Origin of the sequence: Extibacter muris (assembly GCF_004345005.1) — a bacterium.
Taxonomy (GTDB): Bacteria; Bacillota; Clostridia; order Lachnospirales; family Lachnospiraceae; genus Extibacter; species Extibacter muris.
In genome coordinates, this window is the sequence record NZ_SMMX01000007.1 from 115,344 (window position 1) to 173,014 (window position 57,671).

Annotated in this window: 54 protein-coding genes, 1 tRNA gene and 11 pseudogenes (2 of these 66 cut by a window edge); 13 read left to right on the forward strand and 53 right to left on the reverse strand. The window is 46.3% G+C overall.

Annotated elements, in window-relative coordinates:
- The 4 genes from E1963_RS10225 to E1963_RS10240 form a co-directional block, all read right to left on the reverse strand.
- A protein-coding gene (locus E1963_RS10225; protein ID WP_132277697.1) for an RNA-binding domain-containing protein crosses the window boundary here: on the reverse strand, positions 1 to 675 show its 5' portion. The gene continues 648 nt to the left of window position 1, outside the view; only the first 675 of its 1,323 coding nucleotides appear in the window; the start codon lies at positions 673 to 675; its stop codon lies off the left edge, out of view.
- Positions 676 to 830: 155 nt separating this feature from the next.
- The gene (locus E1963_RS10230) at positions 831 to 2,579 is read right to left on the reverse strand and encodes a S8 family peptidase (protein WP_132277699.1); all 1,749 of its coding nucleotides are present in this window, start codon (positions 2,577 to 2,579) and stop codon (positions 831 to 833) included.
- 24 nt (positions 2,580 to 2,603) lie between these two features.
- A complete protein-coding gene (rbr, locus tag E1963_RS10235) occupies positions 2,604 to 3,215 on the reverse strand; it encodes a rubrerythrin (protein ID WP_132277701.1) in 612 nt (203 codons plus the stop codon).
- A 62-nt stretch (positions 3,216 to 3,277) separates the two neighbouring features.
- Positions 3,278 to 4,294, reverse strand: coding sequence for a glycosyltransferase family 2 protein (locus tag E1963_RS10240; RefSeq protein WP_132277703.1), 1,017 nt, complete (start codon positions 4,292 to 4,294; stop codon positions 3,278 to 3,280).
- A 148-nt stretch (positions 4,295 to 4,442) separates the two neighbouring features.
- Here E1963_RS10240 and E1963_RS10245 point away from each other — a divergent pair, with 148 nt between their 5' ends.
- Positions 4,443 to 5,666 carry a 6-phosphofructokinase gene (locus tag E1963_RS10245; protein ID WP_132277705.1) on the forward strand — a complete coding sequence of 408 codons (1,224 nt, stop codon included), beginning with the start codon at positions 4,443 to 4,445 and terminating at the stop codon, positions 5,664 to 5,666.
- Between the two features lie 97 nt (positions 5,667 to 5,763).
- Here the strand turns inward: E1963_RS10245 and E1963_RS10250 are convergent, their stop codons facing one another.
- The 15 genes and pseudogenes from E1963_RS10250 to E1963_RS10325 form a co-directional block, all read right to left on the reverse strand.
- The gene (locus E1963_RS10250) at positions 5,764 to 6,987 is read right to left on the reverse strand and encodes an NAD(P)/FAD-dependent oxidoreductase (RefSeq protein WP_132277707.1); all 1,224 of its coding nucleotides are present in this window, start codon (positions 6,985 to 6,987) and stop codon (positions 5,764 to 5,766) included.
- Positions 6,984 to 7,436 (reverse strand): annotated as a pseudogene (locus E1963_RS10255) (4Fe-4S dicluster domain-containing protein). The gene E1963_RS10250 and the pseudogene E1963_RS10255 overlap by 4 nt, the downstream one beginning before the upstream one ends.
- Positions 7,437 to 7,451: 15 nt before the next feature.
- Entirely contained in the window at positions 7,452 to 9,215 is a 1,764-nt protein-coding gene (locus tag E1963_RS10260) for a carbon monoxide dehydrogenase (protein ID WP_132277709.1), read from the reverse strand.
- 89 nt (positions 9,216 to 9,304) lie between these two features.
- Positions 9,305 to 9,694 carry an RrF2 family transcriptional regulator gene (locus E1963_RS10265; protein ID WP_132277711.1) on the reverse strand — a complete coding sequence of 130 codons (390 nt, stop codon included), beginning with the start codon at positions 9,692 to 9,694 and terminating at the stop codon, positions 9,305 to 9,307.
- 143 nt (positions 9,695 to 9,837) lie between these two features.
- The gene (locus tag E1963_RS10270; protein WP_132277713.1) at positions 9,838 to 11,010 is read right to left on the reverse strand and encodes an NAD(P)-dependent malic enzyme; all 1,173 of its coding nucleotides are present in this window, start codon (positions 11,008 to 11,010) and stop codon (positions 9,838 to 9,840) included.
- 449 nt (positions 11,011 to 11,459) lie between these two features.
- On the reverse strand, positions 11,460 to 13,280 hold the full coding sequence (locus tag E1963_RS10275) for an Ig-like domain repeat protein (protein ID WP_167482174.1): 1,821 nt from the start codon (positions 13,278 to 13,280) through the stop codon (positions 11,460 to 11,462).
- Positions 13,265 to 14,755: a serine/threonine-protein kinase gene (locus E1963_RS10285; protein ID WP_132277719.1), complete on the reverse strand. Its 1,491-nt coding sequence runs from the start codon at positions 14,753 to 14,755 to the stop codon at positions 13,265 to 13,267. Before E1963_RS10285 ends, E1963_RS10275 begins: the two co-directional genes overlap by 16 nt.
- A gap of 575 nt (positions 14,756 to 15,330) precedes the next feature.
- Entirely contained in the window at positions 15,331 to 15,534 is a 204-nt protein-coding gene (locus E1963_RS10290) for a hypothetical protein (protein WP_132277721.1), read from the reverse strand.
- 44 nt (positions 15,535 to 15,578) lie between these two features.
- Positions 15,579 to 16,826 (reverse strand): 6-phosphofructokinase, encoded by a 1,248-nt coding sequence (locus E1963_RS10295; protein WP_132277723.1) that lies wholly within the window; start codon positions 16,824 to 16,826, stop codon positions 15,579 to 15,581.
- 69 nt (positions 16,827 to 16,895) lie between these two features.
- Positions 16,896 to 17,273: a DUF1667 domain-containing protein gene (locus tag E1963_RS10300; protein WP_132277725.1), complete on the reverse strand. Its 378-nt coding sequence runs from the start codon at positions 17,271 to 17,273 to the stop codon at positions 16,896 to 16,898.
- Positions 17,257 to 18,264, reverse strand: a pseudogene (locus E1963_RS10305) (NAD(P)/FAD-dependent oxidoreductase); the annotation flags it as partial. The gene E1963_RS10300 and the pseudogene E1963_RS10305, both read right to left, overlap by 17 nt.
- 12 nt (positions 18,265 to 18,276) lie before the next feature.
- Positions 18,277 to 19,707, reverse strand: a complete 1,431-nt coding sequence (locus E1963_RS10310; RefSeq protein WP_132277805.1) for an NAD(P)/FAD-dependent oxidoreductase — start codon at positions 19,705 to 19,707, stop codon at positions 18,277 to 18,279.
- Positions 19,707 to 21,218 (reverse strand): glycerol kinase GlpK, encoded by a 1,512-nt coding sequence (gene glpK, locus E1963_RS10315; protein WP_132277729.1) that lies wholly within the window; start codon positions 21,216 to 21,218, stop codon positions 19,707 to 19,709. Before glpK ends, E1963_RS10310 begins: the two co-directional genes overlap by 1 nt.
- Positions 21,219 to 21,353: 135 nt before the next feature.
- Positions 21,354 to 23,168, reverse strand: coding sequence for a hypothetical protein (locus E1963_RS10320; RefSeq protein ID WP_132277731.1), 1,815 nt, complete (start codon positions 23,166 to 23,168; stop codon positions 21,354 to 21,356).
- 173 nt (positions 23,169 to 23,341) lie between these two features.
- Positions 23,342 to 23,809 (reverse strand): HAD family hydrolase, encoded by a 468-nt coding sequence (locus tag E1963_RS10325; RefSeq protein ID WP_132277733.1) that lies wholly within the window; start codon positions 23,807 to 23,809, stop codon positions 23,342 to 23,344.
- Positions 23,810 to 24,022: 213 nt separating this feature from the next.
- Between E1963_RS10325 and E1963_RS10330 the strand changes: the two genes are divergently transcribed.
- Positions 24,023 to 24,259, forward strand: coding sequence for a hypothetical protein (locus E1963_RS10330; RefSeq protein WP_066579771.1), 237 nt, complete (start codon positions 24,023 to 24,025; stop codon positions 24,257 to 24,259).
- On the opposite strand, the gene E1963_RS21920 is transcribed toward E1963_RS10330, so the two are convergent.
- From E1963_RS21920 to E1963_RS20625, 11 genes and pseudogenes are all read right to left on the reverse strand, one after another.
- Positions 24,256 to 24,552 (reverse strand): hypothetical protein, encoded by a 297-nt coding sequence (locus tag E1963_RS21920; protein ID WP_330570776.1) that lies wholly within the window; start codon positions 24,550 to 24,552, stop codon positions 24,256 to 24,258. The genes E1963_RS10330 and E1963_RS21920 overlap by 4 nt on opposite strands.
- Before the next feature lie 36 nt (positions 24,553 to 24,588).
- The gene (locus tag E1963_RS10340) at positions 24,589 to 25,287 is read right to left on the reverse strand and encodes a DNA alkylation repair protein (RefSeq protein WP_132277735.1); all 699 of its coding nucleotides are present in this window, start codon (positions 25,285 to 25,287) and stop codon (positions 24,589 to 24,591) included.
- A 23-nt stretch (positions 25,288 to 25,310) separates the two neighbouring features.
- Positions 25,311 to 25,610, reverse strand: coding sequence for a GNAT family N-acetyltransferase (locus E1963_RS10345; protein WP_132277737.1), 300 nt, complete (start codon positions 25,608 to 25,610; stop codon positions 25,311 to 25,313).
- Between the two features lie 51 nt (positions 25,611 to 25,661).
- A complete protein-coding gene (locus E1963_RS10350) occupies positions 25,662 to 26,213 on the reverse strand; it encodes a class I SAM-dependent methyltransferase (RefSeq protein WP_330570781.1) in 552 nt (183 codons plus the stop codon).
- Positions 26,214 to 26,216: 3 nt separating this feature from the next.
- Complete coding sequence (locus E1963_RS21925; protein WP_315974334.1) at positions 26,217 to 26,450, reverse strand: class I SAM-dependent methyltransferase; 234 nt, start codon at positions 26,448 to 26,450, stop codon at positions 26,217 to 26,219.
- 169 nt (positions 26,451 to 26,619) lie between these two features.
- Positions 26,620 to 26,985: an SdpI family protein gene (locus E1963_RS10355; protein WP_243117667.1), complete on the reverse strand. Its 366-nt coding sequence runs from the start codon at positions 26,983 to 26,985 to the stop codon at positions 26,620 to 26,622.
- Positions 26,986 to 27,068: 83 nt separating this feature from the next.
- The gene (locus E1963_RS10360) at positions 27,069 to 27,281 is read right to left on the reverse strand and encodes a hypothetical protein (RefSeq protein WP_243117668.1); all 213 of its coding nucleotides are present in this window, start codon (positions 27,279 to 27,281) and stop codon (positions 27,069 to 27,071) included.
- Between the two features lie 14 nt (positions 27,282 to 27,295).
- On the reverse strand, positions 27,296 to 27,712 hold the full coding sequence (locus E1963_RS10365) for an ATP-binding protein (RefSeq protein WP_132277739.1): 417 nt from the start codon (positions 27,710 to 27,712) through the stop codon (positions 27,296 to 27,298).
- Positions 27,690 to 28,037: a hypothetical protein gene (locus E1963_RS20615; protein WP_243117678.1), complete on the reverse strand. Its 348-nt coding sequence runs from the start codon at positions 28,035 to 28,037 to the stop codon at positions 27,690 to 27,692. The genes E1963_RS10365 and E1963_RS20615 overlap by 23 nt, the downstream gene beginning before the upstream one ends.
- A gap of 58 nt (positions 28,038 to 28,095) precedes the next feature.
- A pseudogene (locus E1963_RS22675) lies at positions 28,096 to 28,143 on the reverse strand (hypothetical protein); the annotation flags it as partial.
- Positions 28,140 to 28,706 carry a LytR/AlgR family response regulator transcription factor gene (locus E1963_RS20625; RefSeq protein ID WP_243117669.1) on the reverse strand — a complete coding sequence of 189 codons (567 nt, stop codon included), beginning with the start codon at positions 28,704 to 28,706 and terminating at the stop codon, positions 28,140 to 28,142. The pseudogene E1963_RS22675 and the gene E1963_RS20625, both read right to left, overlap by 4 nt.
- Positions 28,707 to 28,908: 202 nt before the next feature.
- On the opposite strand from E1963_RS20625, the gene E1963_RS10375 reads away from it, so the two are divergent.
- Positions 28,909 to 29,667, forward strand: a complete 759-nt coding sequence (locus tag E1963_RS10375) for a GNAT family N-acetyltransferase (RefSeq protein WP_132277741.1) — start codon at positions 28,909 to 28,911, stop codon at positions 29,665 to 29,667.
- Positions 29,668 to 29,698: 31 nt separating this feature from the next.
- On the opposite strand, the gene recQ is transcribed toward E1963_RS10375, so the two are convergent.
- The 4 genes and pseudogenes from recQ to E1963_RS10395 all read right to left on the reverse strand — a co-directional run bounded on the left by recQ (position 29,699) and on the right by E1963_RS10395 (position 33,016).
- Complete coding sequence (gene recQ, locus E1963_RS10380) at positions 29,699 to 31,534, reverse strand: DNA helicase RecQ (RefSeq protein ID WP_132277743.1); 1,836 nt, start codon at positions 31,532 to 31,534, stop codon at positions 29,699 to 29,701.
- Positions 31,534 to 31,953, reverse strand: a complete 420-nt coding sequence (locus E1963_RS10385) for a pyridoxamine 5'-phosphate oxidase family protein (protein ID WP_132277809.1) — start codon at positions 31,951 to 31,953, stop codon at positions 31,534 to 31,536. The genes recQ and E1963_RS10385 overlap by 1 nt, the downstream gene beginning before the upstream one ends.
- Positions 31,954 to 31,976: 23 nt before the next feature.
- Positions 31,977 to 32,590 (reverse strand): annotated as a pseudogene (locus E1963_RS22680) (sugar O-acetyltransferase).
- Positions 32,591 to 32,625: 35 nt separating this feature from the next.
- A pseudogene (locus tag E1963_RS10395) lies at positions 32,626 to 33,016 on the reverse strand (AIM24 family protein).
- Positions 33,017 to 33,132: 116 nt separating this feature from the next.
- Here E1963_RS10395 and E1963_RS10400 point away from each other — a divergent pair.
- Complete coding sequence (locus tag E1963_RS10400; RefSeq protein WP_132277745.1) at positions 33,133 to 34,020, forward strand: AraC family transcriptional regulator; 888 nt, start codon at positions 33,133 to 33,135, stop codon at positions 34,018 to 34,020.
- Between the two features lie 5 nt (positions 34,021 to 34,025).
- A complete protein-coding gene (locus E1963_RS10405; protein ID WP_132277747.1) occupies positions 34,026 to 34,904 on the forward strand; it encodes a DMT family transporter in 879 nt (292 codons plus the stop codon).
- A 148-nt stretch (positions 34,905 to 35,052) separates the two neighbouring features.
- Here E1963_RS10405 and E1963_RS10410 read toward each other — a convergent pair whose 3' ends face one another.
- The 5 genes from E1963_RS10410 to E1963_RS10420 form a co-directional block, all read right to left on the reverse strand.
- The gene (locus E1963_RS10410; RefSeq protein WP_243117670.1) at positions 35,053 to 36,825 is read right to left on the reverse strand and encodes an ABC transporter permease; all 1,773 of its coding nucleotides are present in this window, start codon (positions 36,823 to 36,825) and stop codon (positions 35,053 to 35,055) included.
- Positions 36,809 to 37,345 (reverse strand): hypothetical protein, encoded by a 537-nt coding sequence (locus E1963_RS20630; protein WP_243117671.1) that lies wholly within the window; start codon positions 37,343 to 37,345, stop codon positions 36,809 to 36,811. The genes E1963_RS10410 and E1963_RS20630 overlap by 17 nt, the downstream gene beginning before the upstream one ends.
- Positions 37,345 to 37,632, reverse strand: a complete 288-nt coding sequence (locus tag E1963_RS21285) for an ATP-binding cassette domain-containing protein (RefSeq protein WP_349764538.1) — start codon at positions 37,630 to 37,632, stop codon at positions 37,345 to 37,347. Before E1963_RS21285 ends, E1963_RS20630 begins: the two co-directional genes overlap by 1 nt.
- On the reverse strand, positions 37,559 to 38,044 hold the full coding sequence (locus E1963_RS10415; protein ID WP_279230713.1) for an ABC transporter ATP-binding protein: 486 nt from the start codon (positions 38,042 to 38,044) through the stop codon (positions 37,559 to 37,561). Before E1963_RS10415 ends, E1963_RS21285 begins: the two co-directional genes overlap by 74 nt.
- 217 nt (positions 38,045 to 38,261) lie before the next feature.
- Positions 38,262 to 38,765 carry a TetR/AcrR family transcriptional regulator gene (locus E1963_RS10420; protein ID WP_243117672.1) on the reverse strand — a complete coding sequence of 168 codons (504 nt, stop codon included), beginning with the start codon at positions 38,763 to 38,765 and terminating at the stop codon, positions 38,262 to 38,264.
- 238 nt (positions 38,766 to 39,003) lie between these two features.
- On the opposite strand from E1963_RS10420, the gene E1963_RS10425 reads away from it, so the two are divergent.
- Positions 39,004 to 39,076: transfer RNA gene (locus E1963_RS10425), tRNA-Ala, on the forward strand.
- A gap of 844 nt (positions 39,077 to 39,920) precedes the next feature.
- Here E1963_RS10425 and E1963_RS21940 read toward each other — a convergent pair.
- A pseudogene (locus E1963_RS21940) lies at positions 39,921 to 41,042 on the reverse strand (transposase); the annotation flags it as partial.
- Positions 41,043 to 41,264: 222 nt separating this feature from the next.
- Here E1963_RS21940 and E1963_RS10440 point away from each other — a divergent pair.
- Positions 41,265 to 41,588: pseudogene (locus E1963_RS10440) on the forward strand (helix-turn-helix domain-containing protein); the annotation flags it as partial.
- A gap of 2 nt (positions 41,589 to 41,590) precedes the next feature.
- Here E1963_RS10440 and E1963_RS20635 read toward each other — a convergent pair.
- The 11 genes and pseudogenes from E1963_RS20635 to E1963_RS10510 form a co-directional block, all read right to left on the reverse strand.
- Positions 41,591 to 42,133: pseudogene (locus E1963_RS20635) on the reverse strand (DNA topoisomerase); the annotation flags it as partial.
- A 326-nt stretch (positions 42,134 to 42,459) separates the two neighbouring features.
- A pseudogene (locus E1963_RS10460) lies at positions 42,460 to 42,669 on the reverse strand (tyrosine-type recombinase/integrase); the annotation flags it as partial.
- A gap of 55 nt (positions 42,670 to 42,724) precedes the next feature.
- Complete coding sequence (locus tag E1963_RS10465; RefSeq protein WP_132277755.1) at positions 42,725 to 44,365, reverse strand: recombinase family protein; 1,641 nt, start codon at positions 44,363 to 44,365, stop codon at positions 42,725 to 42,727.
- Between the two features lie 20 nt (positions 44,366 to 44,385).
- On the reverse strand, positions 44,386 to 44,859 hold the full coding sequence (locus E1963_RS10470; RefSeq protein ID WP_132277757.1) for an RNA polymerase sigma factor: 474 nt from the start codon (positions 44,857 to 44,859) through the stop codon (positions 44,386 to 44,388).
- A 98-nt stretch (positions 44,860 to 44,957) separates the two neighbouring features.
- Positions 44,958 to 45,352: pseudogene (locus tag E1963_RS10475) on the reverse strand (RNA polymerase sigma factor).
- A 647-nt stretch (positions 45,353 to 45,999) separates the two neighbouring features.
- Positions 46,000 to 46,416 (reverse strand): response regulator, encoded by a 417-nt coding sequence (locus E1963_RS10485; protein ID WP_132277759.1) that lies wholly within the window; start codon positions 46,414 to 46,416, stop codon positions 46,000 to 46,002.
- Between the two features lie 156 nt (positions 46,417 to 46,572).
- Entirely contained in the window at positions 46,573 to 47,073 is a 501-nt protein-coding gene (locus E1963_RS10490; protein WP_132277761.1) for a hypothetical protein, read from the reverse strand.
- Between the two features lie 15 nt (positions 47,074 to 47,088).
- On the reverse strand, positions 47,089 to 47,373 hold the full coding sequence (locus E1963_RS10495; protein ID WP_132277763.1) for a hypothetical protein: 285 nt from the start codon (positions 47,371 to 47,373) through the stop codon (positions 47,089 to 47,091).
- Positions 47,374 to 47,375: 2 nt separating this feature from the next.
- Positions 47,376 to 48,146, reverse strand: coding sequence for an ABC transporter permease (locus tag E1963_RS10500; protein ID WP_132277765.1), 771 nt, complete (start codon positions 48,144 to 48,146; stop codon positions 47,376 to 47,378).
- Complete coding sequence (locus E1963_RS10505) at positions 48,143 to 48,865, reverse strand: ABC transporter permease (protein ID WP_132277767.1); 723 nt, start codon at positions 48,863 to 48,865, stop codon at positions 48,143 to 48,145. The genes E1963_RS10500 and E1963_RS10505 overlap by 4 nt, the downstream gene beginning before the upstream one ends.
- Complete coding sequence (locus E1963_RS10510) at positions 48,862 to 49,617, reverse strand: ABC transporter ATP-binding protein (RefSeq protein ID WP_132277769.1); 756 nt, start codon at positions 49,615 to 49,617, stop codon at positions 48,862 to 48,864. Before E1963_RS10510 ends, E1963_RS10505 begins: the two co-directional genes overlap by 4 nt.
- A 149-nt stretch (positions 49,618 to 49,766) precedes the next feature.
- Between E1963_RS10510 and E1963_RS10515 the strand changes: the two genes are divergently transcribed.
- The 6 genes from E1963_RS10515 (at position 49,767) to E1963_RS10540 (ending at position 56,449) form a co-directional block, all read left to right on the forward strand.
- Positions 49,767 to 50,471: a response regulator transcription factor gene (locus E1963_RS10515; protein WP_132277771.1), complete on the forward strand. Its 705-nt coding sequence runs from the start codon at positions 49,767 to 49,769 to the stop codon at positions 50,469 to 50,471.
- A gap of 1 nt (position 50,472) precedes the next feature.
- A complete protein-coding gene (locus E1963_RS10520) occupies positions 50,473 to 51,873 on the forward strand; it encodes a sensor histidine kinase (protein WP_132277773.1) in 1,401 nt (466 codons plus the stop codon).
- 356 nt (positions 51,874 to 52,229) lie between these two features.
- Positions 52,230 to 52,838, forward strand: coding sequence for a type IV toxin-antitoxin system AbiEi family antitoxin domain-containing protein (locus E1963_RS10525; RefSeq protein ID WP_132277775.1), 609 nt, complete (start codon positions 52,230 to 52,232; stop codon positions 52,836 to 52,838).
- Positions 52,838 to 53,737, forward strand: coding sequence for a nucleotidyl transferase AbiEii/AbiGii toxin family protein (locus tag E1963_RS10530; protein ID WP_132277777.1), 900 nt, complete (start codon positions 52,838 to 52,840; stop codon positions 53,735 to 53,737). The genes E1963_RS10525 and E1963_RS10530 overlap by 1 nt, the downstream gene beginning before the upstream one ends.
- Before the next feature lie 4 nt (positions 53,738 to 53,741).
- Positions 53,742 to 55,793 carry a serine/threonine-protein kinase gene (locus tag E1963_RS10535; protein WP_207669405.1) on the forward strand — a complete coding sequence of 684 codons (2,052 nt, stop codon included), beginning with the start codon at positions 53,742 to 53,744 and terminating at the stop codon, positions 55,791 to 55,793.
- Between the two features lie 2 nt (positions 55,794 to 55,795).
- On the forward strand, positions 55,796 to 56,449 hold the full coding sequence (locus tag E1963_RS10540; RefSeq protein WP_132277781.1) for a hypothetical protein: 654 nt from the start codon (positions 55,796 to 55,798) through the stop codon (positions 56,447 to 56,449).
- A gap of 375 nt (positions 56,450 to 56,824) precedes the next feature.
- Here E1963_RS10540 and E1963_RS10545 read toward each other — a convergent pair whose 3' ends face one another.
- Positions 56,825 to 57,196, reverse strand: coding sequence for a TnpV protein (locus E1963_RS10545; RefSeq protein ID WP_132277783.1), 372 nt, complete (start codon positions 57,194 to 57,196; stop codon positions 56,825 to 56,827).
- Positions 57,197 to 57,307: 111 nt separating this feature from the next.
- Positions 57,308 to 57,671, reverse strand: a pseudogene (locus tag E1963_RS10550) (integrase DNA-binding domain-containing protein) (its annotated part continues 638 nt past the right edge of the window); the annotation flags it as partial.

Here is a 57,671-nt window from a genome sequence, read left to right on the forward strand (position 1 = left end):
ATAATCCAGCACCTGTTTCACAGCTACCAGCATGCACTTATAACCATATTCATTTCTTTTAATCAAATCTATTTTATCCGTTCCACGAAATACCGCAACTTTAATGGAGTAACTATTTGCGTCCGCCAGAATATTCGCCATTAAATTATATGTTCCACTGCGGGTTAAAAGATTTAAATTCTGCGCGAATGTATTCTCCCGAAGTGTCAAATTGTTCCCGGCATATAATGTTTTTAACTGGTCAAAAGTAAGGTTTTGATTATTGGCCTCAATATTTACGATTGAATCTGATACACTAAGCATCAAATTGCGCAATTGCTTGGGCGATATTTCCCTGTCTTCATCCGCTGACCTCATATAATATTTCCCATATGCCGAGTACGGCTTTTCATCTCCCGTGACCGTAACTTTTATTACATTTTTATCATCGCACAATTCCATAATAATCGTCGGAATAATCTGTGGTTTAATTGCATTGGCAATTCCCTGTGATATTTCATGCATTGTGCGGTCTCCAATTTGCTGCCCGACCACTTCACCATCATTCCTTACTCCAAAATATAATATCCCTTTTCCATTTTTATTCAGCATAGAAGCCAAAGAAATCATACCTTCTTTTAATTCACCTGTTGTTTTTTTGAATTCAACCATTTCTGTTTCCGTACCGATGTTCATACTTGTGTACCTCCTGTATATATTATATTCCCCTTTATTATTTTAATCAACACATAAAACACACTTTATTTAACAAAAAGTGTTAAAATAAAGTGTGTTTTATCATATAATCCAGTTATTAAATTCCCTCTGCCCTGACTTTTGCAAAATAGACTCTATACAGGCAGACTATCCCGTACGCACAGCGCCCCGTATCCCACCTGTGGGTTGGGGTATACGTCAAATCCGGGCAGCGGCCTTGCTCCCCTTCTCAGATATGCCTTCACCTTCTCCCCATAGAGGTATGGGTCATTTCCTCTTACAACGCCCCATTCCATCAATAGCGCGGCACTTCCCGCCACAAATGGCGTAGCAAAAGATGTGCCCGTAAATGATGCATACCCGCCTCCGACTGTTACGGTGGTCACATTTACACCCGGAGCCACCAGGTCAGGCTTAATGAATCTGCGTTCGCCTCTATAGCCCCGCCCTGAAAATCCCGCATATGTAAAATTCAGGGAGTTGTATGCGCCAACCGCTATCGCTCTGCTCGCAGTAGATGGTATGGTCATCGTCGTGTTGTCTGTAGGAAAAGAAAATCCGGTTCCCCGGTTCAGCACGTTTTCGCTTGGCAGCCACATCTCATATAATCCCGATACCACTTTTGACGGGGACAATACGATCCTCCATATGCCGCTGGATATATAGCTCTCTGTCGGAAGCATGTCAATGAATATCTCCTGGGAAATGCTGTATGGGCTCGGCTCACCATAGTATAGAAGAATCTCTGTCTGCCCGGCTGTAAACCTCTGGGGGCCAAGGATCTCCTGAAACGGACCTACCCGGATGCCAGAAGGTGATATGAGCGATATATCTGCCACATCCGTGTATGCCTTCCATATCTGTACGTTCAGGGCTGGCTGGTTCTCCTGTACCGCCAGCTCGACCACAGTGTCCTGCCCTTCAACCAGTATGCCGGAAGTATGCCCTGCACTCGCCGCCTCATTGCCGGTACCGATACTGATGCTGCTTTTCCACAGATTTGATATGTCATCGATAAAACGCTCCAGCAGCGATGTACCGTCGTGGGCGCCGTATGTATTTCCAAAGCTGATGTTGACAGCCACCGGCATCTGGAACTCCAATGCTTTTTTGATGACATAATCTATACCCTGCATGAGCTCCGTCGTTCGGGGGAAGCCGTCCTTTCTCGGACTGGCCAGCTTGACAACGAGCAGTTCGCTCTGCGTCGCCACCCCTCTGTACTGCCTCCCTCTGCTGCCCCGCCCGTTACCTGCTGCTATACCGGCTACGGCCGTCCCGTGTCCGGAAGTGTCCCGGCTCGGCACGGCAGCTCTCATCCCTGCTTCGGAGCCGGCGTTCAGCGCTTCATTTATCTGTTCTGCGCTGTATTCCACGCCGATGGCATATCCTTCCGGCGACAGCCCATTTTCACCTGGTACCACCGACTGGTCCCACAAAGCCCTGATTCTCGTCGTTCCGTCTTCATTTCTGAAGTCTGCATTGGCATAATCGATACCAGAATCGATGACTGCCACGAGTGTGCCTTGTCCGTACAGGGAAAAACGGGCCTCCTGCACTTCATCAATACAGGATACCCGTCTTCCATTGGCAACTTGAAAGAATAACCGTTTAGGCTTTTCTATATACTCTACTTGTACAAGACTGGTGAGAGCTTCGATAAGGGACTCCCGTATCGTTATCACCGCGTACTCATTCTGCAGCTCTACCACCTGGTCTGCAAGTTCTCTTACTGCCCCAAGGTCACCGGAGTATTTGATGATCAGGTCCCACTGCCTGTCTACGGGGTTATACCCTACGTCCAGTTCCAGCGACCTCTCTCTCTCCTCTTCTGTAGCATCTAACGCAAGATTTAACAGATTATCTGCTTTCTGACTTGTCATACGCTACCTCTGCCTTCCATATTGTTATTTCATAAATTCACACTCCAGATAAGGAGCCAGCTCAACCGGGATGAAATATCCCTTTTCATATCTGCACGTAGGGCATACTTCCGGCACACGTTTTCCGCGGTAGATATGTCCACAGTTCAGGCACATCCATGCCCCCTCGCCTTCACGCTCATAGTAAGTGTTGTTCTCCAGCATCTCGGCGAGCTTGCCGAAGCGTTTCCCATGAATCGCCTCTATATCTGCAATCTGGTAGAATGCGGAAGCCGCCTCGTGGAAACCTTCCTCTTTTGCAGCATCTCCGAATACCTGATACACATCCTCATACTCCTGCATCTCATTGTGCTGCGCTGACCGCAGAAGATCCGCCAGGCTGTCTGAGTGGTCTATCGGGAAGCCTCCGCAGATATCAATGGTCTCCCCTGACAGGCTCTTAAGTAAGCTGTAATATCTCTCTGCATGTGCGCGTTCCTGGTCTGCCGTAAATAAAAATATCTCGCTGATAGAATACATCCCCTGTTCACGGGCTGTCTTCGCTGCAATCGTATAACGGTTGCGTGCCTGGCTCTCACCTGCAAATGCCTTCATCAGATTCTCTTTCGTCTTGCTTGTTCCAAATTCAATAGCCATGTCACATACTCCTTTTCACTTTTATTACTAGTATGTACCATGGCTGGTAAATTATTCTTTTTTTAATTAAATCCTATTATTCTTCTGGCCACGCTGTAGACGAGGGAGGATATCTTCCGGCCGGACTTGCCCGGGAGGTTGATCGTCTGCCCGAGTATGCCATACCTTATCTTCATATAAGTCTTTACATCCTTCTTCTTAAGGTACTTCCACAGTTCCTTTTTCTTCTCCAGATTTTCTTCTTTCTTAGAACGGATAAGAAGTATGGAAGAGACGGTCATCATTATCGCCAGATAGTTGATCATATACTGGCGGAGCTTCTTGCTCGTAACATTTTTCAACTGGTACATTTCTATCATGGTTTTCGTCACAAATATCTGCTGGTCTACCCGGGCGATCATATTCTTTTCATTGACCGACTGGTCTTCCCGTCCGATAAAATAGCGGTAGAAATCCACATCCAGATAATATATCCTCCGCACGTGAGGGAGCGGATAGTATACATAGATATTGTCCACATAAAACGTATGCTTCGGAAGCCTCATCTGTGACAGCTGAAGCATCGCGGTACGATATATGACAGAGTGCATCAGTATATACTGGTCGAGGCGGAAGTGCCCGATATCATCCCAGCGGAATATCTCATCTTTGGGCAGGACATTTCTGTAATGGACACATCTCTTATGGGCCACGCCGACCTTCTCGTAGACGTAATTTGAGACGAGCATGTCCACTTCCTGGTCGTCCTCTTCCAGATCCCTGAGCAGCTTCAGTATCTTGTGAAGCGCCTCCTCGTCTACCCAGTCATCGCTGTCTACCACTTTAAAATATTTACCCTGTGCGTTGCCAAGGCCCGAATTCACCGCGTCTCCATGTCCGCCGTTTTCTTTATCCACAACTTTTATAATCGTCGGATATTTCTCCGCATATGCATGTGCGATCTCAGATGTGCGGTCTTTGGAGCCGTCGTTCACGATTATGATCTCTACATCCTCTCCGCCAGGGAGAATGCTCTCAACCGCATGTTCCATATACGCTTCAGAATTATAGCATGGTATGGCAAATGAAATATATTTCATCTTGTCTGCTTCCTTTCTTCATCAACTGTTTATTAGTATAATGCATTCTTCCGCTTTTTCCAACCTGATATTCGCAAAAAATTATACTACAGATTGTAAAATCTCTCGTTTTCCGATATAGTAATTACAAAGAATTGGAGGAAATAATATGAAGAAAAACATCATTATAGGACAATCAGGCGGACCTACCGCCGTAATCAACGGAAGCCTGTACGGTGTCGTGGCCGAAGGAGTGAAGCAGACGGAAAGCGTGGGACAGGTCCTCGGCATGATAAATGGAATCGAAGGATTCCTCCAGGGCCGGTATATGGATATCGGGGCGCTGGACGCGACGAATGAGCTGGAGCTGGTAAGGACGACACCGGGGGCATATCTTGGCTCATGCCGCTACAAGCTGCCTGAAGATCTGGCAGACCCTGTGTATCCCGAGCTGTTCAGGAAATTTGAGGAAAAGGGCATCGGATACTTCTTCTATATTGGAGGTAATGACTCCATGGATACGGTAAGCAAGCTCTCCCGCTATGCCGCAGGAATCGGCAGCGATATCCGTTTCATCGGCGTGCCGAAGACCATCGATAACGACCTTGTCGAGACGGACCATACTCCGGGATATGGAAGTGCCGCCAAGTATGTCGCGACTACGGTCCGTGAGATTGCAACAGATGCCACGGTATATGACAACAAGCAGTCTGTCACCATCGTGGAGATTATGGGCCGCCACGCAGGGTGGCTTACAGCCGCCAGCATGCTGGCACGGAAGTTTGAGGGGGACAACCCGGTTCTCATCTATCTTCCGGAAGTTGCATTTGACCAGGATGCATTCGTAGAGAAAGTAAAAGAGGCGCTTAAGACCACCCCGAACCTCGTCGTGTGCATCTCTGAAGGCATCAATGACGGCAAAGGCACCTTCATCTGCGAATACGCAAGCGATGTCGGTACAGACACGTTCGGACACAAGATGCTGACCGGATCAGGAAAGTATCTGGAGAATCTTGTAAAAGATAGAATCGGGGTCAAAGTGCGTTCCGTAGAGCTTAACGTATGCCAGCGCTGTTCCTGCGCCCACCTCTCAAGGGTAGACCTGGACGAGGCCGTGAATGCCGGCATCTACGCCGTACAGGTAGCACTCGGTGGCGAGACCGGCAAGATGATAACGTTCATCCGCAACAAAAGCGTGCCGTATGAACTCTCCTATGGAACGGCAGACGTCAATATCATCTGCAACAAAGAAAAACCCGTTCCGGATGAATGGATCATCAGCGAAGGCTCTGATATCAGCGGAAAGTTTATCGATTACGCAAGACCTCTTACGCAAGGGTACGTAGAACTGCCGACAAAGAACGGAATACCATTGTTCGCTTACCGGAAATAAAGCAAATGGGGGTTTAGTGAAGTGGGCGCCGATGGGGAGGTAGGGGGCAGATGCCACCCGGCTCCCCACCCGCAGCCACTTTATTTAGCCAATTTATTTAAACCACCCACTCGTATCTGCCTGTCTCATCTACTTGATAGAAGTCTGCATAACTGATGCCGAAGATGTCTTTTTGTATGCCGCTTATGTCTATTCTGTTCTTTATGAGGTACTGCCATGTGCCTGCGTTAGAGATATCTCCCTGGAGCAGTATGCCTTCTATCTTTCCTTGGCGAAGGATGGCTCTTTTATACTGCCTGCGGTCTTCTTTTATCTGAACCTGGTCGCCTTCTTCCTCTCTTATTCTTCCGACGCACAGTGTCACGAGTCCAAAGAAGTTGATGGTATTTTTGGCAGCAAATGTATCTGTGTACATTTCCGGGATACCGCACATATTTTTGCCTGCCACCCGGCCCTGTTCTGTGGCGTTGGGCCATATTCCCGAGAGGCCGGTGATGTCTCCTGCAGCGTATACGCCGGGCTTGTTCGTCTGCATATGCGTGTCTACCGTCACACCCCGTTCACAGGCGATGCCGCTGCCTTCCAGGTAAGCTGACGAGGGCCTGACCCCTGCCGCCACGATAACCAGGTCGCACGGAATCTCTTCACCGTTATCCAATGTGACTTTGTGAATCTTACCGTCGTGCCCACATACTGCTTCGCTGGCCTTTCGTCCTAAGATAAAGCGTACTCCGGCTCTTTCAAAAAGCTTCTGGTAGGCTTCTGCCGCATGGTCATCAAGCTGCACGGGCAGTATCTGGGGTGCCATCTCGACTATCGTTATCTTCTTTCCCTTTTCAAGCAGGCCGTAAGCCGCGTCCAGACCGACAAGACCTGACCCGATGACCAGAACCTGCTCTGCGTGTCCGGCCTCCTTTACAATGGCCTGGGCATCGCTTAGATTCCTGAGGCCGAATACATTGGACGCTTTTCTCAATTCACCGACCGGCGGACTAAAGCTGTCGGCCTCATTTGCCAGAAGAAGCCTGTCATAGCCCACCTTTTCGCCCGTCTCCAGTACGATCACCTTCTCTTCCGGACAGGCTGCACATACCTTTACACCTTTCATCCAGTTGATATCGAACTTATCCCAGAAATTATCTTCCGTAAAGTCAAGCTGCACTTCGTCACGCTCTCCTGCTATATATTTGTGAAGCATACATCTGGAATGTATGTACGTGTCTGCAGAGATTACAGATATCCTGGCAGAACCGTCTTCCTTCCTGATTGTTCTGGCGGCTTCCAGCCCTGCTGTCCCCGCACCGATAATCACGTATCTCATTCTTGCACCTCCTCTACGAATATGGCTTTCTTCGGGCAGGAGGACACGCAGGACGGATCTCCCCCGGCATTCACGCAGAAGTCACATTTGATTACCTTGCTCTTGGTCACTCTGTCGGGCTTAAGCACTCCAAACGGGCAGTTCATGACACACATAAAACAGGAACCGCACCTGTTCTCATCGTAAAACACATGCCCGCTCTCAGGGTCTTTTTTAAGCGCTCCGCTCATGCATGACTTTACGCACTCCGGCTCGGTACAATGGCGGCAGAACAGTGGTCTGTAATTGCCCTGTTGATCCTTCAGAATAAAATTTCTCTACTCGTTCTCAGGGTCTGCCAGGTCAAGGTCATATATCGTACCTTCCGTTTTTCTGTGAGCCTGCATACAGGCCGCGGAGCAGTTCTTACAGCCATCACATTTTTCACAATCAATCATGATACGTTTCATAATCACCGCCCCCTTCTATATGTGCAAACCGAGTCGTTTTTCCATTACGATCTTCTCTAAGATATCCGCGGATTCTTTCGCGTCTCCATTGATTAGCACCTGTCCCCCAGTCAGCTGCTTCATATCTTCTGTCAGCACCTGTACTGCTGTCTTGCTGCCCGTCACGAACGGTGGAAGGCCAAGATGGAGGGGAAGGCCGAGAGCCAGGCCGTAGCATCCGTCTGCCAGTGCCTGTTCCTCCAGCCACTGGGCTGCGGAAAGTACAAGCGGAAGTTCAGGCAGGTCTACCCCAAGCTCTTCTGCGAGCTTAGTTGCCACGATCTCCAGACGACCGATGGCAAGGCACGGACCGAAATTCAGGACCGGAGGTATCCCAAGCTTTTCACAGACAGCCCTAAGCTTCGGACCGGCAAGCTGTGCCGCTTCCGGCGTCATCAGGCCGCAATTCTCAATCCCTCCTGAAGAACATCCTGCCGTCAGGACAATGATATCTTTTGCAATCAGCTCTTTCACGAGATCTACAGTCAATACATCATGTCCCCCTGCCGTAAGGTTGGAACATCCCACAACGCCGGCGACGCCTTTGATGTCTCCAGAGACAATCAGGCCAATGAGGGGCTTCCAGCTGCCCCCGAGGAAATTCTTAAGCGACACTTCGCTGACTCCGGTCTCAAATTCCTTGAGTTCCGCATTTGCCTTCTTCGCAACATTGTCGATACATATCTGCTTAATCTTCAGTTCGTCGCAGATTGGCTCAATGCCCGGCAATGTACAGTTGAACTCAGATATGACGGCATCGATACCGCCTGTAGCCAGAATTGCCTCGCTCGTATAATTATTCCCTGCGTGGCCGTCAAAAATCTCCGTGTAATGCGCTCCCCGAAGCTGCAGATATTGCCCCACGCATGTACAGCCTACCAGCTTAAATCCTTTTGCCCCGGCCCTTCTTGCCTTTTCCACGACATCCGCGTCGGTCAGCCGGTCCTGAAGAAACGTAAACATAGAGTGCTGGTGCCCTGTTATCATGATATTGATATAATCCGGATCAATTACCCTCAAGCCTACAGGTGCAAATCGGATTTCCGGCTCTCCAAGCACGATGTCATTGAGCAGGTTCGTAAGCACCAGTCCGTAGATTCCGGTTGAAATACCAAGTTTCAGGCAGTCAAGCAGCATGTTGACCGGATCCGAGTTCAAGTTCGTCGAGCACTTGACCACCCCATGGAACACCTCGGATTTCGCGCCGCCCGGCAGTATGCCCAGCTCCTTCCACCTGGCATAGCGGGGTCCATAGGCCATCTTCTCTTTAAGCCTCATCTTCTCATATTCCGGCAGATACAGATCTTCCAGCACCGTTTCCGCTACCGCTTCTGCTCTTTTGTATACATCAGCCTCTTCTATGCCAAAGATGGATGCCAGCCGGTCCAGTGTAGCGATTCCCTTGATGTCCCCTTTCGTCTTGGCAACATTCTTTACATTGAGAGCTGTATTCTCTACGATATGTATGTAACAGCCGGAACCTGAAGCAACCGCCCTCAGAAGATTTCTCGTCACGATCGTATCTGCATCCGCACCACAGATTCCTCTCGGAGCTTCCGGCGAGATACGGCACGGGCCATTGGCACACAGCCTGCAGCAGACGCCCTGCAGCCCAAATGCGCACTTCGTACTCTGATTTTCCACGCGGTGGTGTGAAGTCTCGACAGGAAGTCCTGCGATATACCCTTCCAGCGGCTTATCCGCACTTTTACACGTGTTACAGCCAAAACATTGATTCATAGTCTTACCTTCTCGATACTTGATTAATTTAGTCCACTTTAATTTTATAAAAATTCTCCCCCGCCTCGGAGGGATTATTTTTTCTATATTTAAAACAGATCCGAAAGCGTACGGGCCTTTAATTCTCTCACAAGGACCCTTTGTATCTCGGCCAGTTCCACATGCACCTTGCACGTATTTCCACCCGTGTTCCTCCTGCAGGACTTTCTGAGGCACGGCATAATTACCGGTTCTTCGTCCACAGCAGTTACCACGTCATATAACGTGAGCTCCGAGAGGCCTCTTCCCACTCTGCACCCGCCGGACGCGCCCCGCTCGACATCCACGATTCCCGCTTTCTGGAGCTTGCGCACTATCTTATATGCAAATGCTTCCGGAATCTCTTCTTCCTGGCATATATCCTTCATCGTGTGCTTCTCTCCGTCCTTCATCGCACGGAGCATACGAATGGCATAATCATTTTCTCTTGTCAAAAGCATATGTCCACCTCTTTGTTAAAATATTAGCATACTGGATATTTTTTGTCAACTTTTATCTTCCATATACTGGCACACATTACAAGTCACAAAATAATCGGGAAGGGGTTTTTGATTGCTCCCATCCCCGATATATCAACAAGATGCTATATCCTGGCCGTTCCACTTTTAATTGCAGCGTCTGCCACCGCTTTTGCAACCGCATCTTTTACCCTTGCGTCAAAAGCTGCCGGTATGATATAGTCTGCATCCAGTTCTTCGTCGCTTACAAGTCCGGCCAGCGCATATGCCGCCGCCACCTTCATCTCGTCATTGATATCCGATGCCCTGACATCCAACGCACCCCTGAATATGCCCGGAAATGCCAGCACATTGTTGACCTGGTTCGGAAAATCGCTGCGGCCTGTGGAGACCACCGCCGCACCGCCGGCCTTAGCATCCTCCGGGAATATCTCCGGAACCGGATTCGCACAGGCGAATACGATGGCATCCTCCGCCATGGTACCGACCATTTCTTTTGTCAGCGTCCCGGGTGCAGAAACGCCGATGAATACATCCGCACCTCTGATAACCTCTTCCAGCGTCCCCTTTACGCAATTGCCGTTCGTAATCTCAGCCATCTCCTGCTTGATCGGGTTCAGTCCCTCTCTGCCTTTGTAAATTGCGCCCATACGGTCCGTCATGATCACGTTCTTCACACCAATGCTGATAAGCAGCCGGATGATGGCAATACCTGCCGCACCTGCACCACTTGTCACAATCTTGACATCTTCCATCTTCTTACCAACAAGCTTCAGCGCATTAATCAGCCCTGCAAGCGTAATGACCGCGGTACCGTGCTGGTCATCATGGAAGATTGGGATGTCGCAGCGTTCCTTAAGCTTCTTCTCGATCTCAAAACAGCGGGGAGCGCTGATATCTTCCAGGTTGACACCGCCAAAACTGCCTGCAAGCAGAGCGATGGTATTGACAATGTCATCCACGTCCTTGCTCCTGACACACAGCGGAATGGCATCCACATCCCCGAATGCCTTAAAAAGCACACATTTGCCTTCCATCACCGGCATGCCCGCCTCCGGTCCGATATCCCCAAGCCCAAGCACTGCCGTCCCATCTGTCACGACCGCCACCGTGTTCCACCGGCGGGTAAGGTCATAGCTCTTGTCGATATCTTCCTTGATTTCAAGGCACGGCTGTGCCACCCCTGGTGTATAAGCCAGGGAAAGAGCCTCTTTATTATCCACTGCTGCTCTTGCCGTCACCTCTATCTTGCCTTTCCACTCATAATGCAGCTTTAACGATTCTTTTGCATAGTCCATGACATTTCCTCCATCATCTGATACTGTTATGTATATTTATTTTTCATATGTATATTATAGGGTAGCGTTTTAAAAATAGCAACCGAATGATTACACCAGATGTTTCAGCTTTCTGCGGACAATAGCATTCTCTTTCCTTTGCCATCCGTACAATCGTTCATAGTTTATTCATTTATCATTCAAGAAACTTTCACTTCTTTAACATTGTTTCTTCATACGTGTACCTTATACTAAGATTATCAAATGAAGAACAAAGACGTTTGATACCGAACAAACCAACTGTCTAGTAGTAAAATACTATTTTGAATAAACTTTTTCATAATACATGCCAGGGGCCGGCTGCCGGTTCCTGGCATCCTCCCTTTTATGCAGGCTTAACCTGTCAGACACGCTTATGATCTGCAAGAACCGCCGTACCTGTTTACAGCGGTTCTTCTTAATGTATTGTATTATTTTTTCCACTTCCGGTAACATGCAATGCCTGCCGCAGTACCAGCGGCAGCAGTAAACAGAATCAGTACGGGCCCTCGCTGCACAGCTCTGCCATCTGGCCTTCCTTCTATCTCTTTGACAGATTTCCCCTCCGGCACAAATCTTTTCTTGACAGGCTTGATAATCTTCTCAAAAATGGTCTCCTTCTTCACAATCTCAAATCCCAGGTCAGCTTCCGACCGGTTTCCTGCCTTATCACATGCCTTGACTTTCACAATATGTTCCCCGTATTCCTGCACCGTATACTGGTAGACTTTGCTGCGCGCATTTACCGCCTGCTCTTCTCCGTTAATCCATATCTCTTCAATCCTATCGTTTTTATTTTCCAACAGCACTTTAAACGTGCACGCTTCTTCATATTCTCTGCCTTCCTCTACATCGGCGAATACAATCTCCGGCGGTGTCCGGTCTATTATAAACCGCGCGCGTGCCTCGGCCCTGTTGCCTGCCGCATCCACAGCCTTGACCTGAAACGTGTGGACGCCTTCTGTCTTTACTTTCTTCCCCGGTGGATACATCTTACCATCCAGCCTGATTTCATACGCGTACGTGGTAAAGTCTTTTATGGTTTCCTCCAGCGTATGGTTCCACCGGAACTCTCTCACAAACCGGCCATCCAGTTCATCTACGAACCGTATCACAGGATTCTTTTTATCAACGATGACCTGTGCCGATTGGCTTCTGACAAAGCCCGCACGGTCTGAGGCCGTCAGTTCCATCTTATATATGCCGTCCTCGCTCAGCCGCTGACGCATGACGCTGGCCTCCTCCTCGCTCAGCCATTCATTTTCAGGAAGCTCCTCCACATCTCCTTCCGGACTCTCTCTCATATTTCTTACCGTGACCGAATCTAATATGTTGTCATCCTCTGCACGGAAACATACCTCTGCCGGACGGCTCGTTATCATATAGTTGTCAATACCTTGTATCGCTATAACCGGGGGTGCACTGTCAATATACATCCTCCGGGACACTTCCTTTTTATTTCCAGCTTTATCGACAGCACACACTGTTACGGGAACCCCGTTCCCCTGTATGGATTTCTGGCTGATAAGAAAGGCGGCCTGTGCATTTGTCGTCGTGCCGAGCAGCTGCTTTCCTGCATATGCTGATATCTGTTCTATCTGGCTGCCCTTTTCCCCATCCCTGCACCTTACGCTGAGCAAAGCCTCCCTCTGGTACCATGCATCCAGTCCGGACGGTGCCCAGAGCTGAATATCGGGGGCGGCTGTGTCAACAAGCACTTGTTTGCTGCATTCAGAATCTTCCACCTTACCTCCATCTTCGTCTTCCATCCAGACATATATGCTGTTCCCGCCTTCCTTGAACTTTTCCGGACCGATGCATGCCCTGTCTCCGCTTTTCGCCAGCTCTCCCTGCACAGTCCCTCCCTCTCCGTCCATAAAACGGAATTTGGTGACTCCGTATTCACTGACATGAATGATCTCTATCTTTGGCAATGTCACATAATAGCCACTCTTTCCATCAGGGCCGGGACAATTGAACTCGTACTTCTCTATAGGCTTTTCCGGCTCCTCCGGTTCCTCTGGTTCCTCCGGCCCTTCTGGCCCTTCCGGCCCCTCTGGCTGTTCCGGCTCCACTCCCCCCTCCGCATCTCCGTTTTTCTCCGTGCCTGCTTTGTCTCCTGTCACCGAGATGCCTCCGGCCTTTTCAGCCATGTCTTTTGCCAGGCTTTTTGACTCCTGCGCCGAACCTGTGGCTGATACTGCAAAAATTATTATAATTATTATGGTTATCTCTTTTATCTTCCTACCCATACTTCTTCCCCTTCCACCTGGATGCCATATTCTCTCTGTAACTTCTTAAACTCTTCCGTCTCTGCCAGTTCCGGCATATGTGTGATAGATGCCTTTATTGTCTCCGCGCATACATTGCGGTCTACCGATGTATCCTTGCACTGCAAACGGATATACAATAGCCGGAGCCTAGAGGAATCCGGCAGCTCCTCCATACCTTTTCTGCAGCATTCCCATGCCTTTTCCATCTCACCGCCTGCTTCCCGCAGAAGCGTCATCTTAACAAACAGTTCCTCCCTGTTTCCGGCCTCTTCCTCATGCTCAAGCATTCTCTCATACATGGATACTGCCTCCGGCTCTTTCTGCATTTCCTCAAAGGATACCGCCATAAGCTCCATAATCTCCTTGTCCGTCTCTTCCCGCCCTCCCTCGCCGCCAGAGAGGCTTAAGTACACGTCCCCCAAGCGGACGATATCCGAGTCTGCCTCTTTTGTACCGAGTAATGAATATCCCTTTATGAGCCCATGGACACACTCCCGCTCCCTTCCTTCAGGGATATCATCTTCTGCGCGCTTTAGCGCTGCTGCCAGTGCCGGCACAGCGGCATTCACCGCATCTTTCTCCATACATCTGGCAATCATCGCATAGCAGTCTGCTCCGTACCGGCCTACCTCTTCCAGATAGCCTGCCGCCTTTGCATATTCATCCAGCTCCAGAAGGCAGACCATACCCATGTCGAATTTCAGGAGGTCACTGGTGCCGTCGTCTTTTCTCTTTATTTCCGACTTGTCGGACGGGCTCTGGCGGACAGTATCCTCGTTCTGCTCTCTGCTGCTCCCTGAACTACGGAAAGGTACGCCCCGTATAGCGATGCCTGCCGCCGCAATTATAACGATGGCCGCGGTAATCAGCACCTGCTTCTTGAAATGTAATGGTTTTGTTCTGCATATTGGAAAATGTCTCTGGATATCTTCGATATTTCGATACGTGTGTTTGGACTGCCTGGACAGGCATCTTGATATGATTTTTCTTAATTTTCGCGTTTCCCTTTTCGTAAGCTCAGGAGCAGGATCCGTGACCGACAGCATATACTGCCATGTCCGTCCCAATCCGTATATATCCAGCCCAATGGTAGCTTTACGATATATATTTTCTTCCGGCGGAAGGAAATTATCCCGTACCGCCTTCCTCTGCATCTTTCTGATAAGCATCTCGCTGGACTGCGCGCCTGCATCGAGCAGATACAGCTTTTCCCCGCCGCTTATGATAATACTGTACGGATTGACATACTGATAGCATGGCCGGCCTCTCAGCCTGTGAAACAGCTGCAGCTGTCTCATAATCTCATACATCCACGAAAATAGCTGTTCCTTGGGGATATTGGGATGGTACTTCAGCCACTGGATCAAACTGCTGCCCTGCACAAATTCTGAGCTGACATAGCAGGAACGGTTATGTTCTATCAGGCGAAGCACATCAAAGCCCACTGATGACATAGAACCACCTCTTTTATTCTACTTTTGCTACTGTTGGAAATCTTCCGGCAACACCCGGAGGGAATAAAAAGAACTTTAAAAATACTGAGATATTATAGAGTAATACATATGATAACCGATTCTGTACAAAAACACAAGCCCCTTTTCCATTTTTCTCCACAGCTTCGCGAGAACAGAAATATTATTGTTCGTAAGCCAGGCCGCCGATGGGAAGGCTTTGGCTGTGTCAGCATAGTGATAAGGGGCCAAGCAAGCTAAAGCCCTTTGACGAAAAGAAATCCTAATATAAGAAGAGCCGGAATCAGGTACGGGGATGTCATATTTGATAACATCCCCTGCCAGGTTCCGGCTCTTCTTGCAGCAACGGCGTGCACGCCTCGCTTTAAGCGCATAACAAAGGCATTTAAAAAGCTCCATAGTAAAACGGATTGGAAGCTCGCTCAAACCGTTCCATCGGCGGCCACAGATTTCTTCTATGCACTGCACATATTTAACTTGTTATATTTTGTCATTCATCTCACGCAGCCAGCGGTCATCCGCTGGCTAGTAACGCCACACGGCCGCCCTCGCCCTTGTTAAGTGAAGTAGATAGCGGGCGGGGAGCCGGGTGGGAGATGCGCAGGTGTAAGCGGGAGAGGCGGAGAATCCTTTCCGTATCCCTTATCCTGCGGGATGTAAGCCGCTATCGGCGCGCATTCCGGAGGGTTAGGGATACGTGAAATAGTCGGAACCTCGGACGCATCGGAGCAGATGCCACTCGGCTCCCTGACCGCAGCCACTTTACTTAAACCCCCAGTTACTCCTCAAAGCGTAATCCCTCCTCTTATCTTCTTACCAGCTCTATCGGACGATATAGGTGCCTCGGGATACCATCTACCATAACCGGTGACACATCGCCCTGGATGAGTGGCCTTACGTAAGAGATGAACTCATTTGTAACATACGTTCCTTCCTTGTTCACCCATTCCCTTGGAACAAGCTTCTCGTCATTTGCAATCTTATGCACATCTTTTACTTCTGTTCCGCACTGGTAGGGATCGTCTGACAGCCTCTGGAGTACGACCATCTTCCCGGAGTCCCCTTCATCCGCTGCTTTGACGGCCGCGCCGCCTACCTGGTAGGCTTCGAGTATATCAACACGGGACGCGGCGTGCGATGCAGAACGCTGCAGCGTGCTGAGTTCTATAGCCCGCGTCTTGCAGCCAAGCTCGCCGGCAATATAGTTCGCAAGATATGCTGCTGTTCCAGACAGCTGTTTGTGTCCGAATGCATCTACAAAATCTACGCTGTTGCCAAGCTCACATACATATTTGCCTTCTTCTGTACGGATACCTTCTGAAATTGCAACTACGACGGACGGCTTCTTGCCGAGCAGCTTCTGCACCTTCTCCCCAAACTTCCTGATGTCAAACGACAGCTCCGGCAGATAGATGAGATCAGGCCCTTCGCAGTCTTCTCCTTTGGACAATGCAGCCGCGCCAGTGAGCCATCCGGCATTACGTCCCATGATCTCCACTATCGTAACAAGACCTTTGTTATACTCCAGGCAGAAGCTGTCCCGGATAATCTCTTTCATCGATGTACCGATGTACTTTGCCGCACTTCCATATCCCGGGGTGTGGTCTGTCAGCGCCAGGTCATTATCTATCGTCTTAGGGCAGCCGACGAATCTGGTCGGATGTCCCGTGATGATCGCGTAATCAGACAATTTTTTTATCGTATCCATAGAGTCATTTCCGCCGATATAGATAAACGCTTCTATCTCTAATTTATCAAGAATGGAAAATATCTTTTCATATACTTCCCTGTCCTCATGGATTTCCGGCAGCTTAAATCTGCAGGAACCCAAAAATGCAGCCGGTGTCCTTTTTAGCAGCTCTGCATCCAGTTCTGTCTTGATGTGGTCCGCAAGATCGATATAACGTTCTTCCAGCAGTCCCTGTATACCATGAAGCATACCGAATACTTTCTTGGCTCCACGGTCCTTTGCCGTGCGGTATACGCCCGCAAGGCTTGAATTAATGGCCGCAGTCGGCCCCCCTGATTGTCCTACGATAACATTTTTTTCCATAACTGATTCCCTTCCTTTACTCTGTTCTGAGGTCGATAAGACTATTTTAGTATATTTTTATATAATTGTCTATAAAAATGAAGTTTTCTTGGGCACATTAACAGTCGCCACTACGTCAATTCCCGTTTCTGCTATGTTCTGTACGACCACGTCTCCTATGTTCACGGGAGCTTCTGCCGCCACCCCCTTCAACTGCCTCGCGCATTCCATCAGCCTGCCTTTTGGAATTTCCTTCTGCGTCTTTACCGACACACGCGGAAGCTCTCCCCCGATCACTTCCACCGTAGACGTCAGCATACGCGTCGGATTCTGAACTTCCGTCTGGGCATACGCATAGCCGCGCATACATGAATTGCCCATAACGTCCAGAATCTCCCCGTCTTCTGCCTGGACTTTCAGGGCGCAGCCGTTAGGGCAGACGATGCAGGTCATCTCTATTGTCTCCATGCTCTGATTCTCCTTTTACAAATTCTGCGGCATATCTCCCGGCTTCTGCCGCTTCCCGGGATACGTTGTCCACAAGGTCGTGGACATGCAGGACATTGCCGCACGCGAATACGCCGGGCACCGTCGTCTCCAGCTGTCCGTCCACCTTCGGGCCATTTGTCCGTCCATCCATGGCTGCACCGAGTCCTCTTGTCAGCTCATTTTCAGGAATCAGCCCTACTGACAGAAGCAGCGCGTCACAGCGGTACTCTTCCTCTGTTCCCGGTATGGGCTTTTTCTGCTCATCTACTTTGGCCAGCGTCACGCCTTCGATATGTTCTTTCCCTTTGATATCCACGACTGTATGGCTCAGCTTCAAGGGAATATCATAATCTTCGAGGCACTGCACGATATTCCGCTTCAATCCGCCGGATTCCGGCATAATCTCTGCTACTGCTTTCACCCTGGCTCCCTCCAGCGTCATTCTCCTTGCCATAATCAGGCCGATGTCTCCAGATCCCAGAATGACAATTTCCTTTCCCGGCATAAATCCTTCCATATTCACCAGCCGCTGTGCCGTTCCGGCCGTGTAGATTCCTGCAGGCCGGTACCCTGGAACATTAAGGGCGCCCCGCGGACGTTCTCTGCATCCCATGGCAAGTATAACCGCGCGGGCGCAGAGATGCCTCATCCCATCACGGCTGTTCATTGCAGTGACTATCTTTGTTCCGTCATCCTTGCTTTCTATATCCATCACCATCGTGTGAAGCCGGTATTCTATCTTTGCGGCGTCGATTCTTGCAATATAGCGGTATGCATACTCCGGTCCGGTCAGCTCCTCTTTAAACGTGTGGAGCCCAAATCCATTATGTATGCACTGGTTCAGTATTCCTCCAAGTTCACGGTCCCTCTCCAGTATAAGTATACTTCCGATTCCCTGTTCTCTTGCAGACAGAGCGGCCGCAAGCCCTGCCGGGCCCCCGCCGATTATCACGATGTCATACTCCTGCATGTAGCGCTCCTCCTATAACCTTTCCTTAACTCTGCCTGTAAGCATGGTTGATTTTCCCCCGGACTTCGTTACATCAAGCAGGCCCACTCCGAGTTCGCGCGCCAGTATCTCCATCACCTTCGGGGCGCAGAATCCACCCTGGCACCGCCCCATTCCAGCTCTTGTACGCCGTTTGACGCCATCCATCGTCTTTGCCCCAAGGGGCCTTCTGACTGCATCCAGAATCTCTCCTTCTGTTATCATCTCACAGCGGCAGACAATATTGCCATAAGCCGGGTCTCTTTGCATAAGCTCATTTCTTTCTTCGTCCGACAGCGTATCCGGCCGCAGGATTCCCCGCCGCCTGGCGATATGATCCTTCTTCTTATGGAGGGCAAGCCGGTCTGCCACCATCTCTGCAGCCATCTCGCCGATGGCCGGACAACTTGTCAGGCCGGGTGACTCGATGCCTGCACAGTCAAAAAACCGCTCCGCAGATTCTCTGATTATGAAGTCTCCCCCTCGTTCATGAGCCCGTAATCCCGAAAAAGAAGTGATGACCTGCACGAGAGGTACATCCCGGACTGCCAGACCACTTTTTTTCCGCACTTCCTCCAACCCGTCCAAGGTAGTCTTTGTCGCCTCCTTGTCTTGAATGTCCTGCGCGGTCGGCCCTGCAATCAGGTTTCCGTGCACCGTAGGGGTGACAAGCACCCCCTTGCCATATGCACCGGGCACGGTAAATATCGTCCGCCTTACGTGCGCGCCTGCCGGCTTATCCATCAGCATATATTCGCCTCTTCGCGGTGTAATATGTATCTTATCGCTGCAAATCATATTGTGGAATACATCCGCATACACTCCCGCAGCATTAATGACGACTCTTGTCTCATAGGTGCAGCCTCCCGCGACAACCTCATACCCGCTTGCACTTCTCCTGATTTCCGCCACCTCTGCCTGGAACCTGAAGTCTACGCCATTTGCACACGCATTTTCTGCCATGGCAATATTCAGTTCAAACGGGCATATGATGCCGCCGGTGGGGGCATACAGCGCCGCAACTGCAGCTTCTGAAATAGCAGGCTCCAGCTCACGCACTTCATCACCGGAAAGTATCATCAAGCCGGGCACTTTGTTCTTTTGCCCATTCTCATACAGCTGTTCCAGCTTTCCTCTGTCCCGTTCGTCCGTACATACGACGAGCGAGCCGTTGCGCACGAACGGTATGTCCAGCTCTTCTGCAAGCTTATCCATCCGTTCATTGCCGCGGACATTAAGCTTCGCCTTTAAAGTTCCTGGAACGGCATCATGTCCCGCATGGACAATGCCGCTGTTGGCCTTAGACGTCCCGCAGCATACATCCTCTTCCCGCTCGAGCACGCAGAACTTTCCTTCATACATGGACAGTTCCCGCGCGATTGCGCTGCCGGTTACTCCGGCTCCTATAATTACTGCATCATACATCATACGCCTTCCTCTTCCTCGTCTTTGGCCCAGTCATATGCATACGTGACTGCCTTGTTCCAGCCTTTGATTCTCTTCGTCCTCTCTTCTTCCGCTATCTGAGGTTCAAACGTCCTGTCTATCGCCCAGTTCTTTACTACCTCTTCTTTATCTTTCCAATATCCGACTGCAAGCCCGGCAAGATAGGCTGCCCCCATAGCCGTCGTCTCCACACATCGCGGCCGGTTGACCGGCGCCCCGCTCAAGTCCGCCTGCGTCTGCATGAGGAAGTCATTGGCGCTCGCCCCGCCGTCTGCTTTCAACGCGCTCAGATGTATGCCTGAGTCAGCCTCCATGGCCTTCAGCACGTCATTCACCTGATAGGCCAGCGATTCCAGTGTCGCCCGGATGATATGATACTTGTTCACGCCCCGCGTCAGCCCTACCATCGTTCCCCTTGCATACTGGTCCCAATGTGGTGCACCGAGCCCTGTAAATGCAGGTACCACGTAACATCCGTTCGTATCCGGCACTTTCTTCGCCATATATTCGGAATCCGCCGAGGAGTCGATCAGCCGCAGTTCATCGCGCAGCCATTGGATGGCCGCGCCGGCTACAAATATAGATCCCTCCAGAGCGTAGTATACCTTGCCGTCCAGTCCCCATGCAATGGTCGTCACCAGGCCGTTCTCTGAAAACACCGGCGTTTCACCTGTATTCATAAGCAGAAAGCATCCGGTGCCATATGTATTCTTCGCCTCTCCCGGCAGAAAACATGTCTGCCCGAACAGTGCTGACTGCTGGTCACCCGCCGCTCCGCCTATCGGTATGGCCCCGCCTAAAAAGGAGGCATCCGCCTCTCCGTATACGTAGCTTGACGGCTTCACATCCGGCAGCATGCTTCTTGGAATGCCAATCAGTTCCAGAACCTCCTGATCCCATTCCAGCGTATTGATATTAAACAGCATCGTCCGCGACGCATTGGAATAATCCGTCACATGGACCCGGCCTTTTGTCAGCTTCCATATGAGCCATGTCTCTACCGTACCGAACAGCAGCTCGCCCCGCCGGGCACGTTCTCTCGCCCCCTGTGTATGGTCCAGTATCCATTTAATCTTTGTAGCTGAAAAATAGGCATCGATCTTCAGGCCTGTCTTCTTCCGGAAAAGCTCTTCCAGTCCCTGCTCCTTCAGGCTGTCGCAGTATTCTGCTGTACGCCGGCACTGCCAGACGATTGCATGGTACACCGGTTCACCGGTAATCCTGTCCCATACGATGACCGTCTCCCTCTGGTTTGTAATCCCGATGGCAGCAATATCTGCTGCCTCGGCTCCAATCTTGCTCATGGCTTCTACAGCCACTCCGAGCTGCGTAGACCATATCTCATCCGCGTCGTGCTCTACCCACCCTGGTCTTGGGAAATACTGGGTAAATTCTTTCTGGGCTACGCTGCATATCCCACCCTTTTCATCAAACAGGATGCATCGGTTGCTCGTCGTCCCCGCATCCAGCGCCATTACGTACTTTGCCATATAATCACCTCTCAATAGTCTTTGATGCCTGTATCCATAAGCAGATTATAACACAGCCGGACCTCTTGCTCATTATAAATTTCCGGCTGCTCTTACAGAGAGCCAATCCATGCTGTTTTGTCTGCATCCGGTAAATCAGGCGGCCGGTGTCAATGAACCGCCGCCATTTAGTTCGACCGTTTCCCCGTCCAGCCATTCGTTTGCGCTGTCTGATGCATCATAATATATGTTATGGCCATTAGAAACTATATTTTCCAGATCCTTGTCCTTGTCAGTGATTGACGTTAGATAAGAATCTCCGGCAAGTTCCCACCTGGAATCTTTATCCAGGCTGATCCGCACTTCTTTGCCGGTATTCTCACCATTGACCGTACCCTTTAAGATACTTCCTTTCGTAAGGCTGACTTCTACCGTACTTATCTCATCGCACGCAACGTCACCGATGAGTCTCTGGTTGATTCCGTTCAGTTTGAAATTACCGCCGTTGGAACCTTCTCTTCCCCAGTTGTTCGTATTGTTTCCAGAAGCCCTGACAAGAATATCGCTGTTATAAGTCAGCTCTGTATTTTCAAGCGTAGCTTCCGCGTCCGTGTTGGTAATGTAGAACATCGGTCCCGAAGACGTAGAAGACAGCTTAGAGTCTGAAGCGGAGAACTTGGCGGTCCCTTCCGCCGCATCTCCTGACGTGCTCTGATAGAGCATGACGCCGTTCTCGCCGGCACCTGTCAGATCGCATTTTTCAAGGGTGATGGAATTCCTGCCCTCTACGACAGCCGCCTGGCTTCCTGCTGCTGTTCCTGTCACCCCTTTTACTGTAATGTTTCCTGTAGAGTAGACGCACGGACTTCCGTCCCCTGCGGCTGAAAGCGTACCGCTGTCCACTGTTATCGTCCCTTCTCCGCGGTCTGTGGCAATCGGAGCGCAATGCGCTCCTTCGGTAGTTATGTCAACATTGGTCGCTATCACACTGCCACCGTAGGTGGCATCCAGCCCTCTTGACGAGTTCCCCTTCGTATGAATCTTTACGTTATTTACGGTAATCTTTGAATCTTCTCCCGTAGCGAATATTGCATTCGATCCTTCTGCATCCGACGTCAGCGTGATATCGCTCATCGTTGCTGTGCTTCCTTCGGATGCAGCCAGGACTGCATTAACGGCGTAAAAGTTACTCTCATCTGCACTGCTGCTGTCGCCGGACTTTTTAAGCACCGTGTTCGTAAGCTCAAGGGCTCCTCCGTTTTTAACAAGCACGGCATTCTCATCTGCATTTGTAGAAGCATACGTCTCTCCATCCGACATCTCTTCTTTTCCATCAACCGTATACACACCAGAAAGTTCAATGTTTCCAGTAGTTGATTCTGACATGCTGCCCCTGTTCTGAATCGTAATGCTGACTGCTTTTTCTCCCTGCATCTCTACAGATGCGATATCCCCTTCCTGGAGATCATCCAGGGACGCCTCTTTTGTATCTGCCTGTGCGTCAGCATCCTTCTTGGCATCATCTTCATTCCCAGGTTCTGCACCTTTTGCGCTCGTCTTTTCTACCTTTGTATCCTTGTCGGTTGTAATTGTCTGCTCTTCTCCTGTCAGGGTAATCCCTCCCGGACCGCCCTGCGGCATATCTCCTCCACCAGGAGCTTCGCTGTCCGGAGCTTTACCGTCTGATACAGATTCTTCATCCGGCTTTTCCGGGGGAGTTCCGCTGCCATCTGATGATTCTCCGTCTGTCGGAGCTGTTGCGGGCGCCTCTCCGTCCGGCTTATCTCCTGACGGGGCCTCTCTCATCTCAGGCTCTTCTGCGAGTGCCAGCGTAATCTTATCTCCGTCTATTTCTGCAATCTCCCCATATAATGTCTCTGTCTTTTCTTCCGTACTGCCCTTCTGGCATCCCGACACGACCATAGCGGCCATGAGCGTTCCTGCCAGAACACAGACAACTCTTTTCTTCATACATTTCACCCTTTCTGTCGCAGTTATAATCCTGTGCCGGCGCGGCACACGGACACAAATACCTGCCCGCGCCGTACTCAGTAAATTCAACATATACTATATACGGATAATTTGGTAAAAATATGATGATAGTGTGTTTTTTCTGTGTTACGGCTATGCAGCACGGTAGCAGGCTATCCTCTCAGGGTTGCTATCAGTCGCATGTGGTTCAGCATCAGCTCAAGCCCTTCTTCAATCGAGCGGACACATACGTCCACTTCCCTAATCAGTTTGCCGCACATACCTTCCGAATCCATTACAGCGATGGATAACGCTGCCATCCTGCACATGAGCTGGTCATTTCTTCCATTCCCCATGCATGCGCAGCTTTCCCTTCCAAGAGATTCCACAATCGCATCTTTGGCTGCCATCGCATTCCCGGATGGGAAAGTCTCTATCTTCACAGGCAGTCCGGCACATTCTTCTTCCGCACTCCCATATGTATCTGCCGTCAGCACATAGACCTCGACTTGCTCCGCCAAGGCTTTAATCTGTTTCCTCACTCCCTGTGGAATCTTTCCGTCCACTGCAATTGTGCCGTTGTAATCGAGTACCAGATACTTCAAGTCTAACACTTTGTAATCAGGAATATCTATCTTCATTTCAGGCCTCCTCTTTGTCATATCATAATCAATCAGTTTCCTAACATTTTACATTATTTTTTGTATGAATCCAATACATTTTTATAGTACTGCCCACTTTATTTTCACCGGCCCTCCGCTTTGACATTTACCGGCAAATCCGCTATAGTTGTAGCGATATCAGGTATACGCAGGACCTGGCCCAAACTGATAAGATGTGGAGGTAATAAAAGAATGAATTTAAATTCCATTGCTCTGTTACAGCAGCTGAAAGCCCAATTGGAGAAGTTTAAAGCCAGGCATCCTAAGTTTCCTTTGTTTTTGGATGCTGTCTCTGAACATGCGCTTACAGAAGGGACTGTCGTTGAAATTGCGGTGTCCACGCCCGACGGGCAGAATTATACTTCAAATCTGAGACTCATGGCTGAGGATATTGAACTGATTCGTTCCTTAAAAGATATGAATGTCTAACGGGCGCCGGCGGCCGCCCGTTTTTCTATCCATATATAGTAGCCTGCACAAAGGACAATCTGCAGCAGAGTGGATGCAGGTGTGGCCAGTCCGATGCGGAACAAAGATACCGGCACAATCTGGCTCATAAGGCAGGACACCGGTATCCTTACCCCGAACGCACCGGCAATGCCCTGCAGCATGACAGTAATCGGAACCGCGAGCAGTTCCAGCAGCACCGGAAGCGCAAATCCAATTAGAGGAGACAAGATTCTGCCCTCTGTAAATTGACTGACTTTTTTCATAATTTTCATAGGGGTCAGACCCCTTTCAACACAGGGGTCTGACCCCTATGAAAATTTCCTCCTCATCCCCCGAATTTTTTCTTTTGTTCCTTTCGTCACCTGCCTCGATTCGCATATTTTCTGAAGTGCTTTATTATATGTGAAATCGTCTAAGGCAGTATGCTGCAGAAATGTCTCCGTATAGTTCGGATTGTATACGTAATACATGGACACTGCCCAGGCTACAGCCATTCTTACATAGTATGATTCTTCGTGTATCTGTTCCATGGCTGATAATGCCTGCTCGATATATGCGTCGTCGATATAATAATCTATAAGCATGACTACTGCAAAGCGGATGTCGTACGGCCGTCTGGACTTAAGCTTTGTCTGTATGTATTCATACATCTCTTCCGGGTGTTCTTTTGTTATCTTGAGTCCTGTGCAGAAGCTGTCGCAAACGGACCAGTTATCTATCTTGGGCAGAAATGCATCTATGCAGCTTAGAATCTCCTGTATTCCCGCTTTTGCATAACCGATCACCATACCCTGGAGCATGATCTCCTCAAAGCTTGCGTCTGATGCCGTCTGAAGATATGTGCGCCAGTCTTCTTTCGCTATCTGTTTTGCCAGTTTGCGCAGCCTGGGCAGACGGACGCCGATGACGCTGCCTGAGGGAATCTCGGGTATAAGTGAGCTGGAGAATTTCTGGAATTCTGGTTCTGCCATCTCTTTCAACATTGTTCTGATCTCTGTATTGTTCATGTCCTATCCTGCTTTCTCTGCCGCTATGCACCGCTTCGGGCATCCCACGTCATTATGATCTCTTTTTCTCCGGTATCCATATCGATGCCTTCTGATGCAGACTGAAATTTTTCGCGTTCATAGAAACGGACGGCACGCTTATTTTTCTCATACACGCATAATTCTAATGCCGGCCTTTTATCCTTCATATAATCCAGAAGCGCTTTCCCAATCCCACCTGACTGGGCTGCACCCTCCACAAATATGCCGGCGATATGGCTGCCGGATAGCGTCAGTTTACAAGGGCACACACTTAATATAATGATACCTTTCTTTTCTTTCATTCCTTCTTACCCCCTTGAATATGATACCCGACGCAGATACGCTTTGCACCCTTACTTTTTCCTCATCGTTGTCATCGCTGCATAGTGCAGGATATCAAAGCGCCGGGGAGCTGTCTCCTCAAGCATTGCCATGTGCTCTTCATCGAACTTCCCTATGTCCTCTTCCGGCAGCGATGCCCCGATGCCCCGGCATGCTTTCATCCTGCCATTCCAGCTCTCTCTTGTAAAAGGTACATACACATCGAATACATCCTCCTTTTCTATGGTAAAAAACTCATGATAAATGTCCGGTATCACTATCGGATGTCTCATCTCATTGCAGCCTGACCATTCAGAATTGTACTTCAAGATAAGCTGTTCAATCTTGCCTGCTATCTCATCTTCGAACGGCAGCCACGCCATATACAGAACTGCAAATATCCCACCGGGTTTCAGCATATGACAGATATGGGGCGCAAGCGCCGCATGGTCAAAGTACGTAAAACACTGGCATGCTGTTACAGCGCCAAAGTGGTTGTTCGGAAAATGGCTCTCCTCTGCTGGTACACAGCAAAACTCTATCTTAATCCCGGATTCCTCTGCTAATGCTTTCGCCTGTCCGATCTGCTACGCTGATATATCTATGCCTGTAAAGTCTGCGCCATACCGGTACATGTTCCTTGGAATAACTCCCGTCCCCGTCCCTATATCCAGCACGGTCTGCCCTTTCATACACACCCCCTTATCCAGAAGCCTCTTGTAGAATTCCTCCGGATAGATGTCCCTGTACTTCGCGTAATCTTCTGAGGTGCGTCCCCAGTCAAATTCTCTGCCATTATCTATACTTTTATCCTTAATCATCCCGGCACCTGCTTTCTATAAAAATACAATTCTGCAATACACTTTATTTTATATTATAGCAAATGAAGTTCAAAATGTATAACATAACCTCTACCGATACATGTTTTAATATCTTATGGCAAGCCAGAAAAGAGGGGCTGGTTTTACCCAGTCCCTCAATTTATACCTGTTACCGTATACGCCTGCCATATTCATCAAAGTGCTTCTTAAGCGACGATTCGACCGGCACGATAGACAGGCAGACCGCCACGAGCTGAAAGCTTACAATATACATGGAAGCAGTCTCATAGTCTCTGTTTTTCAATAACACCATAGCTGCCGCCGACAGCAATAGCAGAATGATGCCCCCTCTGCACCACACGTTCCCACAGCATTTATGTGCATAGGTCCATGTCTCTTTATTCATCATGGACCTCTTTGTCCGATACCCATATGCCAGATTTATCGAAGCCGGAGGATGTTTCCTCCATATGCATCCAGTCAGTGCCACCACCGCCGGAGTCAGCAGGACCATGCAGAACAAAAATATATACATAGCTCATCCCTATCTATTTAATAAAAAAACCAGCCACTTTCATATTCTTATCAAACGTAATCGTATACTGCGCTTTCCGTTCTTCATAGGACAGCCACCGCAAATTCCTGCTCCGTATCTTTATCTTCGCTTCCGGCCACCGCCTCATTCCCATAGCTCTTGAATGCCCCCAGTTCTTCTACTACAGGCTGCACTTGGCTGACCATCGTCTCTGCCGGAAGTGCCGCCTTAAGCTGTGCGTTCCATTTCTCTTCCGCCAGTTTTTCGTACTCTTCCGCGTTTACCAAGTCGATCACCTCTTCCGCCGCCTTCAGCCTGTTTCAGCCGCGTCTCCTACCGGGCCCGGAATCGTAATGCTTACCGCAAATTCCCGGTCCTTTTCTTCAATATCCATGCCGCCCCCGCAGCGCTGCAGCGTCTGACGCACATTGCCAAGTCCAATCCCTCTGTGTTCAGTATCTTTCCCGTCTTTTTTCAACGCAGGATCATATGAATTACATATTTTGACGACGCTGAATTCACGAAAGGCATCTGCCTTTACAGTAATGTATCTCTTGTCTCCGGACCCTTCTGCAGCCTCCAGCGCATTATCCAGCAGATTGGCAAATACAGTCGTCACATCCATATCCTTCATATGCCCGAGCCGTATCTTGCCTATACTGACTTCCATGCGTATGTTCTTCTGCCTGGCCGTCTCCGCCTTGTCATTCAGTATGATGTTCAGCATATGGCTGTCCGTGTACTGACGACTCGTACTTCTCTTCCAGCTTTTTATAATAGTGGTACTGCATCTCGCTCTGCCTCTGGAACGTCTTCAGCTCTTCCTTCAGCTTCCTGTTCCTGGACTGGTAAGAAAACAGATACAGGATATACAGGTTCATGAACACCAGGAAGCATATATCCACGATAACCAGATACGCCCCGTATAACTGTATATAAACATTGCCGAGTACGATGAGGGACGCGATGATAAATGCACTGATCAGCGGCGGAAGAAAAAGTCCGGCAAACTGGAAGCCTGACACGTCCTCGAACTGCCTGCCGTCTGCCAAGCCGGCCCCTGAACTGTGCGGATCGTTTTTGTGACAGCGGTATGATATCACCGTTCATCATATGGATATCATATCCTCTGATTGACTTTACATGGTAGAGGTTCACGGTAAAGCTCTTGTGCGGGGCAGCAAAGCATATGCTTCCATCCGCTCCGCCAGTTCGGTAATCTTTCCCCTCAGAAGATATTCCCCGTTCTTAGTTACCATGCGTATTTTCCGCCCCACATATTCCATGTAATATATATCATACACATCCATTTCTAACACGCCTTCGCAGGCAGCCAAATGTAGGGGCCCCTCCCGTCCTCTCTCTTTGCCATAGTCACATGCCTCTATGAACTGGCTCCTGATCTCCTCCTCATCCACAGGTTTGAGAAGAAAGGCAAACGGGTGTACAAGAAAAGAGCGGCTCATATAATCCTCATAGCCGGTGACATAGATGATTCTGACGGCGTGGTCTGTCCTTCTGATTACGGCGGCCGCCTCCAGCCCGTCGGTCTCAGGCATATCGATATCCAGGAATAGCACATCATATCCCTTATATCCGTCTATCAGGTCTGCCCCGTCGGCAAACTCGCTTATCAGGCACTCTGCACCCGACCTTTCTACCGCTGTGCGGATGAGCATCCGCACCAGCATATCGTCATCACAGATAGCAACATGATACATATTCTCTACCCTCTCTTTTCATGCTGATTTCATTATATCGGTAAATATCCGAGCCGACAATATCTATGTCGCCAGATACAGAATCAGGCGCATAAGATACGGCCGGAAGCAGCGGACTCAAATAATTGCGGAAAACCTGACAAGCCGTTGTCAGATTACACGTGTTACAATAGAGCAAATACAACTAAAAGGAGAGTAAAAGATGGAATATATAACTGTTGACGAGAAAAATATAGAGAAGGAGCATATCTGCTGCTGTATCGCAGACAAGAAAGGGGAAAACTGCGTCTCTTCCAAAAAGGCATGGATGAAAGAGAACCTGCCGGACGGACTTGTGTTTCTGAAAGCAGATGTAAGAGGCAAAGTTTTTATCGAATACATGCCTGCCGAAAATGCCTGGTATCCGATTGATGCGCCAGGGTACATGCATATCAACTGTTTCTGGATATCGGGACAGCATAAGGGGAAGGGATATGCCAACGAGCTGCTCGATCAATGCATCGAAGATGCAAAGGCAAAGGGGAAATGCGGTATCACGATTATTGCCTCCGAGAAAAAAAGAAGCTATCTGCCAGACCCGGACTATATGAAATATAAAGGCTTTACCGCTGCCGATACTGCCAGCCCGTATTTCGTACTCTACTACCTACCTTTTTCAGATACAGCGCCTGTGCCAAAGTTCAAGGGCTGTGCCACATCTGGAACGATCGAGGAAAAGGGAATGGTCCTGTATTACACGAACCAATGCCCACACACTGCAAAGTATGTCCCCCTTATCCAGGATACCGCCAGACAGCATGGAACCACAGTTACGGTCCACAAGCTGGAAACAGCCCGTCAGGCTCAGGAGGCGCCTACTCCCTTTACGACGTACAGCTTCTATTATGACGGAGAATTCATCACAAATGAAATATTTGGCGAAAAGAAATTTGAAAAATTTCTTCATGCACACGGGCTTTAGATGCCAGAAGCATTCGGCATCTGCCGGCCTGTTACCGGAGCTTCTGAATCTCCTTTAAAAACCGTTCGCCGTATTTGTCATATTTATACTCTCCCACTCCGGAGACAGACAGCATACCTTGCTTATCTTCCGGCTTCTCCACACACATGTGGACAAGTGTCTTGTCAGAAAATACGAGATATGGGGGCACTTTTTCTTCTCTTGCTATTTCCTTCCTGAGTGCCCTCAGCCTCTCGAACATAGGCTCATTTGCCGCGGAAAGCCCTGCTGCTTTTGTCTTTCTGCCCTTTGCCTTCTTGCGGCTCTTCGTTTCCTTCTCTGCGTCCTTCGGCATCTTCATCGTAATCTGCTCTTTCCCGTCGAGTATCTGTCCTGATCTGGCGGTCAGCTTAACGATACTGTAGCCGTCCGTCGTCAGCATGAGATATTCTCCGAGCAGCAGATGGTTGACAATCTGCCGGAGACGGTAGGCAGGAACCTTAGCCAGCGCCCCATACTGCGGATTTTCATCCATATGGTACTGGCGGATCTTCGCCGTCTTCGAGCCATGTACGGTATCCAGAATGACATTGACGCCATAGCGCTGCCGGCATGACGATACGCAGCCGATGATAGCAGCTGCGCTCTCTGTGACATCCACCGTCTCAAACTGCGATAGGCAGTTACTGCAGTTTCCACAGTAGTTGTCCCCGTACTCTCCAAAATAACGAAGAATATAGTCCCGGAGGCATTCCTTGGTAAAGCAGTAGAACGTCATCTTCCTCAGGCGCTCCCTATCCCTCTCTTTTACAATCTCCATCGTCAGCTCATCCAGCTGGTCATTCTCCCTGTTATTGTCTATAAAGAGCTGGTTCGTCACCACATCCTGGCCGCCGTACAGAAGGATGCATTCGGAGGCTTCGCCGTCCCTTCCTGCCCTTCCGGCTTCCTGATAGTAGCTCTCCATATTTTTCGGCATATTGTAGTGCACCACATATCTGACGTTGGATTTATCTATCCCCATGCCAAATGCATTTGTCGCCACCATGATATCTGAGCGGTCATAGATGAAGTCCTCCTGGTTCGACTTCCGTTCCTTGTCACTGAGGCCCGCGTGGTATCTTGTGGCAGAAAATCCCGCCTCTTTAAGCCTGTCGCACACATCCTCCACATTTTTACGGGTCAGGCAGTAGATGATGCCACTCTCTTTTCTGTGCCGCTCTGTATAGTTCAGCAGGGCTTCGAGCTTATCCTTTGGGGAATGTACTGCAAAGTACAGGTTCGGACGGTCAAAACCGGTAGAAGTGACAAGAGGATTCTGAAGCTGCAGTATATCTGCAATATCTTCCCTGACTTCCTTCGTGGCTGTCGCGGTAAACGCACTCACCACAGGGCGCATAGGAAGCTTCTCGATAAAGTCTACAATCTTCAGATAACTGGGCCTGAAATCCTGTCCCCACTGTGATACGCAGTGCGCCTCGTCTACCGCCACCATAGAGATGTCCGTATGAAGGGCAAAGTCCAGGAACTCGCCTGTATCCAGCCGTTCAGGAGCCACATAGATGATGGGATACCGTCCTTCCTTCGCGTACCGCAGCGCCGTGTGGTATTGGTTCAGCGTAAGAGAGCTGTTCAGATACGCCGCATGGACCCCCGCCTGGTTCAGCGCTTCGACCTGGTCTTTCATCAGTGATATAAGCGGTGATATGACGAGCGTAATGCTCCGCATCAGAAGGGCCGGTATCTGATAGCAGAGCGATTTGCCGGCACCGGTCGGCATGATGCCAAGCGTGTCTCTTCCTTCGAGGATGCTGTCGATCAGCACATTCTGCCCGTCCCGGAACTCGTCATATCCAAAATATTGTTTTAAAACTTCGTATTTATCCATTATCGTATCTCAAAATCCTCCGAATGGAAATTGCTGTAATACCGTCCTTTTACTGCCGTGAACTTCAGTACGCAGTAGTCCGGATCCGTCACGCCTTTTTCATAATACATCGTGTCTCCGTCACGCCAGATCCTTTCCTTCGCTTCCGGGGTCTCCAGTACCTCCATCGTCCCCATAAGGCATACGCCTCGGTAAAACCGTTTATCGACAAAATATATGCTTGCCTGCGCATTCTTCCGGTAGCACTTCACCTTGTTCGATGATGTATTGGTCGTGAACCAGAAGGTCCGGATGCCATCACGTTCCCTTGGAGGAAGCATGGCCCTGCTGACGGGAAACCCTTCCTCGTCTATGTAGCTGACAACGTTCAAATTGTTTTTATCGATCAGGCTGCCTATCGTCTGAACCGGATTTCTCATCATATCTTTGTCCTGCCTTCTTTCTAATTTCTTTTGTTGTCTTTGTACTTCCGCGCCTGCTCATCCCAGTATGTCCTGTCGTCCTCATCAATCTTACGCAGCACTTTGCACGGACAGCCTGCTGCTATCACTCCGGACGGGATATCCTTCGTCACCACAGAGCCGGAGCCTATCACTACATTATCGCCGATGCTGACTCCCGGGTTGATGACCGTATTGCCGCCAATCCACACATTGCTGCCAATGGATACCTTCCTGCCGAATTCCAGCTGTGTATTGCGTACTTTTGCGTCAATCGGGTGCCCTGCGGTATAGACGCACACCCGCGGCCCCCAGAATACGTCGTCTCCTATCGTGACACTGCACACATCTACGATGATACAGTCATAATTGGCATAGAAATTTTCTCCTATGGAGATGTTCGTTCCATAATCACAGCGGAATGTAGGTTCGATGTGCAGATTCTCCCCCGTCCTTCCGAACAGTTCTTTAAAAGCTGCGTACGGTAATCCATCTGTTCCTCTGTCGTACTGTTATACAGCCGCGTAAGACGCTTTGCCCGCATGAACTCTCTCGTAAGTTCTGGGTCGTCCGCAATATATAATTGTTCTGATAACATCAATTCTTTCTCTGTCATATCCTGCTCCCATCTTATGGTTTATTCCGCCAGGCTTACGAACCCGATGACGGAAGGTACGGTCTGAGCACGCCGGCCACATTGCTGATAGGCATCGTCTGAAGCCAGACTTTACCCGGCCCTGTAATGACGGTGTTAAAGATACCTTCGCCTCCAAACAGCATGTTCTTCACACCCGGAACACTCTGTATCTCCATGCTGCAAGTGGCAGACATCGCCGCCCTGTGCCGTATAGATATTCTGGAACATCTTCTCACCGGTGAACATCCGCCCAAAGGCTTTCCCGATTCCACCGTTGGTCGTCGTCTCCATCAGCATGTTGGGCGACATCCATGCCATGCCTCCGCCTTCTGTAATCATCTGCTCCCCGGCCTCAAGCCGGCAGATGACGACCGGAAGCGTCTCGCCCTGAATCTCATACCTCATATTCACATCCTCCTTTTTACCAAGTATAACATAAGTGTCACATCATTCAAGAAAACTTTCCGAAGATGTGTTAAAATATCATCAGTGCATCAGAAGTGCCATCAAGGAGGAATATAATGCCAAGAGAACAGGAACAGCGGCACGTATACTACGACCGCGATTTGAAGATAGAAGCATATAACTTAAGTGGAATCGTCCAGAAATTTCCCAACCATTTTCATAAATTCTATGTCATCGGATTCGTGGAAGGCGGCAGGAGGCATCTCTGGTGCAAGGCACAGGAGTACGACCTGACAGCCGGGGATCTCATCTTGTTCAACCCTAACGACAACCATTACTGCGCGCCCCTCGGAGGCGAGATACTGGATTACCGGGCTGTCAACATTCCCCCGGATATCATGGAAAGAGCCGCATCGGAAATCACAGGGAAGCCGTTTGTCCCGCATTTCACCCAAAATGTCGTGTACCAGAGCGATATCACCCAATCGCTCGGAAGGCTGTATGACGCCATCTTAAAGGGCGGTCCGCGCCTGGAGAGGGAGGAAGCGTTCTTCTTCCTCCTCCATCAAGTCCTGGAAGACTATGCCGCACCTTTTGACGAGGTGGAAATTATACAGCCCAATCCGCAGATACAGACGTTATGCAGCTATATGGACGAACATTTCTCCGATAACATAACCCTGGATGACCTGCTTACTATGACGAGCTTCGGGAAGTCATATCTCATAAGGTCCTTTACCCGACAGGTAGGGGTCTCCCCATACCGCTATCTCCAGACCGTACGTCTCACACGGGCCAAGAAGTTTCTGGAACAGGGCGTTCCGCCTATCGATGCGTCCGATAGGGCGGGATTCTCGGATCAGAGCCACTTTACAAACTTTTTCCGGGAATTTACAGGCCTTACTCCCAAGCAGTACCAGCGGATATTTACAGATAGCAGTACCGGCACATCCAGAAATGCGCCGGTAGGGAATACAGGTTACGGCAAGAGAGAGGAACGATAACAGACATGTCAGAGACAAGCAAAGCCAAAGGCCATGTGGCCGCATTCATAACCATACTCATCTGGGGCACTACTTTCATTTCCACAAAGGTGCTTCTTAAGGACTTTACACCAATCGAGATATTATTTATCCGGTTTATCATCGGCTATATCGCACTGTGGTGCGTCCGTCCAAAGTTTATGCCGCTGAGAGGAAGAAAGCAGGAAGGAACCTTTCTCCTTGCAGGCCTGTGCGGCATCTGCCTCTATTACCTGCTGGAGAACATCTCCCTGACCCTGACCCAGGCATCCAACGTGGGAGTCATCATCTCCACAGCCCCCTTCTTCACCGCCATACTTGCGCGGCTCTCCTCACGGGAGAAGGAACCGCTCGGCGTACCATTTTTTCTCGGATTCGTGGCTGCAATGGCTGGAATCTGCCTGATCAGCTTTTCAGACGGAAGTGCAAGCCTGAACCCGACCGGAGACTTCCTTGCGCTGCTGGCTGCTTTCATCTGGGCCTGCTACTCTGTACTGACGAAGAAGATCTCCGGGTACGGGTATTCCACGATAGAGACGACACGAAGAGTCTTCTTCTACGGCATCATGTTCATGGTTCCGGTGATGCTCTTCTCTGGGTTTGCTCCTGACCTAAAAGCGCTGATAAGTCCGGTCAGCCTCGGAAACATGCTCTTCCTGGGACTGGGAGCCTCCGCGCTCTGCTTTGTCACCTGGAACGCTGCCGTACGGATCCTCGGAGCGGTAAGGACGAGCGTCTACATCTACCTTGTGCCCGTCATCACCGTGACCGCCTCCGTAATCGTGCTGAAAGAGCACGTCACGATGAAGTCTTGTATCGGCATGCTGCTGACCCTGGCCGGTCTATGGATATCAGAACATAAGTGAAGGGGTAAGTAAAGTGGCTGCGGGCGGGGAGCCGCTATCGGCGAACATCCCACAAGCTTAGGAATCTGTGTGATAGTCGCAGTTCCCGGACGCATCGGAGCCTCTTCCCCATACCTTCCCATCGGCGTCTGGTTTACAAAACTCCTAATTACTCCGCCTTCAGCGCCTCTACCATGTCAATGTGCGGAATCTTTCTGGACACTATCCGGCTGATCAGGAAGGACAGGATAAGCGTTCCTGCTGCACTCAGCACCCACGATCCAGCCTTTATAAATACCGGCATATCCCTAGAGTCCGGTATGGTGGAAAGCAGATAGTAAAGCAGTCCGTATCCCGCCGGCATGCCGATAAGTATCCCAAGTACGGACAGCCATACATTCTGCTGTATCATTATCTTCCGTATCTTCTTATCTGCAAATCCGAGCACCTTCATCGTCGCAAATTCCCGGTACCGTTCCATATAAGACAGTATGCCCAGGTTATACAGCATGACGCTTCCAAGAATTACTGCTCCAAGTACGAGGATAGTTATCATCATCACCATTCCATCCATCATGGAATCCACACTCTTGGTAAGTTCCTTCTGGTATGATATGCTGCATTCGTCTTCGTAAGGGCCAAAGCCATGTTCCGGTTCCTTTCCGATGATGGCATGTGCCTCATATACTTGGCCTGCATCCTCATAATCTGCCCGCATCATGACAATACCCTGGCTGAGCGGCGTGCGGATGATTGCTTTTACCTCAGACCTTATATATGACTTGCCGCCTGCCGGTTTCCATGAGATGACATCCCCCTTCCTGATGCCAAGGCTGTCTGCCGTCTTCTTTGACAGCGCGGCTCCTCCGTCCACCCTCGTAAATGTATCCAGATCTTCCGCCAGCTTCACGTATCGCGTGCTTTCTGCCACGGTAAGTGTAACGTCTTTTTTCTCCGCCTTCTTACTTTTCCTGTCTCCTTCACCGTCTGGCTCTGATGACGCTTCCCCTGTAAGGATGGATGCGCTGCTCTCCATCAGGTATTCCCCGTCCGTCATCGCGAGAATGTCCTGTTGTCCTTGTTCCTCCGGCAGCTCCGTTATCTTGCATTCATACTCCTGCTGTTTCGTAAACGTCCAGTCCGATAGATTTACAAATGTATCATATAGCGCAAACGCACAGAACAGAAGCGCCGTACAGCCGAGGATGCCGCACAGGCTCATAAAGCTTCTCAGCCTGTTCCTCGCGATGGCCCTGAGATTCCATCTTCCTGCAAATCCAAGGAAGCCGGCTGCTCTTGGAAGCTCCTTCACACCTCCATTAGGCTTATCAGCATACAATACAGTGGCCGCGTCCGGCTTAAGATATTTTCGGCAGATCAGACCGCTGATAATCACACAGAGGGACGTGCAGCCAAGCGGCAGAAGATAATAAGCAGGAGGAAGATACCCTTCCCACAGAGGCAATACATACATCTGCTTCATAAACCTGTATATCAGTCCCGGCAGGAAACGGTATCCGCATACGAATCCTCCAAATGCTCCGGCAAGGCAGATAAAGGCATTGTGAGACAGATAATGGATAATCAGCCTCTTCTTTGTAAAACCCAATGCCTTCAGTATGCCTATCTGCATCTTCTGATTCTTCAGCAACCGATGCATGGTCGTCATGACGATCATCACGGCTATCAGAAGAAATGCGGCTGAAAAAGCCGTTCCTATCGTCCTGTGCTGCTCTATCTCATCTTTCACCATGGATAGGCCCGGATAGCCGGACACCTCTGACGACGTTATTTTGCCGTCGCCAAGTATATCCTGTATGAGTTGTTTATTTTCCGGCCTTGCAGTCTTTACCACAATCTCGTTCAAAATGTATGGAACTTCTCCGGGCAGAAGCTTCGGACTAATCCATGTAAAACCCGTATTCTTATGTTCCGGCATCATCCCGCCTTCGGATGCACCATATATATTCCGGACTATAGACAAGACTGAGGATCTTCCCCTTGATTTCCAGGCCTTTGTACTGTAACTCCATATAGCTGCCGACCTTGTAATGATTCTCTTTGGCATACAGCGCGTCCAGCCATATGCCTTTTTGGCTGCTGTCAAATGGAATCCCTTCCTTGACGTGAAGCCTTGATATATTGTCACTTTCTGCCACATAGGTATCCAGCGAAGCTTCTCTGTTATCTGCGGGAACCATCGGCAGGAACATCCTGCCTTCCGCTTCTGTAATGCGGTCATCTTTCCTAATCTGCTCTAGATTGGTTTCCGAAAAATGATGAAACACCCATATATCCGCCATGTTCTGATTATGTATATAATTATTAAAAATCTTCTCCAGGCCTTTCCATTCTCCTGTAATTCCGGAAAAAAGGAAGCATCCTATAAACATCATGAGAAAAATGACCGTAAATTGTACTTTATTTTTATATATATCCCGCAGCATCTTTCTTATTAACATTACCAGTCCACCTCTTCTATACTAACGGGACGTTCATTCACTAGATTCTCGACGACCCTACCATTCTTTACCCTGACGATCCTGTCGGCTGCTTTGGCAAGATTGGCATTATGAGTGACAATGAGCGTCGTACAGCCTTCCTCCTTGCATAGCCTCCTGGTCTCTGACAGCACCATGCAGCCTGTCTCGCTGTCCAGGGCGCCTGTCGGTTCGTCACAGAGCAGCAAGTCGGAATTCTTGGCTATCGCCCTCGCGATAGATACCCTCTGCTGTTCTCCTCCTGACAGCTGGTCCGGGAATTTGCCCCCGTGGCCTTCGAGGCCGACTTTTCAAGCGCCTCATCCGGAGACGCGACATCCTTTTCAGCTCTTGCATAAGCGCTACATTTTCCCGGACGGTCAATGTCGGGATCAGATTATAAAATTGAAATACGAACCCTACCTTTTCGGCCCGGTAGCCAGACATCTCTTTTTCATTCAACGCAGCGATGTCCAGGCCGGAAATCCTTACCTCCCCTTCATCAGCGTGGTCTATTCCTCCAAGAATATTCAGAAGCGTACTTTTGCCCGCGCCGCTTGGTCCCAGTATGACAGTAAATTCTCCCTCTTCTACGGTAAATGATACTTTGTTAAGGGCATATACCTTTCGTCCTCCGCTTTCATATGTTCTGCTTACGCCTTTTAATGCCACGATACTCATGCTTACTGCCTCTCCTTTTCTATGTATGCTGTCCCGGATGTACGGTATACCACCCGTTCCGGTTCTTTCGTGGCTCTTATATTAACGGCTTCTGTATTGATTTACAATAGCAACTCCCGTATAAAAATCATAACTTAACAGCCGTTCATTATTCATATCTCAGGAAGTAAAAAAACTGCCTCCTGTCTGAAGGCAGTTCCCATTATTTTATAGCCGGCTACAACTTTTCCGCATTCACGGCCAGCCCTGTGCACAACATCTTAAACACCTTGATGAACTCTTTCTGAGCATCTTCCGAATCTTTATGCTCTAGCAATACGTGACGGATGCAGGAGATAAATGTTGAAGTCAATATGTCAATGTATGGAGAATCGCTGTCCTCCATGTTAAGGTGCCATGCCATGTGGTTTTTAAACTTTTTTACAAACGCTTCTCTCGCTTCGATGAACCGGGTCGTTCTCAACTCAAACAGAATAAGCAGACGTTCATCAAGCACATACTGGAACTCTTCATAATTGCTCAGATCATTCATTTCCTTTAACGCGTCCAGCAATTCGTCCATCGTATAAGCCTTGACTTGTAATTCCAGATGGCCTTCTACCAGCTTTGAAAGCTTTTCCAGCGGTTCTTCCAGAATCTCAGAAAGGATTGCTTCCTTGTTCGGAAAATAATGGTATATATTGCCCAGCGTCGTATTCGCTTTTTTGGCAATCACCCGCATGGATGCAGCTTCATAGCCATGAAGCAGGAACTCTTTTTGTGCCGCCTTGCGTATTTCTTCCCTGATGTTTTTTTGGTCTGCATATTCCTCCCCCCGTATAAGAACATCTTATATGCTTTTAAAGCCTTTTTCAACATTTCAAAATAAAATAAAAATTAATATCTGCCATCTGTTTATTTTTTACAAATATCGATACACTGCTTTTCTTTTTCATCTTGTGGTGGTATACTGTCGTTATGGGGTATTAGCGCAGCTGGGAGCGCGCAACATTCGCATTGTTGAGGCCACGGGTTCGAATCCCGTATACTCCACTGCCAGAAAAGCGGTTAGAAACCTGCCATACCCTGTAAACAGAGGGATGGCGGGTTTTCTGTATGCAGAATATATTTCTGCCTATATCGTAAAACAAACAATTATACAACACGAAGTGCAATACGAAATATGCCCAGGTGACTTACGCTTCTGGGCTCTGTTATTACAGTATTACCGCTTACTGCACCACTCATCTAGCTTCTTACGCAAGCTGATGGTTCGGTATGCCCGGCTTGTTTGGTTCAGGCTTTTTTTATGGCTTTGATGAGAGGGCTGTACTCTGGTGGGCTTGCCATACAACCTTGAAGCAGATGGCAATGCTGCCGGAGCCGCTGCCGGATGGGTGTACGGCAGCTGTCCGCTCTGACCGTCCACGATAGATGGAAACGTCTCTCCGCACGATGAATTGGCAGCCTATGCCGCCCCGCCGTTATTCTAGTACAAGTGGTAAAAGAGAGCCTGTCCTTTAATAGCGATTTCATAGGATCCTATACTTTTTGTTTCAAATCTTAGTTTGCTGTTTAAAATCTTTCCTTGTCGGGCATCCAACGCATACCCTTCTACCGTCGTCTCAAGATTGTTCGCGATATTCACCGGACCTGCCGGTCCCTGTTCCCCTTTTTCACCTTTTGGTCCTTTGATACCTTGTAATCCTTGCGGTCCTGTCAGGCACTGAGGGCCCGGCCAACCCCTGAGGACCGGTAGGAACACTCTTTTATGCACAACCACCGCAGACCCGCATAAATACAGGGATTGTAAAAAATTTAAAGACAATTAAACGTATCTATAATCACACCTAAAACGCCGAATGTCCCTTCTGCCTGAATGCTACGGTTCATCCTTGCCTTCGCACGATTCGCATTCATAGATTTCTTCCGTCCTTCCATATGTATTCTTATACACATGCTGTTTACGTTTGAAGTGAAATGCCTTTCCATGTGGACATACCGGTTTCCCGGATTCGTCTCTTTTGAAGTTCACTGCCCTGTATGGATTTTTATGATAGCCTTTATCTGTCGCTTCTTTTTTAAACATGGCGAATTTCATATATTTTTCCATGCCATGCTCTTCACAATAAAGATAGTTATTATAGGAGCCATACCCGGCATCAGCAACCGGGTACTTTGGATAATGTCCGTAAATCCTATGGTACTTCTCCATCAAAGGGACAAAACATTCCATGTCCGATGCGTAAGGTTTTACGTCGACTGCCGCAATGTATTCATCACAGACAGCGGCCTGAAGGTTGTACGCCGGAAGCAGCTGGCCATTCCCCATGTAATCCCGTTTTAATCGCATGAAGGTAGCATCGTGATCCGTTTTAGAATAACTGTTTCTTTCATCCCCGCAGATTTCCATATGACGCGCATATGTTTTTAAACGCTCAAGATATCCCTGCATTTGCTGATACTGTTTCTGCTGGATACTTTTTCTGTGTCCACATCCGGAGACGAAAGTGGATTCATCCAGGTTTGTCCCTTTCCTATACATTTCCAGCAGCTCGGATACATAATCGATGGCGTATGCTTCCCGTTTCTCAAGCTTCACGCCTAAATATCCCAAGACTTCCTGATTCATGGCATCAATCAGGAGCGATATCTTATGGTACACCTTTTCCCGGTTCTTTGTACAGGATTTTTTCCATACCCAGGTATAGCGGTTCGCATTCGCCTCTATTTTAGTGCCATCGATATAGGTGTGTTCCAGGTCAACATGATCCTTTTCGAAGATATAGGCATTGATATCCATGAAGATCTGCTCGATGGAATCTGTCAGCTGCTTTCGGATGATGTTTCCAAAAGTGGCAAAAGACGGCGCCTGCATGCCATCAAGAAGATACATATACCGAATGTCATTTCTGCAGGATTTTTCCATTCCCCGCAGAGAGCAGATGCCATGTTCCATGAAAGCAAAGAGTATCACTTTGAGGAGCTTCTGTTCATCACATCTTGGACGACCTGTTTTGTAAACACTCTGAAAACTGCCATAGCTTCATCAGCTCCTTTGCTGTGGATTTGTTACACGGTAGAATGCGGATTTTAAGGGGGCTGTAAAAAAACTCCCTGAAAAGAAAAATCGCTGAGGTCGTGAGACTTCAGCGATTTTTTGGTATAATTAATTATGCAACTAACTAATAACACCGATGGTAATTATACCCCACGTCAGTTGAAATTGCCACTGGATATCGACGAGAAAGGCAAAATGACCGCTATCGAGTACACCATTTACGAGCAGCCGCAGCCGCTGGAGTTGGAAAACCCGATATTGGAAAATCCGACAACGGATAACCCGACGTCGGAAAATCCAACGCAATTAAATAAAGAAGAACAAAAGACTGGCTTACCAAAAAAAGAAAAATCAAATACGGATTTATTAAATACCGATTCCATTCCTATCCTTTCCCCCGCCCCCTCTCCTTGTGAGGGCGCGGCAGAGCCGCCGGAAAGGAAACGAACGGAAAGGAACGACGCATACAAAATCTATGAGGAAATCATCAAGGAAAATATTGACAATATCATACCCGCCGCCGTATCGCCCATGTCGTCGGTCAGGTATGCGCTGTCCGTTTTCGGATAGGTTAAGAGCTTCTTTTCATAAAGGGGTTGTGCAAGGTCATGGGTCTGCTTTGCAGTATAGCCGTAAATGCGGTTTGCTTCCCGCTGTAAGCTCGTCAGGTCAAAGAGTTTCGGCGGGGCTGCGTTTTTCTTTTCGCGTGTTACCGAAACACAAGTTGCCTATGCAGCTTCGCAGGCGTTGACGACTTCGGAAACGTCGGCGCGGTGCATAAGCTCCTTTAAGACTTTGAATTGCTTTCCCTTGTCGTCAGCGACGCTGTACTTCCATTCCTGCGGCAGAATGGGTAAGCTGTCATAGCTCCATTTCCTGTACTGCTCCCCGTAGGCGGCGGCTTCCGCAAGCCCTACCAAGTGTCCGACGCACCATGAAACAAGGTAGCCGTTCCCCTCAATATATCCGTTCTTTTTCTGTTTCACGCCAAGCGTGGCGGCGATAGTCTGCGCCACGCTCGGCTTTTCTGCAATGATAAGTTGATACATAGTTTTCCTTTCCAACGAAAAAAGCAGCCCTTTCATGGACTGCCTTTCTCATTTTTTCATATTCAATTTTAGAAGTTGCTCGGTATATAGCGTACTGTAACGATATGCACCTCTTTCTTTTGTTTCAACACACGATAAATGATAGTTTAATTTTTTACAAATTATATATGTCTTTTTGTCTATCTTTTTATATCTTCTCAAATGTCCGAATAGCCCCATTTTATCAGCTATTCGGGCATTTTGTATTAGTGGTAAACCTCACATATCAAGGTCTAACTTCTTATATTTTCCCTATCAAACGTGGTTAAAATCGTGGTAAATACTTCTTATGCGATTAGACGCTGAACCTCTGATTTTGCGGTATCTATGGACGCATGAGCATACCAGTTCATTGTGATACTGATATTTGAATGCCCCATCATATACTGTAAATCCTTTGGGTTCATATTCTTGCTTGCCAACCTTGTGCAGAACGTATGGCGTAGCGTATGTGGTGTGATATGTGGCAAGAGCCTGTCCTTCGTCCCCTTCACATAAGGAAGTGGAGGGGACGAGGGCAGCTCTGACAAATTATGGTATAGTCATTCGTGGCTATGCCGTTTTTTGTTCCTTTGCACGCTTTTGTTTTAAGCGTTCTTGGAACATTTCTTCATATTCTTCAGCAGACGGGGCTGTAATGATACCAACACCGTTGTAGTAAATGTCAATCGGATATACGGTTTTTCCGTCTATGATCTGCTTTTTTGAAACCATAATGTAGTCGATAAACTCATTGACAATGGCAGGAGTAAGTTCCTTGATTTCCGTGTATCGCTTGACCTTTTCCACAAACACAAGCACATTTGCAATTTTATCGTCCTGTGCTTCGATTTCATTACGCAGCATAGCAACCGTTTCTTTAAGCGATTTCTGCTCTGCCTCATAGCTTGCCGACATTATCGAAAAACGCTCGTCGGTCAGTTTGCCCGATACATTGTCCTCATAAATCCGCTGGAATAGAACATCTAATTCTGAAATACGCTTTTCGGATTTTGTAAGTGCTTGGCGTTTCTTGGCAAGCTCCTTTTTCTGTTCCTCGTTTGATTTCTCAAATTGTTCCCGCACAAATTGCTTTTCAAAAGCCTGTACATAGAACAGAACACGCCGTAAACTTTCAAGCACTAAGGCATAGACCACCTTTTCTCGGATATAATGGGCAGTGCAGTTTACCGTATTCTTGCGGTAGTTGGAGCAGAAGAAATATGCCTGCTCTCGGCTGTAATTATTTGTTACGCTGTAATACAGCTTTTCGCCGCAGTCCCCACAGTAAAGCAATCCCGAAAACATACTGACCTCGCCTGTGCGGTTTGGTCTGCGTTTGTTCGCCCGAAGCGTCTGCACAAACACCCAAGTTTCCCTGTCAATAATAGCTTCGTGGGTATTTTCAAAGACTTTCCATTCTTCCTTTGGTCGCTCTATTTTCGTTTTATCCTTGAATGAGCGTGTAGTGGAACGGAAATTTACCGTATCGCCGATATATTCCTGTCTTTCAAGAATATCCGCAACAGTCCTTGCCGCCCACTTATGCGGAACAGCAGGTAATGCAGAGGTTTTTCTGCCCTGTGATTGCCAATATTCAGTTGGCGTTGGAACACCTTCCGAAAATAGAATGTTTGCTATCTGTGTTGGTCCATATCCCTCAACGCATAAGCGGAATATTTTCCGCACAACCTCGGCGGCTTCTTCATCAACAAGCCATTCATCGGGATTAGCTTCATTTTTCTTGTAGCCGTATGGAATAACTGTTGTGAGAGGCTTTCCCGACATTCCCTTGTTCTGGAATACCGCACGCACTTTCTTTGAAGTATTCTTGGCGTGCATTTCATTAAACCAGTCCTGCACGGGAAGAAAATCACTTAAGCCGTCTTTGGTGTCGATATTATCCATAATGGCGATATACCGAACACCTAAACGCACAAAATCTTCTTCCAAGAGCTGACCGACAACAAGGCGGTTTCGTCCGAGCCTTGAATGGTCTTTGACAATGATTGTTTCAATCTGTCCTGCTTCGGCAAGCTCCATCAGTTCCATAAAAGCTGGTCTTGTGAAACTTACTCCCGAATACCCGTCGTCTACAAAGAACTTGGTGTTCTTAAATCCATTTTCCTTTGGCAATTCTGCAAGCATATCGTAAATACTGTCGATGGCTTCTCGGATAGTTATATCTTCAATGATTTCGTTCTCTTCGCTCATAATTCAATCCTTTCTCAATATTAGGCACAGAGATATTCTTTCATCTGTGCCTTTATCTTTTCTTTTGCGATGATTATAGACCGCCGTACCGCCTGCGGTGTGCAATGCTCCATTGCTCCAATCTGATAGTAGTTTAAATCATATTCGTGATAGAGCAGAAAACGCCGCATTTGGTTTTCTGGCAGGGCAGCTATCACTTTGTGGAGTAACTCTGCCTGTTCTTCTTCAATGATAAGTTCATCAACATCTTTCGGAAGTCTTAATGCCCGTTTGTTTAGCGTTTCATCATTAATCTCTGAAAATTCTCTGTGCCGCCAATCCCAATTTTCTAATTTCCGATTATCAAGCTCCAATCTGCGAAACGCCATATAAAAATCATAGGACACATTCAATTCGTAGGATATACCTTGCCCGTCTTTGAAACTGATAAAATATCTCGTTCCGCCCTCTGTCACTTCCTCCCGCAGTATATATGTTCTGCTCCGATACCACATTCTTTTTTCCTCCTGCTGAAAAATGGGTGAGAGGTTTTGCCCTCTCACCCAACAGCCCATAAGGAAATGTGGTTTTCTCCCTTACGCCTTAAATTGTTTCAGCTTTTTCGCAGATGGTCTAATCTTGCATAAATCGCACCCGTTGTTAAGCCGACAAGCGGAGCAATCTCCTTTGTGGAATACCCCTGCATTTTCAGCAGGACAATTTGCAGGGTACGCTTGTCCACCGTGAGCAATGCTTGATACAGATTTTCGTTTTCAATTTCATCAAGCATATCTGCAACTGTACTCACTTCAATCGTCTGCTCTTGTGCAATGGTTTCTTCAAGGTATTCTGCCACATCGTTTAAGTAACGGTAAAACCGCCTGTCGGAATTAAACTCTGCTCGGTCATAGGTGTAAAGAAGGTCAATAGTACTTTCCTCAACACCTTTTCCTCGGCTTCTTTCCAAAGCCGCCATTTTCTCTCTGCCTTTCCGTGGTTATATGCCATTCTTGTTTTCCTCCAATCTGAATTTTTTTGAAAAATCCAAATTGTGAGGCGGTGAGCGACAGCCGACACTCAGAACAGCCTTGCGGCGTGTTCTTACAAAAAGCGACAAAAGAAAAACCGCAAAGGCTGTCAAGCCAATGCGGATATAGGCGTTATTATTTCTATTATGTAGATATTTGACATCGGTTTTTAGGGTATAAGAGTGCCACGCAGAAGCAAAGATTTTTTTAACAAGTTATCCTCGCTAATCCGTGAACTTATGTAGATAGCTGCCGCTTCTAATTAGCAGCGGCGTTATGGTATCAGACCAACACAAAAAAATCCCTCCAAACTCAAAAACGGGTTTGGAGGGTTACTTTGTTTAATTTAGGCGTGAAGACGCAGCCCACCAAAAGTACCGTTTTTTTATTTGGTGGACTTGTCCTATATGTAATATCAATCTAATTGCAATCCTTTAGTCCATTGTAAAATGTTTGCAAGTATTGTATGGCTTCCATCCTGCTAAATCCCAAATTGAACATATTTTGGGAAAATGAGCAACACAACTTCATTACTGTTTCGTCACGCTTTTGAGCAATAAATCGTTCATTTGAGATTACAGAGTAATTTCCGCTTTTTGATATTCACTATTTGAAAAAGTCCAATGCTCAATAATCATCGTTCCCTCTTATTATCTGTTCTTTCCGCAACATTCCCCTAATGATGCCGATAAAATCGTGGTCGGTTTTCTCGCAAAAAATTATACCGCTTAACTCAGCTTTTCTTGAAAGCCCATTACCTTCATCGGCAGACATCAGTATAAACGGAACGCAAATATTTCTCTCCTTGCAAACTTGCAATAAGTCAAGACCTGTACCGTCCCGCATATTATAATCAGAGAAAATCATATCAACTGTTATTGTTTCAAGCACTTTTAATGCGTCATAAACGCCAACTGCTTCATAGGCTTCAAATTCCTTATTTAACAACTCTGCAAAAAGATGTCTGAAAGTTTCATCGTCATCAACAATCAGAATTTTCTTTGAGTTGGTATCTTTAGCAAAGTCTCCTTTGTAATAGGTCATAAAGTGTCTCCTTTATCACACCAACGGATAATGTGGTCTGCGATTATCCATATGATGTAAATTATCCCTGCGAGTATACCTATGGGTATCAGCAATATCCCTGTAAAGATACCTCCGATACCCATTACGGTATACACTAAAAATTTTCGATATTCCTTAATTTTCCACATCTTTGACTGTCACTTCAAGAGTTCCGCTGAAATTGTCACCCTTAAAAACAAGGTAGTTATCACCCGATGAAATGGTGTATTCTTTTTCATCTTCCGAAGTGCTGTTTGTAATTGTATATTCATCACTACCAGCAATCCAATTCAGTTCCGCAGTCCCTTCATCTATGGTGAGTTTATAGGTTACGGAGAGTTGATTTCCATTCTCACGATTCAAAGCAGTTCCGCCAAAGATAAACTCTTTCCCGTTAAAACCATCGTAGGCAGCCGTATAAGTACCTGTATAGGCATCAACGCCTTTTTCCTTTTCGCCTTTCAGCTCTTTATCTTTTGTTAAGGCGTGCTTGCTAAAGGACTGCATCCAACTATTCCAACCATCAATCAGATTATCTTTCAAATTTCCTTTGTCGTGATTAGAACTGCATCCTGCAACACAAAAAGTCAGACACAACACTAACATTAGAGAAAGAACTATTTTAGATTTTTTCATAGCAAATGTACCTCCTTACATAATTTTCGGTATAATCATCATTCCTAAAAAAGCAACACCCGCAACAGCATAAAGGCTGTTTACAATTAAGCAGACTTTCATCAAATTGCTTTGAGCCTTTGCCCTGACATACGAGATAATTGTAAATACTCCGCTGAAAATCATAAACACAGCATAGCAGGCAATCATAATTTCAGCGACAGGCGATTCTAATGCCCAGTCAAAAGTTCTCAATGGCAGGATTGTCCACGGAACAAAAAGCATAATGGTACTGACAGCGGTTAAAATTTTGTTTTTCATAATTATCTCCTTTCAGCCTGCCCGAAACGAAGGCAGGAAACACTTAAACATAAAATTGTAATAACAATGGCAACAGGTGTCCACGGTATGAATTCGACCTGTGCTGTATCAAGATTGGTTGCCAGTTTTCCATATTCCGATGTGATAACAAAAAACGGATAAGACATCGGATAGGTAAACCACGCTTTTGTATTGATTATCAATACTGACGGCACGATTGACGCCAAACCGATACCAATGGAAAAAATGGGTGTCTTAATACATACAGACAGGAGCCAGAAAAATGCGAGCATCGGAATTGCCGATACAAAAATCAGTCCTGCTTCCTTAAAAACAAATAATGGCTGCAAGATGAAATTGTAATCCTGCATTTGTGAAGCTATCCCTGCACTCACGAAATACATAAGGGCAGTCATCAGTATTTGAAATGCTGCCAGTGCAAGCAGGACAACAAATTTAGCCAAACATAACTCAGCAGTAGCGATTGGCAGGGAAAGCATTTTCAAAATACCCTTATTGCTTCTCTCTGTCATATTCAGTAAAACCGTACTCACAACCATACTTGCAGGAAACATAAACCACGCCATTCCCATAAATCCTTGTATCAAAAAGTTGTTTTCGGGTGAAATCCCCTCTGCCTGCATTCCAAAATTCAAGTCAGCATTAAAGATAGATGGAAGCCAAAGAATAATGGCTGCAACCATCAAAATCAAAAGGATTTTGGAACGGCGTATTTTTTTGAACTCAATGCTAACGAGCGAAAAAAATTTCATTCAAACGACCTCCTTACCTTTAAGAATAAGACTTCCGCAATTCCAATGATAATGATTTCAACCACTGCGGCAATCATAAAATTGCAGGCGGTATTTTCTGCTGTACCTGCAAATATCTGAAATGGAAGCGCAAACGGAAACAATGATAAAACGAAACTCCTTGTGGGCAGCATAGTAGCCGTAAATACACATACAACGCCGATGCCGAGGGATACCCACATATTTTTACACACCGAGGCAATGAACAGCGAACCCAACGCCGATGGAAGCATTAACAGCAAAGCATATCCAAAGTTTTTCATCACTTCTATCCATACCTCACTGGTCATTTCAAACCAATGACAGGAGCAGAAAGCGATACTTGCAGCTTCTATTACCAATACCACAATGCACATAAGCAACATCAAAGTGACCTTTCCAAAAAACAATTTGCTCTCTTTAATCGGAAGCGTACACATTTTCTGGATAGCATTGTCTGCATATTCCGTGTGGTACATCAAGCAAGCTCCCGCTACAATAAGCAAAATATTGAGCATCGCCATCATTTGCCAATTCGCATCCAGCAAAATTTGAACAGGCGCAGCGTGAATCCCCAAATAGTTTTCTGAACGGACTGCCATATTAAGGACAGGCACTACCGCCGCCAAAAGTCCTCCAAATAAGAATGCAGGCGTAAAACCTGTCCGTTTTACTTTTTTACACTCCAGAGAGAAACTCATCTTGCACCACCTCTCTGCCTGTTGTCGGCATCAATCAAGGCGAGGAAAGTATCTTCCAGATTGTCGGTAGGATAGCCCTGCGCCGTTGCATTAAATTTCAGTTGGTCAAGCGTCCCCTCGAACAGCAGATGACCGTGATTGAGAATGCCGATATTGTCTGCCATCAGTTCGATTTCGGACAGCAAGTGAGATGATACCAGCACGGTGCAGTCAAACTTCTGCGGCAAGGAACGGATAAGCGTTCTGATTTCGTGAATGCCAACAGGGTCAAGCCCGTTGGTCGGCTCATCAAGAATGAGGATAGGCGGTTTTCCAATCAAGGCACTTGCAAGCCCTAACCTCTGCTTCATACCAAGCGAATACTTTTTTGCAAGTCTGTTTTTATACTGCGTAAGACCCACAAGCTCCAACGCTTCGGGAACAGCAGATTTGGGTAACCCCAGAATTTTACGGATAATATCCAAGTTTTCCTCACCGCTCAAATTTCCATAGAAAGCAGGGGCTTCAATGAACGAGCCGACTTCTTTCAAAATTTCAACACGGTTTTCTAGATATTTTTTGCCATCAATAACGAATGCCCCACTTGTCGGCTTCGTAAGACCGAGAAACATCTTCATCGTGGTGGATTTACCTGCTCCATTCGGACCGAGGAATCCGTAAACTGTTCCTTTCGGAATATGAAGATTGACTCCAGATACAGCAGTAAAGTCTGCATATGATTTTGTAAGGTTTTTGGTTTCAATGATATTCATATTTTTGCTCCTTTCTTATTGCACTCTCATTTTACAGCCGCAACCTTGTGTCAACCTTCTCTCTACCTTACATCTACCTTACATTTTTTCGCACAATGGAAATAGGCAGCGATTTATGCTATAATGAGAATTGGAAAGGAGCGAAGTATATGGGCTTTGAACACTTAAAAAATAAACGCATCCTGCTTGTTGATGATGAACAGGAACTTTTAGATATGGTCGTATCTATTCTGAAAGAAGAAGGCTTTTGTAATATTTGGACGGCTAAAAATGTGAAAGACGCTCTTTCTGTTGCTGAGAAAGTAAAGCCAGAGATTGCTATCCTTGATGTAATGCTGCCTGACGGCGATGGATTTCACTTAATGGAGCAATTAAAGCAGAATGGTGAATATCCCGTACTCTTTTTAACTGCCCGTGGCGAGGACGAAGATAAATTCAAGGGCCTTGGTCTTGGCGCAGATGACTATGTCGTGAAACCATTTCTTCCAAAAGAACTTGTTTTCCGTATAATGGCAATTTTGCGAAGAAGCTACAAAGACGAAACTCCGCTTATAAGGCTTCAAAACAGTGAAATAGATTTTGAACGGGCTGAGGTAATAAGGAACGGCGAACATCTTCCGTTGACTGCAAAGGAACACGATATTTTAGCTGCTCTATACCGTAATGCGGGACGGATTGTTACAATTGATGCTCTGTGTGAGGCTGCGTGGGGCGATAATCCCTTTGGATATAAAAATTCTTTGATGGCGCACATTCGGCGTATTCGGGAGAAAATAGAGGAAAATCCCTCTCGCCCTGTATCCTTAATCACGGTCAAAGGTTTGGGATACAAACTAATGGTAGGGGGAAAGTGATATGAAAAGCCTCCCTAAACTGATACGCCGATATGTGAGCATTATGCTCCTTAGCTGCGTACTGCTTCTTGTATTGAATGTCGTTTTGCTCGCTGTCTTTACCGCAAGACAAGCACCAAATGCCTATCCGTGGAAAACTGCTGAAGAGGTTGCGGACGCTCTACACCAGACAAATGACGGCGGGTATGCTCTGCCCGATGCAGTTTCTCTTGAACTGAAAGATTCTAATGCTTGGGCAATCCTCATAGATAACGAAACAAAGCAAGTAAAATGGCAAACCGCTAATTTACCAGATACCATACCTCTTTCTTATACGCTTTCGGATATAGCAAGCCTAACCCGTGGATATATAGACGGGTATCCTACATTTACGGGTGAAATGGAAGATGGTCTTATTGTATTGGGTTATCCCCAAAACAGCTTTTGGAAACATATGTGGCCAAGCTGGGACTATGAATTGATAGCTAACTTACCTAAAACCATCCTATCTGTTTTTGCCATCAATGCGGCACTTGTTTTTTTGATTTATGTGGTTGCCAATTCTAAACTGCTGAAATCTATCAAGCCGATTGTAAACGGAATACAAAGCTTACCAACAGGTGAGTCTGTATATATTAAAGAAAAAGGTCTGTTGTCTGAGCTTGCAATGAATATCAATAAAACATCAGAGATTTTACAATCTCAAAATAATCAACTTCACAGAAAAGAAACAGCAAGGGCAAATTGGATTGCGGGAGTTTCTCACGATATTCGGACTCCCTTATCAATGGTTATGGGGTATGCAGGTCAATTAAAAGATGATACGCATTTGACGGACGATGAACGCCAAAAAGCTGCGATTATTGTAAAGCAAAGCGAACGAATGAGAAATCTGATAAACGACCTCAACCTGGCTTCTAAACTTGAGTACAATATGCAGCCGCTTATGGAAAAACAGGAAAACGCTGTTGCGATTGTAAGACAGGTCGTAGTTGATTTTATCAATACCGACATAGATAATAAGTTCCCTATCGAATGGAAAACAGACGAAAACATTTCAGCTTGCTTCATTAACGCTGATAAAGATTTGATAAAACGAGCTGTTTCAAACCTTATACAAAACTGTATAAGCCATAACGAAAACGGCTGTTCCATTTTTGTTTCTGTTCGGGCAGATGGACAGAATTGTATCATCTGTGTTGAAGATAACGGCAAAGGTGCTTCTGACGAACAGATTGAAAAACTCAATAACACACCACATTATATGGTCTGTGATACCAATACCACGGAGCAACGCCACGGTTTAGGTTTGCTTATCGTAAAGCAGGTGGCGGCATCGCACAACGGTACTGCTACGATTGAACATAGCTCTCACGGCGGATTTGCAGTAAAGATAACCTTGCCTTTACTACAAGAAAACTGAATCTCAGACAACAGAAAGAGCCTATGAATTGTGGGAAACCTCACAGTTCATAGGCTCAGTTTTCAATAAGGGATTTTAGGGGTTTTTGCCCCTAACAAGCGAATTTGGCTAATCAAATTCAGTGCTTGGCAAGACATAATCTATCGCAGCTATCTTTAATTGCTTGGCAACCATTGTATACATTTAATTTGCTTTATACGGTCAAGTATACTCAGCATCTTCTATTTAACTACCTGCTTCAACTATTTAAAAGTGTTCAGTTTACTATTATTGACTTTAAACCAATAAGCAGATATAATATAGAAAAGTGCCCTATTGATAATAAGAAATTAGGTCAGTTAAGTAGAGGTGGAAAAATGCTTCAGAAAAATGACATTGAAATTTTGAGAAAGCTGTTTAGCCAGCACAATTATATTATGACTACCACTGAACTAACAGCTTCAAAGCTATATTACGCAGATATAAAATTGCTCTTAGATGAAGGTCTGATTGAAAGGGTAAGACGGGGCTACTATCATTGGATTGAAGACTCTGGAGAAAGCGAAATTGTAATTATCAATCGTCTGTTTCCCGATGCAGTCCTTTGTATGGAAACAGCTCTTTTTTACTACAGATACAGCGACCGAAATCCTGCTGAGTGGAATTTTGCAATTGATAAAAATGTTTCAAAATTGCGTACTAAAATTGATTATCCATTTATTAAGGCGTACCGTGTTGAGTCTGCATTGGTTACACTTGGAGAAACCAGAGGAAAAATTGATTCTATTGATGTCCGTATTTATGACCGTGACCGTACCATTTGTGATGTGATGCGGAATATGAACAAGATGGATAAAGAAATTTTTAATAAGGCAATACAGGGGTATGTAAAAGACCCAAAGAAAAATGTCCCTAACCTAATGAGTTATGCCAAAGTACTACGGGTGCAAAAGAGAGTGAAAGAATTGATTGGAGTGTGGTTGTAATGGCAGATAAAGCGGCTTCTGTCCTTGCGAAGCTTAAAAACAAAGCAAAGGCATCTGGTATCAGTTATCAGCAGTGCTTACAGCTTTTTGTACAGGAAGAATTCCTACGCAAACTTTCAAAATCTGGATATGAGGATAACCTCATTCTCAAAGGTGGTCTGTTTATTTACACCCTTACCAATTTTGAGAGCCGAGCTACGATTGATGTGGACTTTCTTCTTCGAGCAGCTTCTAATTCGATTGAAGATGTAAAGGTGCTTATAGGGAAGATTATCAATACGTCTACGGGCAATGATTATATTTCTATGACGGCTAAAGGCTTTGAAGAAATTTCACCGCAGAGAAAATATCACGGCATTAGTGCACAGATTATTGCTCAGATAAAAAATGTTCGTGTTCCATTTAATGTAGATATAGGTGTGGGCGATGTCATTGTGCCTTGTGCTGAGAAACGGGCAATTAACACACAATTTCCCGACTTTGAAGCTCCTATTATCAAAACTTACTCTCTCGAAAGCACTATCGCAGAAAAATTCGATGCAATCCTGCAACGATTTGAGTTGACAGGCAGAATGAAAGATTTTTATGACATCTATTATCTGGCAAGGACTTTTGACTTCGATGGAGCGAGATTGCAGACGGCAATTTTTGAAACCTTGCAGAGGCGAGGAACTCCCTATGACCGAGATAGCTTCAAACGGATTGCTGCACTTGCCGAAGATGAGGATATGCAGAAACGGTGGAAATATTTCTTGAAGAATATCAAGGATAATACTCTTGAGTTTACTGTTGTGATTGATGAACTCCAAGTATTTCTTGAGCCCGTGTTTGAAGCAATAGTGAATGAAGATGAATGGCAGAAACAATGGAATTATAATAATTGGAACGGAGGTTGTTGATTTTATGTTAGGTAAAAATATCAACGGATATATTATGAAAGAATTTAAGGGCAGTGGCTCTTTTGGCTCAGTGTATTCGTGCGAAAAAGATGGAAAAACTTATGCAATTAAGTTGTTTAATTTCTCATATGTATTTTCTGAATTTTCCAAAGGATCAGATAATCGAATCACTCGTGAAATCACAGCACTAAAGTCTGTAAATCATCCGAATGTAGTATCTTATGTTGATGACGGTAATTTTTTTGACAATGGTGTTAAATATCTCTATGTTGTTATGGATTATATTGATGGTGAAGACTTGAGTCAATATATCAGAGATAACAATTTGAGCATTGAAACAGCAATTTCTATTTTTATCAAGATATTAAATGGAGTAAATGCAATTCATGAGCAGCACATAGTACACCGTGATTTAAAGCCGGCCAATATTTATATAACCAAAACTGGAGAAATTAAAATCCTTGATTTCGGATTATCAAAATTAATTGATTTTACATCAATTACAAGTACAGGAGCAGAAATCGGTTCTCCTCTCTATATGTCTCCTGAACAAGTGAGGGATGGAAAGAATATTGATTATCGTTCGGATTATTACGCATTAGGTGTTATTTTGTATGAATTGATTTCCAAGAACAATCCCTACGGAAAAGTTCAATCAAGAACAGAACTTTATTTTAAGATAATTAATGAGGCTCCAATCAGCATAAGGCAATATATTCCAACGATTCCGAATCAAATAGATAATCTTATTTCGGCATTGTTAGAAAAAGAAAACTATAAGCGTCCGAATAGTGCGACAGAAGTATTACAATATATCCAATTAGTCAACAAAACCGAAGATGAGACGCCTACTTTCAAATTTACTCCTTCATTCTTTTTGCGTACTTGGAATGAAAAAAGTGTCCTTGAATCTTATAGAAAAGATGGGTATGATGTTGAGAATTATATTTTTCCAATCAATCACCAGAATCAGCAAAAAAATCTCTTGAAAATTATAATGGATTCTGGTTCGAATTATCTGATTGACCCCGCTACTATGCGTTTGGCGTATGATACATTTTCTGAAGTGAAGGGACTTGTTTCCTTACCATATGCACCGCAGGGATTGAGTAGATTAGAACTTGATGATTTAAAGATGCTTTCAGCAAAACAAGACTATGTAAAAAAAGTAGTTGATGCACAATTACAATATAACCCTTCATATATTGTGTCTCCTTTTCATGTAAGTAATAATTCTAATTTAGTGCGTATTAAAGCTACAGATGATGAAAACTGGTTTTCGCTAGATGTAAAATTACTATATGAAACAAAAGATTATCTAAAAAGCATTAATTGTGATTCTCCACTTGTTGGGGGCTTTTGTATCAAAACAGATATTCTTACAACAAAGTCCGAAAGAGAATATTTCCTAAATGTTGTATCTGCACTGCCCTGTGATATGTATTGGATTTATGTTGATTGTATTGATAATAACTCAAATCCTTCTCAGCTTTATAATTACGCAAATACCTTGTTGACATTACAGAAATCTACTGGAAAACCTGTAATAGCTGGAAGAATAGGAACTTTTGGACTTGTACTCTTGTCATTTGGATTATTCGGATTTGAATCTGGAGCATCTCGTTTTGAAAGTTTTTATGAGGACTTATATAAAAACGCAACAGATAGCTATAATATGTATTTAAATTATTATTTCTCAGGTTTATTAAGAAATGTACCTATTGAGCGTAAAAATCCAGCAAAAATAATTAGACTTTTATCATCAACTACAGGCAAAGACATTTCTTGTGATTGTCCCTATTGCAAAGGCAAAAGACCAGAAGAATTAGTAAATGAGCAGCTTTCAAAAAAGCATTTTCTATTTAAACGTCAAGAAGAAATAGAGAAATTACGCTCATTTGAGAGTATAACTGACAGAGTAGCCTACATAGAAATTTGCATTCAAAATGCAATAGATTATCATAAAGCGTTAAAACCGATTTTTAAAACTGATGATTATAATCATTTTAAAATATGGCAAACAGTTATACAAGAATTGAAAAAGGATTGGTTATAAAGATGTTAGAATCAGAATTAGTTGATAAAATCACAGCATATCTTGGAAAATACAGGATAAGGTATGCAAAGGAAGTTCGTATGGGAATAGGAGTTCCTGATGTATCTATAAATATTGGTGCTATGAAATCTATGGCACTAATATCAGATTACTACTTATTGTCGATTGCAGAGTATATAAACGGCAGAAATAAAGCAACTATTTGCGAAATCTCAGAACATTTTTCTTTTGATAAGATTAAAACGCAAAACTATATAAATCAATTGGTATTAGAGAGAATTGTTAGTCAGAAAGATAATGTGGTTCATATTAACAGAAAGATATTTGGACTAAATCTGGGTAAAACCATATCAATCGAAGCCAAGCTCAAAGACTGGAGAAGTGGTATTTTACAAGCCGAAAGATATTTAATGTTTTCGGATTTTTCTTATTTGGCATTGCCTGAAAATAAAATTCATAATGTTAATCAAGAACAATTAAAAGAAAAAGGTATTGGACTATTATCAATTGGTGACAAAAAAATAGAAGAAATAGTAACACCAATCCAATCAGCAGAGTGTGAATATAAGCAAAAGTATATGCTTACATCAGCAATTATTAAGAACAATATGCAAGTCACTAAAAGAAAGCCTGATGGTGTGTTTTCGGAATTATAATTAATATACAGACTGCCTAAGTTGTACCAGTCTGCCTATTAATTGCTAAGGATTTATTGTAAATTGTCAGATTCTGAAACCTTTGACCTACAGAAGCTTCCTAAATATCCCACTTCCCCTAAATAGCGGAAAAGACTATGTTAGCAAGCTTTCTCGTTAACATAATCTTATAAACGGACAAGTTCACAAGGTATGAGAAAAACAATAAATTGGCATACTTAAAGTAATTAAGAGTTATCAGACAAGGCTGTGAATGTAAAATTAACCTCAATTCTGCTATTTAAAGGGGACGAAGACTTCATTTCTAAATTGTAGCGAAACCGAACCGTACATTCTTGCTGTCACAAGAGTATGCGGCTCATTATTTTATAGCATTTATTTGCAGATTAACTCATTTAAAACAATTTCTTCCGCTTGTTGCCGAATGAAATTCATTTTTCTAACCCATTCCATAGGACTGTCAGCCTTTAGTTGTTCAGTAATACCCTGTGCTGTTTTTAACTGTTTTACAATCCGATAAAAACGCTCTCGTGCCTGTTTATCAATCTCAGACAGATAGGCTTCAAGCATTCCACTTGTAAGTAAATTGATATAAGTCAACCTGTGATACTCTTGTAAATATCTCAAATGCTGTTGTCCATAAATACCAATATCGCTTTCTTCGCTCTTAGGAAGTGTAAAATTTGGAATTAAATAATTACTTTCATTATGGTATGTACCACCGAATTGTTCAAACAATGATTTCATTGTAGTTTTCCTCCATTATAATTTAATTCTTGCTACAAATTCATCATATCCAACTATCATTACACATACTTATAGATGCCGCGAAGGGGCACTTCCTTATGTGAAGTGTCCCTTGTGGTGCTTGTTGTATTTCTTTACCATACGGACAAATAGCGTTGTGTAATCAATCGCCACCTTTGGCTTGCCTTTGGAATTGATAAACAAGAAATCTTTGTGTCCGTCTATCTCCATTGACCTTATCTTTGGGCGTTTCTTAATCACTCTGTGAAATGCTTGTATCGTTTCCTTGCTCAATGGCACGTTCCTTACTCCGCTTTTGGTCTTAGGTGTTTCAATGTAATAGCCCTGTTCTTTGCTTTTCAATAGCTGGTGGTCTACTACTACAACCTCATTCGTAAAATCAATGTCCGCCATTGTCAGCCCACATAATTCAGAAATGCGAAGTCCCGTTTTCAACAGTATCAGCACATCATCA

Excerpts from the sequence above, each read along its gene's own strand:
- E1963_RS10230 (WP_132277699.1), bottom strand. The coding sequence starts at position 2,579 with ATGACAAGTCAGAAAGCAGATAATCTGTTAAATCTTGCGTTAGATGCT.
- rbr (WP_132277701.1), bottom strand. The coding sequence starts at position 3,215 with ATGGCTATTGAATTTGGAACAAGCAAGACGAAAGAGAATCTGATGAAG.
- E1963_RS10240 (WP_132277703.1), bottom strand. The coding sequence starts at position 4,294 with ATGAAATATATTTCATTTGCCATACCATGCTATAATTCTGAAGCGTAT.
- E1963_RS10245 (WP_132277705.1), top strand. The coding sequence starts at position 4,443 with ATGAAGAAAAACATCATTATAGGACAATCAGGCGGACCTACCGCCGTA.
- E1963_RS10250 (WP_132277707.1), bottom strand. The coding sequence starts at position 6,987 with ATGAGATACGTGATTATCGGTGCGGGGACAGCAGGGCTGGAAGCCGCC.
- E1963_RS10260 (WP_132277709.1), bottom strand. The coding sequence starts at position 9,215 with ATGAATCAATGTTTTGGCTGTAACACGTGTAAAAGTGCGGATAAGCCG.
- E1963_RS10265 (WP_132277711.1), bottom strand. The coding sequence starts at position 9,694 with ATGCTTTTGACAAGAGAAAATGATTATGCCATTCGTATGCTCCGTGCG.
- E1963_RS10270 (WP_132277713.1), bottom strand. The coding sequence starts at position 11,010 with ATGGACTATGCAAAAGAATCGTTAAAGCTGCATTATGAGTGGAAAGGC.
- E1963_RS10275 (WP_167482174.1), bottom strand. The coding sequence starts at position 13,280 with ATGGGTAGGAAGATAAAAGAGATAACCATAATAATTATAATAATTTTT.
- E1963_RS10285 (WP_132277719.1), bottom strand. The coding sequence starts at position 14,755 with ATGTCATCAGTGGGCTTTGATGTGCTTCGCCTGATAGAACATAACCGT.
- E1963_RS10295 (WP_132277723.1), bottom strand. The coding sequence starts at position 16,826 with ATGGAAAAAAATGTTATCGTAGGACAATCAGGGGGGCCGACTGCGGCC.
- E1963_RS10300 (WP_132277725.1), bottom strand. The coding sequence starts at position 17,273 with ATGGAGACAATAGAGATGACCTGCATCGTCTGCCCTAACGGCTGCGCC.
- E1963_RS10310 (WP_132277805.1), bottom strand. The coding sequence starts at position 19,707 with ATGTATGATGCAGTAATTATAGGAGCCGGAGTAACCGGCAGCGCAATC.
- glpK (WP_132277729.1), bottom strand. The coding sequence starts at position 21,218 with ATGGCAAAGTACGTAATGGCGCTGGATGCGGGGACGACGAGCAACCGA.
- E1963_RS10320 (WP_132277731.1), bottom strand. The coding sequence starts at position 23,168 with ATGAAGAAAAGAGTTGTCTGTGTTCTGGCAGGAACGCTCATGGCCGCT.
- E1963_RS10325 (WP_132277733.1), bottom strand. The coding sequence starts at position 23,809 with ATGAAGATAGATATTCCTGATTACAAAGTGTTAGACTTGAAGTATCTG.
- E1963_RS10330 (WP_066579771.1), top strand. The coding sequence starts at position 24,023 with ATGAATTTAAATTCCATTGCTCTGTTACAGCAGCTGAAAGCCCAATTG.
- E1963_RS21920 (WP_330570776.1), bottom strand. The coding sequence starts at position 24,552 with ATGAAAATTATGAAAAAAGTCAGTCAATTTACAGAGGGCAGAATCTTG.
- E1963_RS10340 (WP_132277735.1), bottom strand. The coding sequence starts at position 25,287 with ATGAACAATACAGAGATCAGAACAATGTTGAAAGAGATGGCAGAACCA.
- E1963_RS10345 (WP_132277737.1), bottom strand. The coding sequence starts at position 25,610 with ATGAAAGAAAAGAAAGGTATCATTATATTAAGTGTGTGCCCTTGTAAA.
- E1963_RS21925 (WP_315974334.1), bottom strand. The coding sequence starts at position 26,450 with ATGATTAAGGATAAAAGTATAGATAATGGCAGAGAATTTGACTGGGGA.
- E1963_RS10355 (WP_243117667.1), bottom strand. The coding sequence starts at position 26,985 with ATGTATATATTTTTGTTCTGCATGGTCCTGCTGACTCCGGCGGTGGTG.
- E1963_RS10365 (WP_132277739.1), bottom strand. The coding sequence starts at position 27,712 with ATGCTGAACATCATACTGAATGACAAGGCGGAGACGGCCAGGCAGAAG.
- E1963_RS20625 (WP_243117669.1), bottom strand. The coding sequence starts at position 28,706 with ATGTATCATGTTGCTATCTGTGATGACGATATGCTGGTGCGGATGCTC.
- E1963_RS10375 (WP_132277741.1), top strand. The coding sequence starts at position 28,909 with ATGGAATATATAACTGTTGACGAGAAAAATATAGAGAAGGAGCATATC.
- recQ (WP_132277743.1), bottom strand. The coding sequence starts at position 31,534 with ATGGATAAATACGAAGTTTTAAAACAATATTTTGGATATGACGAGTTC.
- E1963_RS10385 (WP_132277809.1), bottom strand. The coding sequence starts at position 31,953 with ATGAGAAATCCGGTTCAGACGATAGGCAGCCTGATCGATAAAAACAAT.
- E1963_RS10400 (WP_132277745.1), top strand. The coding sequence starts at position 33,133 with ATGCCAAGAGAACAGGAACAGCGGCACGTATACTACGACCGCGATTTG.
- E1963_RS10405 (WP_132277747.1), top strand. The coding sequence starts at position 34,026 with ATGTCAGAGACAAGCAAAGCCAAAGGCCATGTGGCCGCATTCATAACC.
- E1963_RS10410 (WP_243117670.1), bottom strand. The coding sequence starts at position 36,825 with ATGATGCCGGAACATAAGAATACGGGTTTTACATGGATTAGTCCGAAG.
- E1963_RS20630 (WP_243117671.1), bottom strand. The coding sequence starts at position 37,345 with ATGTTAATAAGAAAGATGCTGCGGGATATATATAAAAATAAAGTACAA.
- E1963_RS10415 (WP_279230713.1), bottom strand. The coding sequence starts at position 38,044 with ATGAGTATCGTGGCATTAAAAGGCGTAAGCAGAACATATGAAAGCGGA.
- E1963_RS10420 (WP_243117672.1), bottom strand. The coding sequence starts at position 38,765 with ATGCGGGTGATTGCCAAAAAAGCGAATACGACGCTGGGCAATATATAC.
- E1963_RS10465 (WP_132277755.1), bottom strand. The coding sequence starts at position 44,365 with ATGAGCGAAGAGAACGAAATCATTGAAGATATAACTATCCGAGAAGCC.
- E1963_RS10470 (WP_132277757.1), bottom strand. The coding sequence starts at position 44,859 with ATGTGGTATCGGAGCAGAACATATATACTGCGGGAGGAAGTGACAGAG.
- E1963_RS10485 (WP_132277759.1), bottom strand. The coding sequence starts at position 46,416 with ATGACCTATTACAAAGGAGACTTTGCTAAAGATACCAACTCAAAGAAA.
- E1963_RS10490 (WP_132277761.1), bottom strand. The coding sequence starts at position 47,073 with ATGAAAAAATCTAAAATAGTTCTTTCTCTAATGTTAGTGTTGTGTCTG.
- E1963_RS10495 (WP_132277763.1), bottom strand. The coding sequence starts at position 47,373 with ATGAAAAACAAAATTTTAACCGCTGTCAGTACCATTATGCTTTTTGTT.
- E1963_RS10500 (WP_132277765.1), bottom strand. The coding sequence starts at position 48,146 with ATGAAATTTTTTTCGCTCGTTAGCATTGAGTTCAAAAAAATACGCCGT.
- E1963_RS10505 (WP_132277767.1), bottom strand. The coding sequence starts at position 48,865 with ATGAGTTTCTCTCTGGAGTGTAAAAAAGTAAAACGGACAGGTTTTACG.
- E1963_RS10510 (WP_132277769.1), bottom strand. The coding sequence starts at position 49,617 with ATGAATATCATTGAAACCAAAAACCTTACAAAATCATATGCAGACTTT.
- E1963_RS10515 (WP_132277771.1), top strand. The coding sequence starts at position 49,767 with ATGGGCTTTGAACACTTAAAAAATAAACGCATCCTGCTTGTTGATGAT.
- E1963_RS10520 (WP_132277773.1), top strand. The coding sequence starts at position 50,473 with ATGAAAAGCCTCCCTAAACTGATACGCCGATATGTGAGCATTATGCTC.
- E1963_RS10525 (WP_132277775.1), top strand. The coding sequence starts at position 52,230 with ATGCTTCAGAAAAATGACATTGAAATTTTGAGAAAGCTGTTTAGCCAG.
- E1963_RS10530 (WP_132277777.1), top strand. The coding sequence starts at position 52,838 with ATGGCAGATAAAGCGGCTTCTGTCCTTGCGAAGCTTAAAAACAAAGCA.
- E1963_RS10535 (WP_207669405.1), top strand. The coding sequence starts at position 53,742 with ATGTTAGGTAAAAATATCAACGGATATATTATGAAAGAATTTAAGGGC.
- E1963_RS10540 (WP_132277781.1), top strand. The coding sequence starts at position 55,796 with ATGTTAGAATCAGAATTAGTTGATAAAATCACAGCATATCTTGGAAAA.
- E1963_RS10545 (WP_132277783.1), bottom strand. The coding sequence starts at position 57,196 with ATGAAATCATTGTTTGAACAATTCGGTGGTACATACCATAATGAAAGT.